Origin of the sequence: Catalinimonas locisalis (genome assembly GCF_038039535.1) — a bacterium.
In the GTDB taxonomy this organism is placed as follows: domain Bacteria; phylum Bacteroidota; class Bacteroidia; order Cytophagales; family Cyclobacteriaceae; genus Catalinimonas.
In genome coordinates this window covers 115,344-173,014 of record NZ_JBBPHP010000009.1, presented here as the reverse complement: position 1 = coordinate 173,014, position 57,671 = coordinate 115,344, and the positions used below count along the sequence as shown (strand labels likewise).

Sequence of the window (57,671 nt, the reverse complement as noted above, 5' to 3'; positions counted from 1 at the left end):
CTCGTACTTACTGTTTATCAATAATGCTTGGTCCAGATGATATTCTGCCTGCCGAAAATCGTCTGAATTTTGCTGCGTGCCTCCACGATTGATATAAGCTTCGGCAGCCATTGTATGGGCCTCAACATCATTGGGCTTAAGGGCGCAAGCCGCTTCCAATTCTTCTACCGCATCCTGCCAGTTAGCATGTACGATATGATTTTTCCCTCTCTGCTTTTGGTTTTCAGCTCGTTTTTGAGCCTCCTGCCACTCCGCTTCGCTAAGCCCGGAGTCCAGTGCGATCTGTTTGAGTTCCTCATCCGAATAAAGCGTTTCCTGTCTGGAATATTGCAACTCAGTCAGTTTTTTCATGTAACGATCAAGCGCATCATCTGAAGAACTCATATTCGCTGGGTTTTTATGCTAAAATAAGAGTTTTGCTGAGAATGTTAGTATATGGTGTTATAGTTCTTAGTGTTATGGTTGGTTTGTAGCTTTATTCAAATATTCTTAAGTATTAAAAGGTTTTTTCTACTGTAAAGAACACTATTGTATAATAAATGTATCTTCCATAACACCATAACACCATAACACCATAACACCATAACACCATAACACCATAACACCACGAACATTAACACTCTAAATACAAAAAAGGTGAAGCACTAAACCTCACCTCTCATCCATGTAAAATGTTAATAAAATATTATTTTCGGTAATCCAAAGGGGGCTCGCGGTCTCCGATCAGGGCTTCGTACTGAAAACCTTCTCCTCTTCTTTGCGCAAATTCCTGCTGCGCTTCATCTATCACATTAGGTTTCTGGAAAAGCTCTATGCCGGTAAGCGCCATTGTCTTGGCAGCTACCATCATCCCTTTGATGCCAATGCTGGTGCCTCCCGCGGCTACTGCCTGCCAGGAGTGAGCCGAAGTACCGGGTACCCAGGTTGCTGTCCCCAGTCCAACCGTTGGCACGGCCCAGCTTACATCCCCTACATCGGAGGAGGCTTTGCCTTCCCTCATCTGTCGGGGCTGAATCTCTTGGGCAATACTGAGGTCTACTGCATTTTTGCCAAATGTTTCAGATATCTTCTCAGCGAAGGTTTTTTCTTCCGCATCATATTCCACGCCTCCTACAAATTGTAAATTCTCATACATGACTTCCGAAAGCGTTTCATTGGGGAGGATATTGTATACTCCGCCTACCACTTCTACTTCTACGCGGGTATCTGTACCTTGCGCAGCACCTTCGGCCGCATTGACCAGACGGTTCCACATATCCTTTACCTCTGCCACATCTTTGTGACGTACATAATAATATACCTCGGCAAAATTAGGCACCACATTTGGCGCATCACCTCCTTTGGTGATGACGTAATGAATACGGGAGCTTTCTTCAGTATGCTCTCGCATCATATTGACCATATAGTTCATGGCTTCTACACCATCTAACGCGGAGCGACCTCTTTCGGGAGCAAAAGCAGCGTGAGAAGCTTCTCCGTAAAAGCGAAACTTACCGGATTTGTTGGCTAGGGTAGTGCCGGGGCTGGCATCATTGGCGCTGGAAGGATGCCACTGCAGTACCACATCCACATCGTCAAACAGACCGGCGCGTACCATGTAGACTTTGCCTGATCCCCCTTCTTCGGCAGGGGTACCGAAGAATTTTACCGTGCCTGACTTCCTGTTGGATGCCAGCCACTCTTTCATAGCGATGGCTGAGGCAGCGGAGGCTACCCCAAAAAGGTGATGACCGCAGGCATGTCCGGCGGCACCTTCCACCAGTATTTCCCGTTCAGGAACTGCGGCCTGGGAAAGCCCCGGCAGGGCATCATATTCTCCCAGGATTCCGATGACCGGCTCACCGCTGCCGTAGCTGGCTACAAAAGCGGTAGGAATATCCGCTACACCACTTTCAATTATAAAGCCTGCCTTCTTAAGCTCATCCTGTAGCGCCTGTGCGCTTTTATTCTCCTGATAGCCCAGTTCGGCATAGTTCCAGATGTCCAGCGCTAGCTCACGGTAAGTATCTTGATGTTCTTCCAGGAAGGCGACTGTTTTCTTTTTGTATGACTGTGCCTGCGTTACAATAGGTAATAATATGAGCAGGCAGAATAATGTTGTGTAGTATAATTTGTTTGGCATCATAAATTTTTAGGCGCAATTTATAAAATCATGCCTAATATGCCCGCAGTGGTGAAGAAGTTTCCTGCTCAATTTTTGACTTTGGGTTTCTTACCAGTTTGGAATAGATATTTAGCATCGCGCGGGGAGAAAACCCCAGGCGATACATATTGAATACCACAAAATTGGCGAAGTTCACCCTTAAGTAGCTGTTCTCACGGTATTTGCGATCAGAAATTTGTACGCGCTTGCGCATATTCCTGAATAAAGCCTTTTTTCTGGCTCGTCTTATCAGTTCAAAGTCTTCCATAATCACATACTCCTCCCGGTAGCCACCTAATTCATCAAATAAATCTTTGTAGATGAATAGCGTCTGGTCTCCGCCATGCATAGCCTCCCCATCAAATCGGGTGAAGTAGGCATTGATTTTTAAAAATGGATTTTTAGAGAGAAAACGAGAGCGGTAGCCGCCCAGCAGATAACCGTCTGCCAGCGCAGTCTGTATATCTGCGATATAAGAAGGCGGTGGCGTGGTATCGGCATGTACAAAATACAGCACATCGCCAGAAGCTTTGGCAGCAGCATAGTTCATCTGCGTAGCTCTGCCCCGACGTGGAGAAAGAATAGTAGTAGCCCCCGCCTCTTTTGCGGCACTCAGCGTGTTATCCCTGCTGTGCCCATCGCTTACTATAATCTCTTCCAGCTTGTTCCCCGCATGTTGAGACAGGTAGCGGACAAGCCTGCCAATGTTGGCTTCTTCATTGAATGTTGGTATGATGACACTAATCTGCATTTGTGGTTTGTTTTATAGCTTCACGAACGCCAATTGCGTTATATAAAAAATGAAATCAATCCGTAAGACAATTAAGTTACGTACTACATATGAACGCTGGATTTCCTAAGGATCAATTATTTGTGAAAAATATGCTTACTACATTCATCATATGCACAGCACTGTTTCTGAATTGTTCTCCAGGAGATACAAACAAGAATAATGCTGCAAATGCAAATTCAGTACAAAAAGTACATGCTACTGACTATCTGCAACTCTCTCAACAGCTGGTACAAAGAGCAAAAGACAAGCAGGATGCCTCCCAAATCATAGAGCAGCTTGCCAATGCACCTGTGCAGGCGCTGGAAGACGCACTGGATACTGATGCCGCCAAAAAAGCTTTCTTTATCAATGTCTACAATGGTTTTGTGCAGCATATCCTGATGGAAAATCCTGAAAAATTTGAGGATAGGGATAAGTTTTTTACCAGCGAGCAGATTACCATCGCCGGAGAATCACTTAGCCTGGATGATATTGAGCACGGCATCATTCGCGGCTCTAAGGTAAAGTGGTCGTTGGGGCTGATACAGGACCCTTTTGCCGATGACTTTGAGAAAACTTTTCGGGTGAGCGAGACCGATCCCCGTATTCATTTTGCGCTCAACTGTGGGGCTAAAAGCTGTCCCTATATCGCTATTTATGATGCTGACCAATTGGATCAACAACTGGATATCATTTCACAGCAGTTTCTGGACCGCACTACTGATTATAAGCCGGAGGAAGAAAAAGTATACGTAACTTCGCTGATCAGCTGGTTCCGGGGTGACTTTGACGGACTGGATGGGGCTAAAGATATGCTGCGCCGCTACGGTATTATCCCCGAAGATGCCGATGCCGATATAGAATTTAAAGATTATGATTGGACGCTGGACCTGGGCAACTATACGGAATTAGAAGTCAATCAAAGCAAAACTACTTCTTCAGAGGGGGAGGAGTAGTATTATGGTGCTATAGTGTTATGGTGTTATGGTGTTATGGTTCGTTTAGAAGTTCGCAAAATATGCATAGGCAACGAATACGAATGTTGAAATGTATATTTGCATAATAGTTTTATTTAAGAGTTTGGCTTAGCACTATTGTTGATGAAATGCAAACCCTCTTTTTAAGTAGAAGTTGCTATAATAGCTTCACCCCTTGACGACCCTAAAACTATAACACAATAACACCAAGAACTATAACACCCTCTACAATCTGTAATAATTAAGACGGCACTACTATGCCCAGGGCTTCCATTTGCTGGGGAGAATCACTGAGGGCTACCTTAGCCACTTTATAAAATTGACGCATCCACAGCTCCATCTTTTCCATTTGCTGCTGCTTTTGCTGGGTCAGATCCTGCGCCCGGGCTTTGGCGAGTGCCTGGGTGGCCAGCAACTGCATCACCTGCTGTACCATCTGCTTTGTCTGTGTCAGCTCTTCCAGCGGCACATTGTATTTATCCATCATGGCGGCGGGTACAAGCTCATAAAAGCGTTCCGCATCGGCCAGCCAGTCAGCAGTAGCTTTTCTGCGTTTGCCACAGATGTTCAGATGATCATGGTAGTCAGCTTCCCTCTTGTATGCCAGTTTGGCAGTATCCTGATGTATGCGGAAGATGGCCAGCAAGGTATTCCTGGCCTGTTTGAGTTGGGCGGTAGCCAGGCGCGACTGTCCCATAGCCTCATAATGCATCTGCCTGAGGACTTTGAGCTGCAACAGACTGTTCAGCGCTTCCTTTAGCTTTTTTTCATTATAGCTGAACTTGCCGAGTAGGCTCAGCATTTCCGCATCGCTCAGCACATTCTGCAAAGCGATATAAGTCTGTTGAATGAATAAGTTTTGTTTAATCATCTCACTTCTAAGTTTTTAAGTGAGATTGCCTGGACAAATATTTTGCTGAATTTGCCGAAATAATGAGCAGAATCAGGCACGATCTGTATGAGGTAAGAGAAAGGGAGTTTGAAAATACATTTGGACATGAAATGCCAGGGGATTCCTCTCAATGTGCTGAAAAATAGGGTTTTATAGCTGCTTTGGTACTTTTGTCTGACTGAAAACAGGTGTGAAGAGAAGTAAGAAAAATGACAGCGGAAAACGAATCCATGTGCTCCGTGCGTCGGAGGTTTTGCCGGAGGGCGGGACAGGCTGCTTCACGCTTCGGAAAGTTTGCCGGAACACTAATCCAATGGCTCAGCCCTTCGGAAAAAATCCCGAAGCCCAAATCCATGCGCTCCGCCTCTCGGAAAAATTACCGGAGCACAAATCCATGTACTCAGTCCTTCGGAAGTTTTACCGGAAGGCGGAGAAAGTTGTTTTATGTAAAACCTAAGCAAAGTTTCATAAAAGACTGTATTTTGGGAGGGGTATAAGGAATAAAGGAGATAAATTAGCTTTATCAGGTTGTTGAGCTTAACTAAAAGAAATGGCAAGAATTTACAGCTATGAATTAATCTTTAAGACACTTCATGTAAATAGTCTTCTTCATGATTTTAAAAAATTATTGACTAGCAAGTCTTCTTCAAAATTAACCTTGAATAAAAGGTGGAACCCAGAAGGATACTACAAAATCAATGGTAAAAAGATCCAGATAGGGATTAAAGGTGTTCGTGAACAAATTGATGATGAGAACTCTTACCGTTTTTCATTTGCATTCCCTAAAAATCCTTCTTTCAGTATAACTGCCGAAGAACTAGGTTTTAATAAAGAGGAGGGTATTGGCTGCATATGGACAGAATTAATAGTAGGAGAGAGGTGGGGAATATTAGAACTAATTTCGGCAACAAGCTCAATTAGTGCTCTGTTAAAAAATGAAATTCTACAACAGGAAATTGTAAATAGTTTTAAGGGCACATGCGAAGCAATCATTTTTCATATGGATTCTGAAAGCCTAATTCTTTATCCATTTTCTGTATCATTAAAATATGATATGCATAAAATGACGACTTCCCAAGTTGATGCAGATTTATACTTGGACGACCTTTTAAAAAGATCGGGAATTTAGAAATTGAAAAATTATTTTCTTAAGTGTTTACTACATTGATGATTCGTCCATTATCTTCAACGTCCTTTATGGAATTAAAACTTGGAGCAACAGAGTATATGATCCAATATGTTATGAATCCATTTCTAAATAAGGTGGGTGAAAAAATTAATAGAGAATTAACCATTATTTACCAACCTTAAAGAGTGCGGTAAACTCTGAATTCGCGGTATCATTTTGAGTATTTATGGGATAGAGTATAAGATGCCCCACCGGGGTGGCCTAACGGCATGACAAGCTCCTATACTTTAAATTCTTGCATTCAAAGTTCTTAGTATTGATTACCTTAATGAATGCTGTTTGTCATCCAGTAGCAACGCGGAGGGATCTTTACCATCCTGTAGTCAGATGATTCACGTACAAATGTTGATCTTTAAGTTTGTAGGAAGATTCTGTTGGTGCAGTCACTTCTTAATATCCTTAGGGATAATGGTTAAGATGCCTAACGGCATGACAGGGGCGTAAGCTTTCAGCTTCGTCCTCACAGTTCTTTGTAATATGAACCTTCATATCCGCGAACTGTCATCTCGCAACGCAGTGGAGAGATCTTTACCGCCCTGAAGATAGCTGATTAATATACGGACGCTAACTTTTACGATTGCTGTTAACTCACAACACCACTTTGATCTTTTATGGGATGATGGTAAAGATGCCCCGCCAGGGTGGCCTAACGGCATGGTAGGGGCGTAAGCTTTCAGTTAAGTTTTCCAAGTTCTTTGTAATAATAACCTTCATATCCGTGAACTGTCATCCCGGAGCTTGCGGAGGGATCTTTACCGTCTTGAAGTCAGATGATTCACATACAAATGTTGATCTTTAAGTTTGTAGGAAAATTCTGTTGGTGCAGTCACTTCTTAATATCCTTTGGGATAATGGTTAAGATGCCTGACGGCATGACAAGCTCCAAAGCCTTACAGTTTCTTTTACCATTTATTAATAATTGCCGCTTAAGTCAGCTAATCCTCCCAAAACTATAACACCATAACACCACCCAGAACCATAACACCATCACTCCTGAGGAGGAGTAGAAATCATGATGTGGGCGCGGTGGGTGCCGGGGTCCATGATCCAGGGGCCGCCGGGTACCACAGGGCTTTCCGGCAAGCCGGTAGATTCGGCGGTGGCAAAAGGAATGTAGACTACATAACGATAATTGGCATTTTCTACTGTTCCACTTTCCGCATTGTATTGTCCATTCTGTCCGGAAAGCACATGCAGGGTAGTCGGAGCTTCGGGCATTGCCAGTTCACCGGATTTAGCCTCTTCTTCTCGTATGTCAAAAATTTCCTGGGGAGATTTGCCTTCCGCTTTCAGTTGGCGCCCTCTTGCCATAAAAGGCTCCAGGTCTTTATGGTAGCAGGCGGCACTAAATCCTGGGGCGCTGGGATCATCGCCCAGGCAAACCATATTGTTGCTACCTTCTCTCAGCGTCACGATCTTACCTTCCGCATCAAAACCCAGTACGGTGGCCTCTGCCCGTTTGTCTTCGGGAGCAGCCATAACAGCAGCCTGTATCTGTGCATCTTTGTTGGGAATATCCTGAGCATTGGAAGCACAGGAAAGGGCGGTAAGTCCAAGTATTAAAGCGGATAGTAGGGATAGTCGCATTGTGTAGTCGTTTAGGCGCTTAATTTTTTTTCTAATTTAACAATTGCTAAAGACATCGCTAACGATTCTTCCGGCTTTTTATTGAGGCTAGGGTTTGCTGACTTAGCCATAAGCTTTTATATTCACTAAAAAACCAAAATGCAACAACCAAACCTTAAACGTATTACGGGAATACTCTCATTACTTTTCTTAACACACCTACTCCTTGCGCAGCCTGCGCCTGGGCTTAAAGTTTCTGACAACGGACGCTACCTTATGTATGAGGATGGTACGCCATTCTTTTATCTGGGAGATACCGCCTGGGAACTGTTTCACCGCCTGGACAGGGAAGAAGCTGATCAGTACCTGGAGAACCGGTCGGAAAAAGGCTTTACGGTGATTCAGGCCGTGGTGCTGGCGCAGATTGGCGGTCTGAATGTACCTAATGCTTATGGTGCCACGCCTCTGGAAGATAATGATCCTGCCCAGCCCAATGAGGCTTATTTTGAGCATGTGGATTATATCGTAGACAAAGCCGCTGCGCTGGATATGTTTATCGGTATGCTGCCCTCCTGGGGAGACAAGTGGAAGGCGGATGCCTCTGATGAGTCTGGTATTTTTACCGTAGAGAATGCCCGTAGCTACGGAGCCTATCTGGGAGAACGCTATCAGGACAAGCCCATCATCTGGATACTGGGCGGCGACCAGAATATCATTACCGAAGAAGACAGAGATATCATTGAAGCCATGGCGCAGGGACTGAGAGAAGGTGATGGTGGCACGCATCTCATTACCTATCATCCCCGCGGACCGGGCCTGTCCTCCGACTTCTTTCATGAAGCGGAATGGCTGGACTTTAATATGTTTCAGTCTTCCCACGGGGCACGTGATCATGATAATGGGTTATTCGCTGTCCATGATTATCAGTTAAAGCCTGTCAAACCGACACTGGATGGTGAGCCGCGCTATGAGAACATACTGGTAGGCTTTTACAATCAGAAAGACCCTAAGAACCTTCGCTTTGACGATTATGATGCACGTCAGGCTGCTTATTTTTCACTGCTGGAAGGAGCCTGCGGGCATACCTACGGACACAACAGTATCTGGCAGATGTGGGAGCCGGGGCGTGATCCCGCCATCGGTGCCAACGTACCCTGGTACGATGCCATTGACCATGCGGGCAGCTTCCAGATGAAGCATGTACGTAATCTGTTTGAGTCGCGCCCTTTTACCCTGCTGGTACCGGATACTGCGCTCGTACTGGACGGACCGGAGCGGGGCGGAGAAAAGATCAAGGCCATGATTGCCAGTGATGCTTCTTTCGCGCTGGTATATTCTCCAAGGGGAGCGCCTTTTACGGTAGATCTTTCTCAGATTGATTCCCATGCGGTCACTGCTTCATGGTACGATCCCCGCTATGGCATTACCGATTTTCTGCACACCAGCGATAATACCGGTATGCAGACCTTCACACCGCCCAGCTCGGGACGGGGGCAGGACTGGATACTGATACTGGATGATGCCAACAAAAATTATCCGATGCCGGGTCAGGAAGGAGAATAAAGTAAAGCTTCGGTTTAGTGCTAAATATTAAATCTCTTCCGAAAGCTTGTGAAGAAAAAAGCTTTGGCGAAATAAGTAACACGATTTACAACAACCTATCATCAACTATATGCAACGCAGCTTAATATTCTTATGGATTGCCCTCAGTTTCTATGCCTGTCAGGAGCCCCAGCCTCCCAATATTCTCTGGATCAGTGCCGAAGACATCAGCCCTGCCTGGGGATGTTATGGCGACGACTATGCGACTACGCCCAATATTGACCAACTGGCGGAAGGAGGGTATGTCTTCCAAAAAGCTTTTTCCAATGCACCCATCTGCGCCCCGGCAAGGTCTACGCTGATCACCGGCATGTACGCTACCTCGCTGGGCACGCAGCATCTGCGATCAGATATACCCGTACCGGAAAACCTGCGCACATTGCCCGAACTCATGAAGGATGTCGGCTATTTTACGACCAACAATGCCAAGACCGACTATAATTTTAGTGCCGAAGGACGCTGGGATGAGAATGGGGGAGAAGCGCACTGGCGAAATCGTCAGGAAGGGCAGCCCTTCTTCAGTGTATTTAATTTTGGCATCACCCACGAAGGGCACGCCAATAGCGACAGGCCGGAAGATACGGAGTCTTTGGAGCAAAAGCATGATCCTGAGCGGGCACAGATTCCTCCTTACTATCCCAAAACCGATGAGTTCAAAAGCATATGGGCGCATCAGTACGACCTGATTACGGTTTTTGACCAGGAAGTGGGTAAGCTGGTGCAGCAGCTCAAGGAAGATGGGGAATATGAGAATACCATCATTTTTATTTTTGGTGATCATGGTTTTGGGTTGCCCCGCTACAAACGCTGGCTGTATAACTCCGGTTTACAGGTACCCTTTGTGCTGCATGTGCCGGAGCAGTATAAAGAACTGGTTTCTAACCTTACGGCACAGGATGTTGAGCAGATGGTGAACTTTGTGGATTTTGCGCCTACTGTGCTTTCTCTGGCGGGTGCCGAAGTGCCGCAGATGATGGAGGGGGAAAACTTTCTGGGAGAAGAGGTTCAGCCCAAAGCATACAGCTACGGTTACCGTGACCGGGCAGACGACTGCTATGATGTAGCCCGCTCGGTCTACGATGGACGATATATTTATATTCGTCACTTTATGCCGCATAAGCCCTACATACAGAATGCAGTCATCTTTAACCGGGGCAAGCGAGGTTACGAAGAACTGTTCAGGGTAAAAGCAGATGGAGAACTTCCCCCCGAAGCCCAGGACATGTTTATGCCCAAGGCGGTTGAAGAACTGTATGACCTGCAGAATGATCCTTATGAACTGCATAACCTGATTGGGGAAGAAGGGCAGCGGGCCCGGGCACAGGAGATGCAGCAAAACCTCTACGACTGGATGGTGCGCCATCATGATACCGGTTTGCTCAACGAAGGAGAAATGATGCTGCGCGCTCAGGAAGAGGGGAGAAGTGTCTACGAGATGGCCCGTGACAGCAGCAGCTTTGCCACCGCTGGTATACTGCAGGCTGCTGATCTGGTAGGTAAAGTGGGAGATCCGAGGGAACTGATGCCTTACCTGGAATCCGAAGACAGTGGAGTGCGTTACTGGGCGCTGGTGGCTCTGGATGCTTATGAGGGGGATATCGCTTCTCAGTACAATGTGTTGAGTAGATTATCACAGGATGAATCACCCAGTGTAGCCATACTGGCTTCAGAGATTCTGATCAAAGAGATAGAAGATGAAGGAGCTTATCAGGAACTATCCCGTATGTTGCAACATGAGAACGAGCCGGTAGTATTGCAGGCAGCCATTAGTGTGCGGAACCTGGGGGAAAAGGCTCAGCCTCTGATAGATACCATTCAGGAGCAGGTGATGCCTCAATATTCGGGGGATATATGGGGAAGGTATAAAAGCTGGTCTTATCCAATGTTTATCGGCATGGCACTTGACCAGACGATGGAGAATTGCGGTCTGGTAGTGAGTATTAATAACTGATGTGTTGCAAAGCAGAAAGGAGAAATTATTTGGGATTAGGGAGGAGTATTTCTCCCTCATGAGTGAGCTTTTCCAGTTGATGAATTTTGCTCCAGCATCCACTGATCTGTACCGATGATTTCTTTTCCTTCAGTTGCAAAGCGCCTCTCCCCAAAAGGAAATCCCAGAGGAAGAAACGGGAACGCAGGTACACTCTTTTAGGTAGCTCACGGACGATACTGTAGCCCTGCTGCTGAAACGACTGTAGCAGGCGCTGCCTGATAACTTCCGGTTCAGCCAGATGGGTAAGGTAGAGGTGTGCTTTGCGGGATGTATGGGTGATGATCAGGCTGAAGATGAGCGGAATGAGCATAAGATTGAGCCAGCGCAGAAAAGGAAGGTTCTGCCAGTTGCTTTCATCAAGCCAGATAGATGGTGCGATGGCTACTGCAAAATAAAGTAGAAAGAGGATGAAGTATACTCCTAGCGCTTTTCTGAGAGAATGCGGCTCTTTTTTTACTTTGATCTGCATGGGCTATGCTTTATTTTACTGCTATATGGGAGCAGCAATTACTTAACGAAGCATTATGCATTAGATGTATGTAGTATAGTATCTTATCTTGTGAGAGAAGCAAAATGTGACGTTTATTACCGTCAATAAAATAGTCACTAAGTCTAAGATAAATATATTTTTCTGGAAAAATATCATCTAATGGCTGCAAATATACTTTTACTCGTATTTTAGCTAGTAGCATACATACGGATTTTTATTCTGGAAACTTAAACTTTTTACTCATGCAATCATCAGCTACACCATCCTCATTACCCTCCTTGCCTCTGGCAGCCTGGGAAGACAGTAAAATGACGCTGCATCTGATTTTACAAATCATTGGAAAAGTTAAGCTCCAACTCATGCCGCGAAAGAATCACTGGTGGTATATTACTGAGCATGTCAGTGCCAAGGGGTTCAGCACCCGCAGCATACCTTTTGAGCAGGAGGTATTTGAGGTCAATCTTAATATCAAAGACAGTCGTGTGGAAATCATCAGTAGCTGGGCGGATGATGTACAGATACCGCTGAAAGATGGCATGACAATAGGCGAGTTTTACCAGTTGTTCTGTATGCATTTGCAGGAGATAGGGGTTGAAGTAGATATCATTCCCCGACCATTTGACCTACCCATAAAGGAAAGCTTTGATAAGATAAAGCAGTACCACCATTGGGATATAGATTATATCAGGCGGTTTTGGAAGATCATGCTGTGGGTAGACGGAGTCTTCAAAGAATTTAGCGGACGGTATTATGGTAAGAGCTGTCCGGTACATATCTACTGGCACCATATGGACCTGACCGTTACGCGTTTTTCAGGAAAAAAAGCTCCCGCTATGGATGCTGAGGCATCTGTGGTAGAAAAAGATGCCTATTCACATGAAGTGATCAGCTTTGGCTTCTGGGCAGGCGATGAGAATACTCCGGCACCGGCTTTTTATTCTTATACATATCCTTCTCCCGAAGGTCTGGATCGGGAAAAGCTTCGCCCATCTACAGCCCAATGGATAGACGCCAATGGTTCACCTATGGCGCTGCTGATGTATGATGATATTCGTGAGCTGGAGGACCCCAAAGCTGCCTTACTCAGCTTTCTGGAAAGTGCCTATCAGGCAGGAGCCAAACGTGCCCATTGGGATGTAGAAGAATTGTCTGTTCCTCAACTGGATCAGATGTAGGAACCTCCTGTGACTCGTCTCATGCCCATAGAAGCTTCCTAAGAAATGCATTTATGGGCTTAGCATTTCCCAAAAACTACTTATTGATGCTCAAAGCTTACCTATAGCATAGCAGTACCCGGATGGGTGCAAATTGTAATTTAGCAAGAAAGTGCCTCTCGCCTAGCTCCATGCTGTGTCCAGCTCTTCTCCATGACAGCTCCATGCTGCGGCTATGCGTGGGATTTTGTACTATTTGGAGTTATCGTAGCTGATGCATCTTACATGAAAGCAAACCTGAATAAAGGTTGTCCATTCAACAAATGTATATTTCCTTGCCAACAACCAGTAGAAGAGGGAGAGGGTTTCAACCGATGATAAAAAAGGCTTTCAGGTTATTCGTCACATTTTTAGCATCCTTCATCACATTTTATTGAAAGTATTATGGGTGGGCCCTATGATTGTAAAAAGCCTGTATGGATTTCAATAAGTTTGAACGTTGGTTAGCGATTGCAATCTATTCAATAGCATTGATTGGGATTACAGTTTACAGAGTAGGTTATATGAATCTACCAGATGAAAGTGAGGGAGGAAGCACTTACGCTCAGCCCATTTTAGCGCTCTTATCTCAGTATTTTATTAGTACTATGGTGTTTTTGTCTTATGCACTTTCCAATATATGGCTACTAGGCTATTGGGATAAAGCAAAAGATATCAGCAGAACTTTCCTGCGAGCCCTTTACGGGTATCTGATTATTCTGGTCTTGTCTTTGGGGACTACTGTTGTGATGATGTGGGAGGAAAGTAATCACATTACCTGGTGGTTTCAGTTTGTTCATCAATTGAACCAAGCACACCTAAACGATATTTTTTCTGTATCTATTGATGCTTCCACTCGTTTTTATTTGCCTTTTGTTGGATACGCCATTGTAAAGACACTCATTCATACGCTGGTTGATAAGTATTTTTCAATTCGTAAACGAGAAATGCTTATGCTCAAAAACACATTGCTTCTGCTTAATTTGTGGGCATTTGCTTTGTACTTCTTCAATACTACGCTACTGGGCAATTCACTCATCAAAGGCATATGGGTATGTGTTATTCCAAGCTTAGTGATTCAGGGGGTTCTACTGCTATACTGGGTGTATAGAACCGATCACCGAAGACTACTTTTATCCCGCTATTTTACCGTAATCATTTCCACATCATTAATATGTGGCTTTGCTACATCAAGCTATCTGGGTTTTCAGCATGGGGAAATGATTCTGCCCATATTCTTTTTGTTTTTTATCGGTATCGTCATCATCACTCCCATATCCTATATGCTGTATCGTCAGAATAAAGAGAGCCTGGCTCAGCTCAATCTATTGCAAGGCTCACTCTCTCAATACCAGAGTAACTTAGTACAATTACAGCATCAGGTCAATCCGCATTTCCTGTTCAATGCTCTGAATACATTATATGGCATTGCATTGGTAGAAGATGCTCCCCAAACTGCTGATGGCATACAGAAGCTGGGAGATATGATGCGGTATCTATTGAGGGAAAATACCACAGAAAAGATTACTCTTGAAAAGGAAATAGCCTACATAAGGCACTTTGTAGCCTTACAGCAACTTCGTTTGGCTTCCAATTCTGATATTCAAATGCTAACTTCCTATCCCGATGAAGATCAGATACATGATATTAGAGTAGCGCCTATGCTTATGATCCCTTTTGTAGAAAATGCCTTTAAGCATGGAATAAGCTTACAGCGCAAATCCTGGATAAATCTTTCTATACAGGGTGATGCTCAGCGAGTGAAGCTGGATATTCATAACAGCATTCATGACAAACTGGCTTCAGATCCTGAGCGTGATAATCACGGCATAGGGCTGGACAATGTGAAACAGCGGCTGGAGCTTCTCTACCCTAAAAAGCATGAGCTTTCCATACACCAGACTACGTCAGAATTTTTTGTGCATCTATCAGTTTATCTTCATTAAGCTCAATACAATTATCTTTTTACATGTAAAAGCAATTTAAAATATGATCAAAGCCATTGCCATAGATGATGAGCCGGTTGCGCTGCAAATCATTGAAAAATTTGCTCAAAAAGTACCTTTTTTAGAACTGAAAGCAAGCTTTCTTAACGCATTGGAAGCGGTAGAATATTTAAATCAACAGCCTCATGATTTGCTTTTTCTGGATATTAAGATGCCTGATATTACAGGAATGGAATTTTTGGCGTCCCTATCATCACCTCCCAGTGTTATCTTTACTACAGCATATTCTGAATTTGCAGTGCAGAGTTACGAGCTGGAAGCGATAGATTATCTGCTCAAGCCCTTCTCTTTTTCACGTTTTTTAAAGGCCTGCAACAGGGCTTTGCCTATCATAGAAAGGCATGCGAAGAATAGTGATTCTATCTTGTTAAAAACCGGATATGAAAAAGTCAGGGTACAAGTGGAGGAAATTCTGTTTGTAGAAAGCTGTGGAAACTACGTGCAGTTTGTGCTCAAGGATCAGAAGGTGATGACGAGAATGCCTATGCTGGAAGTTGAAAAAATACTGCCTAAAGTCCAGTTTCCGAGAGTACACAAATCTTACATCGTAGCAATAGACAAAGTAAGCAGAATCCAAAGACATCAGCTATGCCTTGATGATGAAGTAGTTCCGATCGGAAAGAACTATGCAAAGAATTTACCTGATCAATAAAGCTTCAGGTTTAATAAATGATTATTCAAATGACTTTTTTCTGTTTAAAGGACTCCTTTGAACTTAAAGTAAACCATAGTGACCATGAGTATAAGTCCGTCCAGGATCTGATCTAATAGGGAGGTGGTGGTTACAAAGTCAAATACAAAGACTAGAAACACGATGAGCATGAATAGATTAATCTCATCTCTGATTATGTTTTTGATAGATTGCATAACAAAACAGCTTTAATATAATACGTGGGAGTAATATTTTCAGCTGACAAATGTAAATTCAGGAATCAAAAATAAAAGTTGTACCTCTTACAATTTCTTACATATTCCGCACCAATTAGAATTAAGAACATTGAAAATCAAGAACTTATTGTATTCCAGATTTATTTTCGTTCAATCGGTTGTGTAAGAATAGCTACTACCGTCTGAATACCTTCTTCAAAATTACCTAGCCTCAGATTCTCATTTGGGCTGTGCTGATTATTGTCTGAGTTAACCGTAGGTACAGTTACGGCGGGTACCCCCAAAGTAATCACAAAGGGAGAAATAGGAATTGAACCTCCTGAAGTACGTATGCGGATAGGCGTTTTACCAAAAGCTCTTTCCAGAGCGGCAGTTAGCCAGTTTCCAGTGGGCGAGTCAATCTCTGTGCGAAAAGCTCCGTAAGAAAACTCATGCTCCATATTGATCAGTTTGTCGTACTCCTGTCTCTCATTTTCGGTAGGCTCGCCTTCCACAAAATGATAACCCTGCGCACTAATATGATCTCTCAACAAATTCAGCAGATAGTCCGGATCAGATTCTTTGACCAGACGCATGTCAATTTCAGCAATGGCGAAGTCAGGCACGATGGTGCGCACTTCTTCTTCTACCCAGCCGGATTGCATGCCTCTGATATTGAGCGAAGGATATTGACGAGCAGCCTGTAAAAAACCGGCTACGCTGTCCTGACCGGCAATGCCAATCATCTTTTTGATAGCAGCTTCATCGTCCGGTACGTTTTTGAGCAGCGCAATGGTTTCTTCGTCCAGCGTTATGCCTTTATAGTAGCCGGGAATGGTTACCCTGCCGTATTCATCCTTCATAGAAGCCAGCAACTGGGCCATGCGCAAGGCAGGATTAGGTGCATAATTACCGTAGTGCCCGCTGTGCTGCGGATTTTTAGGACCAAATATCTTGAGTGTGACCGTCTGTATTCCTCTTGCTCCGAAAGTCAGGGTAGGCTTATTGGAAGGATGACGCGGACCGTCCAGGATGATCATGTGATCAGCTTCCAACTCTTCAGCGTAGGTTGTGACAGCACCGGGCAGATGGGGCGAACCCAGTTCTTCTTCAAAATCCATGATGACTTTGAGGTTGAAAGCAGGCCGTACATTTTGCTCAGCCAGGATGTCCATCGCCTTCAGGAACATGAGCACCGGACCTTTGGCGTCGGAGGCCGAGCGGGCAAAAACTCTCCAGTCAGGATTGTAATCATTATTTAAATTATCCCAGTTTAGCGTTTCCCAGGAACCAGAAGCATTCGCTTCTTTGAGAACAGGATCGTAAGGGCTCTCCTGAAACCAGCGTGTAGAATCCACCGGCTGGCCATCTATCTGCAAATAAACCAGTACGGTAGGTAGTTCCTGCATGATAAATTGTGTAGCGAGCAGCAGGGGTGGCCCATCAGTTTCCAGGATTTGTGTCTGAAAATCACGTTTGCCAAAAGCCTGATCACACCAGTCCACATTGGCCTGCACATGCTTGGGGTAGCTGGCATTATTGGGTATGGAGAGAATTTCTTTTAGTTCGGCAATTCCTGCTTTCAGGTGTTGACGGCTAAGCTCCTGAATCCGATTTTGCTTAAGTTTCTGTGCACTGGTTTCAAAAGCAGTTAGAAAGAGTAATAGCAGAAGTCCTATTAGGGTATAGTAGTGTTTCATATTGGTCAGTAGTGTAAGATGAATACAAAAGAGTAAATTCCAACCAAAGGGTGAATATAGGAGTCTATGAGAAAAAGGAGATACTTATGAAAAGGTTTTTTATACTTATAGTGCTCACTATTATTGGATTTTCATGTGAAGAGGATTTGAAAGCTAATCGTGATGTAGCAAAAATTAAGATGATGAAGGCCGAAACCCAATGTGCAAATCCCTGGGAAAGAGTTCAGCATGAAAATGAATACAAAGACAATATTAAGGCGTACTTATCTAGCCAAGGGTTAAACATACTTCAGTTGGAAGTAAAAAATGAGTTAGCTGCCGAAGCAAATTTATGTATGGCGTGTACCTGCTGGAGTGGCAATAATATTTACATTAATATTTTACCAGCGCAGAAAGATAAAGCTGAAGCGTTAGGATTTAAGGAAGTGGAAAATTAATTCCAATTTTCTTCCTAAAAGTAAACATCAATATTTTTTAAAGAAAAATCAAAGCGCCCTTTATAAACAGTGGCTATTTCACCATTTTGATCACATTCCAGCCCAAAAGTTCCTGCTAGGATGATGCTGGGAGCATTGTCCTGATCTCCAGCAATATGCTCTGCTTTTCTGAAAAACATTTGTCCTCTATTGCAGTAAGTTTGTGCAGTGCTATCGTTAAAAAAAGGGTTTAGATCACCTATGCCTGCCAGCACATTGGCGCTATCAACGATAAATAAACTGTCTTTCAATTGTAGTAAATCCCAAAAATCCTCTATAGTCTGGTTTTTAAACACAAACTTTAGATCTACCGATTTGCCTTTGTTAAGTCCTTCCTGTAATCTGCCATAAAAAATAAGAACCAAACTATCTGCATTGGGAAATGAAGAGATTTGTAATGGGAAATCACACCCTGCAAGAAATCCGCAATCGTATTCTGTTTTCCAGCTTTCACCATTGATAATAGCGCCCGCTACCTGATTACCATCTTCGGTATATTTAGGAATGCGTAGCTCTACCGGATCGGGTATATACACTTCACCGCAGCCACTGAGCAGTAGCAGTATAGACAATAGGCAAGTATGTTTCATTTCTGATAGCTGAATTTGAATAGTCTGAACATTGCTGCGGCTTCTACGGTAAGATGATTTAATCCTTTGACTTTGCCTGTAGGATTTCCGAAATTATCAAATGACTCGTAGCGCAGCTGAGGGAATATACTGCTGGCAATCCGGAGGTCAGCACTAAACTTTGACTTTCGGAAAAACTGTATTCCGGCAACCCAGCCCAAATCGCCCTCACGATAAGTATCCTTGAGGTGGATTTTCTCAGTAGCGGTGACTAGATTGGTACGCATAAGTGCCCCTACTTCCAGTCCTGCATAAGGTGCCAGCTCAGGCGTAAGCTCATAGGCTGCCAAAAGGGTATGGTAGAGGTAATGAAAATCCAGCTGAAAATTATAGGTAGCGCCCCCATCACTGATCTGCGTCTGATAGCCTTTTTCAGCGTAGCGGATTTCATATTGTAGTAAGAAAGGCGACCAGTCAGGGGGATCAATACTGATACTAAACCCCAGTGAATAATGCCATTTTGGCGTGTGATTTTCTACAAAGTGTGCATTATAGATATCAGTGTACATGAGCCCGGCCCGAAGATGTTGGGCATTGAGGGAGAGAGGCATCAAAAAGCCGATCAGTAGCAGTAACCTCATGTAGTAAGTTTATATTATTACTAAAGCTATTAAGAAAAAAGCATTTAAAAATGAGAATTGCATAAATTATTTAAGGGGAAGTACTCTGTTCAAATGGGTCAGGCATCAAGCCCCTGATCTGGCAAATAAACTGAAAAATATTCTTTGCTATGTAATTTATGTATGAGAAGGGTTCTGAATACTTTTCAGAACCCTGTGATGTAATATATTCTGAGACGAATTATTCAAAATCTGATAGATTTCGGAAGAAACTGTTTTTTTTCATCAGCTTCTATCCTAAATAAGTTGACTATTAATCGTCATCGTCGTCATCGTCGTCATCGTCGTCATCGTCGTCATCGTCGTCATCGTCGTCATCGTCGTCATCGTCATCATCGTCATCTCTGTATACTGCGATTACTTCACCAGTGTAGGCGTGCACAAATACTTCGGTATCGTCTCTGTCTTCAAACTCAATTTCATACACCCATACCTGATTATCGTTGAGTTCTAATTCCCACTCATCTACCTCTCCGGATACAGACTGACGAGCTGAGCTAATTGCCTGTGACAAAGTGATAAAATCACCTCCCGGCTCAATTTCATAATCAATATCATCATCATCCCCACTGATTTTTATTACTTCTTCCAGGTCTTTGGAAATATAAAAATCTACTTCAGCACCAGAGGGCATTTCCAGTTCTACTTCCCACACGGGAATACCTCTTTCGGTATCGCTTTCTATTTCATCAATATAGGTGGCATCAGGAAAAATCTCATCAATTTTTGCCCGGATACTGGCTTTTACATCTTCCTCCAGGAAGCGGGCATTGTTACTTTGGGGATTAAAAATATATTCATACGGTGTGCTCAGATCCATGATAGTACTCAGGCTGAGGTTACCGTATACCGGCCGTTCAGCAACTGGGCTAATGTTATCATTATTATCATCTGAGCATGATGCAAGGATCAGCAGGCCTAACATACAGGGTAAAAATAATAGCTTTTTGATATCCATGTGTCTTTACTTTTTGGTTTAGATATATTTCTTAAAAATCACCTACAGCACGGGATATCCAGAGAAAGGGTTGCCTGCAAAAGAAAAAAATCAGTTTATTTTTTGTGTGCCCTGCTGAAAATAGCTTCCTGGTTCAACTGTTCATTGAGTTGATGAATAGTATGATCCATTCGTTTCAGACAGTTTTCCAGCAAGGCTAAGTATTTTAAATATTCAAGCAAATCCGGTTTTTCCTGTATCAGTTTCAAAAGACCAATCGCTGAAGATAAAGGGCCTCTCAAGTCATGGGAGAGGAATTGATTGATCAGCATGACTCCTTCTTTGGAAAACATATCACGCGTACCGATCGGACATTGGGGCATCGTACAGGGAATAGGCGTGCAGTATTGACTAAGTTGTGGGTAAATTTCTTTTTTCACAGCTTGTATTTGGATAAGGGTAAGAAGATATAGAAGATACTCAAACTCTATTAGGAAAATATTATTGATTTAGTCGTCATCGTCATCATTGTCATCGTTGTCATCGCTATCATCATCTCCATCGTCGTTATCGTCGTCGTCATCATCATTGTCATCGCTATCATCATCTTCATCGTCGTTATCATCGTCATCTCTATCGTCATCGTCATCGTTTTTGGGGAGAGCACTATAGTTGGTACTATTGGCTGAGAATGATTTTGAACTACTGCTGATTTCAACGATGAGGTTTAAGTCTGTATCGCTCTGGAAAAGCATGACCCAGGTGTCATCCAACAAGCTGTATGGCTCGTCCAAAGCCTGCATACGAATGATTAGCCGTTCGTTATCGGCTACTGCCCACTGTCCTTCTTGCTGAGAGGCATCGCTGTTAATTAGCTGTAAAGAAAAATCATCAGAAAATACCATGAACTGACCTTCTAACGCCTCACCACCGCTAAAATTGTCGATAATCCAGGGTGAAGCGGTGAGCAATTGAATGTCAATAGGTTCTCCTTTTCTTTTTTCTTCTTCACCAATGTCTTCACAACTGATCAGGTAAAGCGAAGAGAATAAAATCAGATACGGAATAATCTTAGGCATCTTTAGGATATTTACGAATTCGTTCCCCATACGCAGTTTCCTTTCAGTCGGTTGCCTGCCTCTTCAATATAAGGTAAAAAAAAACTTTTGATGGAGGCAACGGTTTTTAAAACTTCACCGTAACGGGAAAAAACCACGCTAAAACTAACCTTATGCCTGAAGTGCAGGAGGATCGTCGTTTGTTATCACTCATCAATAAGTGTAAAAAGAACGACAGGAAAGCTCAGAAAATCTTGTACAAGCATTTTTTCCCTTATGCTATGAGCATCTCTTTGCGCTATTCTCAGTATGAAGCTGAGGCAGAAGAAATTCTGAATGACGCTTTTCTAAAAGTATTTACCCGCCTGGATCAGTACAATATAAAGCAATCGTTTAAAGGCTGGCTGCGGCGCATTGTAATTAATACTGCTATTGATTTGTATCGCAAAGAATTAAGGCATTATCACCATATGGATGTGATAGAGTTGGAAGAAGAACAGATGCAGGAAAACGTCATTGATCAACTTTCTGCTCAGGAAATTCAAGCCATGATCAGTGAGCTGCCTCCTGCCTACCGTCTGGTTTTTAATCTGTACGCAGTAGAAGGGTATAACCATCAGGAGATTGCCAGCATGCTGGATATCAGTGAGGGTACGTCAAAGTCAAATTTGTTCAAGGCCAGGGCAAAATTGCAAAAGAAAATGCAACGTATAGATCAAAGTCACTATGGAAGAAAGGGAATTTGATAAAAAAATTAAGGAAAAGGTGCAGGGGCATCAGCCTCCTTTTAGCGAAAGCACCTGGAGCCGTTTGGAGCAGCGTCTGGATGCGGTCACACCAGTGCCAGTGCCCTGGTATGTGAAGTGGGGAGGCTGGTTATTTGGCAGTGCTATGCTGCTGTTAACTTTGGTCAATCTGGGTATATTCTGGCAAACCAGGCAGGAGAAAGTTTCCATAGCACAGATGTTACAACAGGAGGAAACGTCTTCCACCCCTTTATATCTATATGATACTGTTTACATACGGGATACTGTCCGTGAATCCATACTTGATACTGTATATATTGTGGAAGATGCTGGTGGAACAGGAATAAGCAAAAGCCCCACAGTAAGTTATTTGAGAGGTTTGGGCAGTGGTATTGCTGGGATAAATGACAGGGACAAAGGACAAATTTCTTCACCGCTACAAGCCCGGTATACAAATAAATTTTACAATCCTTCAGCTATTAGCAACTTGCAGGGATACTCACCTGGTTTAGACACATCACCCTGGGCATTTCGGCCCATGGTGGGAGTAGGGCAGCAGTCAAATGCATCACAGCCACAGCAAGCTTTGGATTTTCTGGCTTCTACTTTTTCTGATATGCATGATTCACTTTCGCTACTTCAGCGAGAAGTGAGAGGAGGCTATACTTATACGATGTATGATGAACTGGAAGAACGTCAGGCTGCCCAGCAGGAAAATCCCTTACAGTTTAGGCTAGGCATAGCCGCTGGTTTTGCTATACCTGACCCGGATATTGGAAGACGTTTTCTGACTCCGAGCCAGGATTTTAGCATTGAGCTGTTTAGGAAAAAAAGAGATAATACACGCCTGATGACCGGCCTAACACATTACCGCCTGAGCTATCTGCTCGAAGGCGTAAGGCAGCAGGAGCGTTACACTCAGGAAGAATTGGCCCGTTATCCGGGGATTTCTGAAATGGAAAATTTACCCAATACCATCAATGTTGAGAATCAACTGATACATATCCCTTTACAACTGCGCCAGTATTTTCCGCTAAACTATGACTGGAGATTGATGGCAGGACTGGGTGCCAGTCTGGATATATTGCTGCGTCAGGAATTCAGGTATCAGTTTGTAGACATATCCGGTGGAGAAGTATTAGAATATGAGCAAATCAACCGTTTTGAAGATGCACGCACATACTTTGGTTCTTTAAAGGGAACACTGGGACTTGAATACTCTTTTGCTAAAAAATGGAGTGGACAAACCTCCATTAACTACCGCTATGGTATGAGCCCGATTGGAATAGAACAAAGGTCTATGGATGTACTGCATTTTAACCTTGGTCTATGGTGGAAGGTTAGGTGATACTTTCAATCTGCTGCTCGTTTGAAATGAAATACTGTGCAATAAGTTCAGCGTAGTATAACAGGATAAATCATATGCTTTTGATAATTGTAAAATTGGTTGCCTATGCTTGGCTTAAATTTTCTTATTACTGTGTTAGGGCTGGTATATCTGCTTGCTGGCGCTTTGATGACAATTTCTCAAATTGTGTCTGGAGAAGAGAATTTACCCAGAAAATCCCTGCTATCTAAATTTACTTCTCTCAGTTGCTGGAGTAACGACTGGTTCATCTTATCACTCACTTGTACTATGCTGGGAGCAATGATGGTAATTTTTGGTTATATAGTTTAAAGCTCATGAACACAGTCATTCCAACAGAAATACGGTTTACCTCCTTGCTGACAATATCACGGAAGCGGGATACTGAATGTAATCTACCTGATGCCTGATCTTCAGATTTTTGTCAAAATATAGCCAGATGGTAAAGCCTCCGGTCCACTCCTGCTTTTCGCCATGCCAGTAGAAGGGGTTAAAATGACCTCGTGCTACCACCAGACTGTCCTGGGTTACGATATCCTGCACCTCCAGGTGCTTCTGTGCCGGACTTATCTTCTGAAAATTTGAGTCAGGCCAGTTATAAAATTCCTCAAAAGCATCTATTCCCCGGGTACGTGTTTTCAGAGCTGCATCCGTAAAAGTAACTTTGGGATGATAGAAGGATAGAAATTTATTCCAGTCTTCTCGCTGCTGATAGGTGGCAAAATAGTCAATGGCGCGGCTTCTTACCTGCTGTTCAAACTGCTCTTCTTCGCTAGGTCCACAGGCCAGCAGAAAGATACATAACAGGATAAAGAATTGGTTGATTTGCTTCATGTGTATTCTGAGCTTACAGTTCTGTCAACAATACTAAGGTGTCAGCACGTTCATGCTTACTCAAATAAATAAAGCATAAGGCTTGCCAAACTTACCGATGTAGCTACTTAGGTTCAAATCAAGCTCTTAAAATGTCTTTTACTATGTACTTTTTAATGAATTCATGCTACGCCAGCAAGCTTTCCAACTCTCGGCAGGGAAAATGTTTCTGATATTAAACTTAAAGATGTGTAATTACTATCCTCATATTATAGTTTGTATGTATAGGTATGTCCAGAGGGGGCTTCTATCGCTGTGGCTTTCTCTTTTGTTTTTTTCCTGCCAGCAGGACCTGCAAGAAGAAGACCTTCAAGTGCTAATAAGCGGTACATGGTATATGGAGAATGAAGTGGAAGTTTCACCTCCGGTGATTTTCAGAAATGAAACCACTTATCTTCAGGATGGTACTTTTAGCAGGGTAGGTAAAGTTCTGGATGCTTCCCGAAATGTACTGGGATATGTATCTTATCATGAAGGCTCATACCGTATAGATGCCGATACCCTTATTACTTTTGATACCGATTATTACAGAATGGGTAATGAAAGCTCATACCTGGAACTGGACGAGCTACAGTTTGAAAATAGAGTTGAGATTGAAAGTAAGTCGCGCGTCTCTTTCAGTCAGAATTATACACTTTTAAAATTGAGGGTTATTTGCCTATCCCCATATTACCATTCCTCGCTTTGTATAGACCAAATCACCATGAAGAGGGCAAGGTGAAATCAATGTGTACTAAGTCTTAGCCGATGGGTCAACACAGGCTAAGGCTTAGGAACAGTATTTCTTAGGTTTCCAAATAACCGGCAATCGGTTTTAGAAACATCTTCATTTCTTTAATGTACTCCACAGTGGCACTCAGGCCTCATAAACGAACGTGTTTCCATGTGGAAGTCAAACTGCTGGTTGTATTTGTTTTGTTCCCAGTAAAACTTGCTGCGAGCCTGATCATAAAGGCCAGTCTCGTTCATGGTCTTGGCATCATACAGGCGGCCGTTGACCATGGTATGGCTTACCTGCTCGGTATGGCGGATATCGTCCAGCGGATTGGCCTCCAGCACTACCAGATCGGCCAGCTTTCCTTCTTCCAACGAACCGATATGCTTGTCCATGCCCAGGTAATAGGCGCCATTCATGGTAGCTGCTCGTAGTGCTTCCATTTCGGTCATGCCTCCCTGCTCCAGCATCCAGAGTTCCCAGTGCGCACCCAGTCCCTGCAACTGTCCGTGCGCACCCAGATTAACTTTTACCCCCTGGTCAGTCAGTGCCTTGCAGCTTTCCGCTGTCAGGATGTGACCGTTCTTATATTCTTCTTCCGGGGCCATCGTCCTGTGGCGGGAGCGTGCATCTATCATTCCCCGGGGCGTGAAAGTCAGCAGATGCTCTTTTTCCCACACATTGGAATGCTGATAAAAATAATACTCCCCGTTAAGGCCGCCATAATTAACGATGAGGGTAGGGGTATAGGTAGTCTTACTGGCTGCCCAAAGCTGGATGACATCATCATAGACCGGTGCTACCGGAATGTTGTGTTCAATGCTGGAATGGCCGTCCAGGATCATACTCATATTGTGGAAGAAAAAGGAGCCCCCTTCAGGTACTACCAGTATCTCTTCCTCACGCGCGGCCTGTATAATCTGCTGCCGCTGCTCACGACGAGGCTGGTTGTAGCTTTTAACAGAATATGCTCCGAAAGCCTTGGTACGGCGAATGGCGGAGCGGGCATCTTCCAGATTGTTAACCTTGGCCTTAAAATCACCTTCCGCTCCATAAAGTACTGTGCCGGTAGAAAAAACCCTGGGCCCTACCATATTCCCTGCCTTGACCAACTCCGAATAAGCAAACACCATCTCCGTATTGGCCGAAGGGTCATGCATGGTAGTGACGCCATAGGCGAGGTTGGCATAGTAAGGCCAGTGCTTTTGGGGAGTAATGCCATCCCTGAAATGCTGAGCATGGGCATGTACATCTATGATACCGGGCATGATGGTTTTGCCACTGACATCTACCACTTCTGCCGAGGCCGGAATCTCTACCTCATCGGCTGAGCCTATGGCCTGTATGCGGTTATCCTCAATGAGAATTGTGCCGTTTTCAATGACCTCATCTCCCTTCATGGTGATGATGCGGGCACCCTGGAGTGCCAACAGACCTTCCGGCTTGTCAAAGTCAACCTGCAGACCCACTTTGAGGCCGGTAGTATCCATGGGAGAAAGTTCCTGGGGAGCACCTTCCAGAAAGGCGAAGCTATTGCTCAGCTCAGTGGTAAAATATTCTTCACCCAGGGTCCAGTGGAGCTTTTCACTGTCGGCTGACCAGTGCAGATTGATACCGGCATCACGGGCTACCTGTACCAGCGGGACCGCTTTTGTATTGGCACTTAGTTCCAGATCTTTGCCTGCCTGAGGAAAAGCCGCGATGTATACTTTAAATAGTTCGGTGAAGGCAATCCACTTGCCGTCGGGACTGGGGATGAACTGAGTGGCGTACCTGGAGGAGAAATGTGTTTTCTCGTCTTCTCCATTCAGGTTAACACTTTTGAACTTCTTGCCCGAGCCATCAGGATTGAAATAGCCCGCCTGATAGTAGATGCGCTGTCCATCGGCGCTGAACATAGGCTCCTCACCTTCATCGGTGATTTTCCTGGCTTCTCCGCCCTCTGTGGAAATGAGGTACAGGCCGGGCTCTTTGTCAAAATTATAGCCCTGATCGCTGTTGCCCGACTCTTTGCGGAAAACAATGCTTTTGCCATCGGGAGAGAAAGCAGGGGTACGGAAGCTACCCTTTATGCTGGTGAGTTTCACCGGACTAGCCCTTCTCTCATTAAGGCTTAGCTTATTTACTGCCCCATAGGTCTCATCATTCCAGCTCGTATACACAAGCGTATTACCATCGGGTGATATGGTCGGCTCAAATTCATAGTCTTCTCCATCAGTAAGTCTCACGGGCTTTCCATTGGGTAATGCCTTCTTCCAGAGATACCCCAGAGCATTAAAATATAAAGTCTTCTCATCAGGAGAGGTGATGGCATGGCGGATCACTTTGGCGTTAAACTGCTCCGGGGCAGGATCATGTTCAAAGTGCAAAGCCTCTACAATCTGATGGGTGGCAGTAGCGTTGAAGGGAATTTCAGTAGCGTTGGCCTCTGCTACATTTACTTTCCAGAGTTTGCCTTCTCCCCAGATCACAATCTCCTCATCACCGGGCATCCAGTCAAAGCCGGGATAAGTGCCAAAGATCGCCCAGGCTTCCTGCTGGTCTTTGCTGAGGCCATCATATACTGGCCACTCTTCACCGCTTTCCAGATCGTGGATGAAAAGGATAGTTTGGGTTCGGATACGGCGGACAAAGGCCAGTTTCTTGCCATCATTAGAGATTTGTGGACGTGAGGCTCCACCCGGCCCTCCGGTTACGGTTTCCGTTTCTCCACTCTCCCGATCATAGCGCCTGATCACATAAATCTGGCTGTTAGGGTCTTTGTTGTACTGAAAGTAGCCACCGGGGTACATATCTTCGCTGTAATATACATAGCGTCCGTCAGGCGAAACACTGGGTTCGTTAACATCCTGCTGGTCGTTCTTGCGCTCGGTCAGTTGAATCCCACTGCCTCCGCTGATGTGATACATCCACATCTCACCGGCACCCAGTGAGCGGGTAGAGGTAAAATGCTTGCGGGCAACAATGTACTGCCCATTGGGCGTCCAGGCGGGGTTGTTGAGCAAACGAAAGTCTTCCCGGGTTACCTGTTGTGCGTTGCTGCCATCGGTATGCATCAGCCAGATGTTATCGCCACCTCCGGCATCGCTGGTAAAGGCGATTTGTGTACCATCGGGACTGAAACGGGGCTGACTTTCGTAGGCATGCCCTTCGCGAATTAAGCTGGCTTCTCCCCCGGCTATGGGCAGGGTATAGATATCGCCCAGCAGATCAAAGGTGATGGTCTGCCCGTCAGGACTCACATCCAGGTTCATCCAGGTGCCTTCGTCGGTGGTGATGCTGACTTCTTTAAAGTCACCGTGTGGCGTATTGACCTCCCATTGGTTAGTATCTTCTTTGTCCTGTGCCATTGCCAGAAAAGGCAAACAGCAGCATAAGATAAGAAAGGAATAGGTATGCAGTAGCTTCATGTTTTTTTAGATTTTTAACCGCCAAACCTACGGATTATTGTCATTTGGGGCAAAAGCAATATAGCGATTGCACAAAGAAAGCCTGAGCAACTATTCTTTCATTTGCTCCTGTAGGAATAAGAACAGCATGCTCATGGCTTCGTCTTTACTTTTGTTGGCGACCAGATCAGTATGCTAAGGTAATTTCACCCCTTTGTCCCCTGTTCCACAGCGGCGGCCCACGGGGTACAGGAAGGATTTTACCTACAGGTTTGTTTTTTCCAATCCTTAACCTCTTCTAATACAGCCAAGCGTTCTAAAGTTTACTTAGCCTTAATAATGTAATTTGCAAGGGGTAGAAAGAGGATCGCTACAACTTTAACTCCTTTATCCATTGGGCTTCCGCTAGCATTTATCAGCACCATTATTTCTAAAGTGTAAGAGGTTAAAGATTAAGTTATCTGATAAAGAATTTAATGAAAGAAGATTACTGAACCTTACATTAGTGATTCGCTTAAACCTCAGTCCTCCTGACTTAAGTTTTTAATCACGGTCTTTTAAAAAATGGATGGGCACAGCTTTACAAACCCATGGGCAAGCGAGGATCAACGGATGGGCATCGGATGAAGAACGGATGCCCATCGGATTGAAGTTTTATGCTGAGAAAAAGAGTATGCTTTCAGAAGATCAGTGCATAAAAAAAGCCCCGTATTCCGGAGCTTTTGCCCATCATGGTGATGGTTTGCTGCTTTATTCTTTGCCAGCCTTCATGACACTGCTGCTTCTCTTGCGAAAGATAGTCAGAAGTAGGTAGAGTATTTTGATCTCCAGCATCAAAAGCCTACATCTAACGGAAAGGCAGAAAATCGCCTGCTTCATTCCATTCAGCTACTTTCTGCATGCCTACTCCTCCTTCTCCTGAAAGTCACTGTCATTTACCCAGCCGTGATCTACATCTTCACCTTCAAGGTAGCGAGAGTAGAAGTCACGATTTGCTTCGTTGGCATATACATAGTCGTCAAATACATGACCGTTGCCCATCATACGGGGGTCGCCCTGGGCAAGGAGTTCGGCCAGCATCTGGGTTTTCAATTCTTCCAGCATGGGTGCATATTCGGGGTTCAGCGCCAGGTTATTCACACAGTCAGGATCTTCGTCAATACGGTAAAGCTCTTCGGGAGGACGTTTGCCAAAATTCATTTCCCAGAATATTCGCTGCTCTTCCTCATAGCGCATGTTGAGGATTTGGGTCTTGGTAGGGCTTCCATCGGTATTCAGGTAACCGGTTTCAGGATTACCGGCCGGCCAACGGTCAGGCTCAAAGTTCTGCACATACAGTAAGTCTTCTTTGATAATTCCCCGTATAGGATAGCCCTGATCATTGGGGCGGCCTACATCATGTCTTTCTTTGCCAATGAGCACGTGATCGCGTGCAGGGTTAATGCGTCCGCCACTTTCTGCCTGGAAAATATCGCTCAATGACTTGCCCTGCATCACCTGCATATTGCTTTCTTGAGGTGAGATTTGTGCTGCTTCCATGAAGGTAGGGGCGAAGTCTATAAAGCTTACAAAATCATCAATACTACGTCCTGAGTTTTTGATACCCGCCGGCCACATAATCGCCAGAGGAAGGTGGTTAGACATTTCATAAGCCTGTCCTTTTACCCGAGGGAAAGGCATACCATTATCGGACGTGACCACCACGATGGTATTTTCCAGTTCTCCCCGCTCTTCCAGCATATCCAGCATCCTCATCAGGTGCTGATCAAAATATTCAAGCTCAAAGGCATAATCCAGCATGTCGGTGCGCACGGAATCCGAATCAGGCCAGAATTCAGGCACTTCATCAATCTGGCTGATTTCTTTACCACCTTTGGAGATGCCAGCTTTGTACTCATAAGCCCGATGAGGCTCAATAGCACCGTACCAGAAGCAGAAAGGTAGTGAATCAGGACGTGCTTCCAGGAATGACTCAAAATTTTTGGCGTAGTCGTTATTGCTGATAAACTCTGCCGGAGGCGTAGCTTTATGCTCGTTGAAGGCTGGTCCGGTGAGCTCTCTCCTTTTACCATTTCGTTCACCCGGGTTTCCCGGAGACCATCCTTTGGCTGTATGTCCGGTGAAGTATCCATGTTGAAGCAGGCTTTCCATAAAAGTGGTAAACTTAGATGGAAAATAAGGTACATGATTGGCTGCTTCTTCCAACTGCCAGGAGTTGCGTCCGGTAAGTATACATGAACGGGAAGGTGAGCATTTGGCGTTAGGTGTATAAGCATTATTAAAAAGCAGGCCATTGTTCGCTACCCGGTCAAAAGCCGGGGTACTTACCCAACTGGTGCCATAGGCTCCCATATGCGGAAATGAAGCATCGTCGGCAATAGCAAAAAGAATATTGGGTCTTAAGTCTTGGGTTTCCTGCTCCTGAGGCTGGCAAGAGTAAAAAGTAAGCAGAGAAAGAAAAAAAAAGATATTTCTCATCTTAGAGTTTCTGATTAGGTTCATAAATCTGAATATATAAAAATAGATGAAATAAAATGAAGCTCAGCTTAAGGTCTTTCTGATTTTGATCCACTAATCTGCTCAAATTTTTCTAGTATTGTGAAAATTTGTAAGACAAGACAAAAAAATAAGTATGAAAGACTTTGTCATTGACGCAACTATTATTTTGTAATACTGATTGATTTATGCCAATGAGTATAATTACTAACCATCTATGAATACATTGTATTTTTATAAATACCAGGGCACCGGCAATGACTTTGTGATGATAGATAATCGGGAAGGGAAATTCCCTCAGCAGGACGAGAAGCTGATACAGAGGCTTTGTCATCGCAAATTTGGTGTAGGAGCTGATGGGCTGATCCTTTTACAGGATCATGAGCAGTATGATTTTGAAATGATCTACTACAACGCGGACGCTACCACCAGCATGTGCGGGAATGGCAGCCGTTGTGCGGTTCATCTGGCACATTATCTGGGGATGATCGGAAAGCATTCGCAGTTTTATGCTGAGGATGGTATGCACGAAGCCCGTATTGAAGGCGAGCAGATTCACATCCGTATGGTGGATGTAGTAGGTATAGAAGAGATATTAGAGGGCTACTTTATGAACACTGGTACCCGACATTATGTCAGACTTGTAGAAGATCTGGCAGATTTTGACGTTATAGGAGTAGGTAAAAAAATTCGTTATCATGAATCATTTGCGCCTCAGGGTACCAACGCCAGCTTTGTGGAGATGAAAAACGGTGAGGTCCATATGAGAATATATGAAAAAGGTGTTGAGAATGAAACTTTGTCCTCAGGAACAGGCGTAACCGCAGTTGCGCTTACTATGGCTAAGGTTCAGGGGCTTGAAAGTCCTGTAAATGTTAATACTCAGGGAGGACTACTTCAGGTATCTTTCCGCAAAATGAAAGACGATTTTTATACAGATGTACACATGATAGGACCCGCTGTCATGGTTTTTGAGGGCACTGTTTTTGTGTAATATGGTTTTTTTACATATTAGTGCTTTTGTACATGCTACTCAAACGATCAGCTATTGTGTACATACATTATTTTCAGGAATTCAATAGAGATATAAATATTCAATCAATATGCTAAATAAATTATTGGCAAAACTATTCGGCAGTAAATCAGACAAAGACATTAAAGAGGTCATGCCGATGGTTGAGGAGATCAAAGCCGAATATGATAAGCTGCAAAGCATAAGTGATGACGAACTGAGGGGCAAAACTTTTGAAGTAAAAGCAGTGATAGATGGTGAACTGGAAAGTATTGATCAGCAGCTAAAAGAACTTCATGATAGTGTTGAGCAAAACCCCAAGATGGACATCAACGAAAAAGAGAGAGTTTTTGCACAGATTGATAAGTTAGAAGAAGATCGGAATACAGTGCTGGAAGAAGTACTCCTCAAAGTCCTTCCTAAGGCATTTGCGATCATGCGAGAAACAGCCCGCCGTTTCAAGGAAAATGGAAAGATGGAGGTATCAGCTACGCTTTTTGATAAGCAGATGGCTGCCAAACATGAGCACATAAGCATAGAAGGTGAAAAGTCAGTCTGGAGCAATGAATGGCTGGCCGCCGGACAGAAAATTAAATGGGATATGCTGCATTATGACGTGCAGCTCATAGGAGGTATCGTTTTACACCAGGGTAAGATTGCTGAGATGGCTACTGGTGAAGGTAAAACGTTGGTGGCTACCTTGCCAGCCTTTCTGAATGCCCTTGCCAAGCGTGGCGTCCATGTGATTACGGTCAACGATTATCTGGCCAAAAGAGATGCTGAGTGGATGGCTCCCCTCTTCCAGTTTCATCAGATGACTGTGGATTGTATTGACAAATATCAACCCAACTCTGATGCGCGTCGTGATGCTTATGCCGCAGACATCACTTATGGTACAAACAACGAATTTGGTTTTGATTACCTTCGCGATAATATGGCCCGTGATATGGGTGATTTGGTACAGCGTAAGCATCATTTTGCAATGGTGGATGAGGTTGACTCCGTACTGGTAGATGAAGCCCGTACGCCATTGATCATCTCAGGACCCGTACCCAAAGGTGATGAGCATGAATTTTATGAGTTGAAGCCTCGCATTTCCCGCCTTTATGAAGCACAGAAAAAGTTAGTAAATGAATTGCTTCAGGATGCTAAAAAGAAAATTAAGGAAGGCAATACCCAGGAAGGCGGACTTTCACTTTTTCGTGCGCATCGCGGTCTGCCCAAGTATAAGCCTTTGATTCGTTTCCTCAGCGAAACAGGTAACAAGCAGATCATGCAAAAGACGGAGAATTTTTATCTGCAGGATAACTCTCGTAACATGCCTGAGGCTGATGCTCCACTCTACTTTACCATTGAAGAAAAGAACAACAATATTGACCTGACCGAAAAAGGGATTGACCTGATTACGCAGACGGGTGAAGATCCACAGTTTTTTATCATGCCGGATATTGGTACTGCCATCGCTGATTTGGAGAAAGATGAAGAAATGAGTGATGAGGATAAGGTCCAGAAGAAAGATGAGCTGATCAAAGACTATGCGGTCAAGTCGCAGCGTATCCACACTGTCAATCAATTGTTAAAGGCTTATGCACTTTTTGAGATTGACCAGGAATACATTATTGCTGATGGTAAAATTAAGATTGTAGATGAGCAGACCGGTCGTGTGATGGAAGGGCGCCGTTATTCGGATGGATTGCACCAGGCTATTGAGGCTAAAGAAAACGTAAAAGTAGAAGAAGCCACCCAGACCTATGCCACCATTACATTGCAGAACTACTTCCGCATGTACCACAAACTGGCCGGTATGACAGGTACGGCAGAGACAGAAGCCGGAGAGTTTTGGGAAATCTATAAACTGGATGTAGTAGTAATCCCTACCAATCGTCCAATTGTACGGGATGACCGTCAGGACCTGGTTTTCAAAACTATGCGGGAGAAGTTTAATGCGGTAGTGGAGGAAATCAATGAACTTACTGAAAAAGGACGACCGGTACTGGTAGGTACCACCTCAGTGGAAATTTCAGAGATTTTGAGCCGCATGCTCAAGATGAGAAATGTGAAACATAATGTGCTGAATGCTAAGCAACACCAGCGTGAGGCTGAAATTGTAGCCGAAGCAGGGCAATCCGGAACGGTGACCATTGCTACCAACATGGCAGGTCGTGGTACGGATATTAAGCTTTCGCCAGAATCAAAACAAGCAGGTGGTTTGGCTATTATTGGTACTGAGCGCCATGAATCTCGTCGTGTAGACCGTCAGCTTAGAGGTCGTTCCGGACGTCAGGGTGACCCGGGTTCATCACAGTTTTTTGTGTCTCTGGAAGACAATCTGATGCGTCTTTTCGGTTCAGATCGTATTGCCAAACTGATGGACCGCATGGGGCTGGAAGAAGGAGAAGTGATTCAGCATTCTATGGTAACCAGTTCTATAGAAAGAGCGCAGAAGAAAGTAGAGGAAAACAACTTTGCCATTCGTAAGCGCTTGCTGGAATATGACAACGTCATGAACCAGCAGCGTGAGGTAATCTATGAGCGTCGTAAAAACGCGCTACAGGGAGAAAGGCTTTCCATGGATATCATGACCATGCTGTACGATACCTGCGAAGATATCGTTCTGGGAACCAAAGGAGTAAGTAATTATGAGAGCTTTAAGCTGACGGTATTGGGTACACTGGCTATTGATTACCCTATAGAACAAGCTGAATTTGATCAGATTTCTGAAAATAAACTGACAGAAAATCTGTACCAATATGCTTATGAGCAATATGGTAAAAAGAACGAACACGTTGCTCAGAAGTCACTGCCGGTACTTAAAAATATCAAAGAGACCCGTGGTGCTACCGTAGAGAATATTCTGGTGCCGTTTACCAATGGCAAGATGCAGCTAGGGGTATCTGCTAATCTTCAGAAAGTCATTGATACTGAAGGTGAAGCTATGATACAGGCGATGGAAAAAGCCATCACGCTGGCGATTATTGACCAGAACTGGAAAGAACACCTTCGTGAGATGGATGACCTGAAGCAATCCGTTCAGAATGCGGTATACGAGCAGAAAGATCCGCTTCTCATTTATAAGTTTGAATCTTTTGAACTGTTTAAGCGGTTTATCGCCAAAGTCAATGAAGAAACCGTTTCCTTTTTGATGAAAGCTGATATCCCCGTACAAAGTTCTGACCAGGTCAGAGAAGCTCGCTCAATACGACAGCGGGAAAAACTGAAGGAAACCAAAGAAGAGGTCAATTCATCACTTGACAGAAGTAGTGCAGCCAACGCAGCAGCAGCTCAGAGAAACCGCCCGCCTGTTGAACCTGTACAGCCTGCTAAAACTGCAAAAGTAGCGGGTAGGAACGACAGGGTCAACGTTCAGTATAGTGATGGAAGTATCAAGAAAAATGTTAAGTTTAAAACTGTAGAAGATGATCTCAAAAATAATCGTTGTGTAATCGTGGATGATTAACATCAAAAAACTACCTAATCTTAGTATAGGTTTGCTCCTGCTCTTTTGCCTGGGTTGTACCTATGTACAACAGGCAGAGCAGTCAGTAACTGAAATTAACATTCAGGGAGAGCCTGGCAATTTTCATGGTTTTCGCATGTACGCTTTTGAGTTTCAGGGGCGACAAAGCAGAATTGTAGTGCCAAAGCGACCTGCGAAGGATAACCCCTGGATATGGCGCGCCCGCTTTTTTGGTCATCGGCCAGAAGTGGATATGGAGCTTTTGTCAAGAGGGTTTTATGTAGCTTACATTGATGTGTCTGGCTTGTATGGCAGCCCGCAGGCGGTAGAAATTTGGAATAACTTTTACAAATACGTTACACAGGAATATGACTTTTCCTCTAAAGTTGTACTGGAAGGTATGAGTAGAGGAGGTTTAATTGTATTCAACTGGGCCGCTGAAAACACTGACAAAGTTTCCTGCATTTATGCTGATGCTCCGGTTTGCGATATCAAAAGCTGGCCGGGAGGTAAAATGAGCGGCCGTGGCAGTGAAGAGGATTGGAAACAGTGCCTTGAGGCATATGGCTTGAGTGAAGAAGAGGCACTTAACTTTCAGCACAATCCTATAGATCATATTGAGCCCATTGTTGAAGCGGATATTCCACTATTTATGGTTTCGGGCAATCAGGATAAGGTCGTACCGTACGAAGAAAACGGTGCCCTGATTGTAAAAGCATATGAAGAAGGTAAAGGGAAGGTAAAGGTAGTAATGAAAGATGGAGTTGGACATGTGCACGGATTGGATGATGCCCGCCCTATCGTTAATTTTATTCTGAAACATCACCGTTAAACTTGCAGCTTGCCTATTTTTGCCTAATCTTTGATGGGTTTATCTAAAAAAACAGTAAACGATTAATGGCAAAAAAATCTACCCAATATCTTATACTGACAATCGTCATCGTTGCAGTTTTTATCATTGTATTATTGCTGCTTAAAAACCAGCAAAATCAATCTGGCTCAGCAGAAACTCAGCTTCCAAAAAGAGAACAAAACAACCAAAACCAACCTCCACTCTCAGGAACGTCCAAAACACTGGATTATCTGCCGAATTCTGATAACCAACAAATCATCCGCCATCAGTATTTTACGCTTTCCTATGTGGAGAAACATGAACAGGCGGAATGGGTGGCATATGAACTTACCGGAATAGAAGTAGAAGGGATAGAAGAACGGACTGATGATTTTCGGGAAGATCCTATGGTTTCTACAGGCTCTGCTAGTTTAGAAGATTATTATCGTTCAGGATACGACAGAGGGCATTTGGCTCCAGCAGGGGACATGAAGTTTTCAGAAGAAGCCATGAGCGAAAGCTTCTACATGTCCAATATGAGTCCTCAGGAACCAGAATTTAACCGTGGTATCTGGCGAATTCTGGAAGAACAGGTACGTGACTGGGCATTAGAAAATGGTAAGCTATATGTGGTGACGGGTCCGGTTTTTAACCAAAGGTCCAGAAGGATAGGAGAGAACAGAGTGAGCATCCCTAAAGCTTATTACAAAGTGCTCTTAGACTATACAGAGCCGGAAATCAAGGCCATAGGTTTTTTGCTGCCCAATGAAGGTTCTGAAAAAGATATTTATTCCTTTGCAGTTCCTATTGACAGTATAGAAAAGGTAACTAACATTGATTTCTTTCCTGCCTTGCCCGATCAGGAAGAAGTGCTCTTGGAGAGCGATGTGAATGTGTCTGAATGGATAGCCGACTAGTCACAGTGGTTCGTGTTTTAGCCGTATTCAGTAGTATTTTTCTGGCAGTATTCGCTTATGCGCTCCTTCCCACTCGCCGCTTAGCTCAAAAAGTATTAGCCGAACGATTGGTAGTGTATAAAAGCAAACGACAGCTTCAACTTTGGTCAAATGGGAAGCTGATCAAAACTTATAAAATAGCACTGGGCAGACAGCCGGTAGGAGCGAAAAGAAGGGAAGGAGATATGCGAACCCCGGAAGGCACTTACTATATTTATGATAAAAATCCACAAAGCGTTTTTTATCTCAATTTAGGAATTTCGTATCCCAATGCCGAAGATCAGACTTTTGCGGTAGCAGGTGGTTTTGCTCATGGTAGTGCGATCAAAATTCACGGACTTAGAAATGGAAATGGCTGGAGAGGTCGTTTTCACCGTCATCGTGACTGGACAGCTGGCTGTATAGCGGTTACTAATGCTGAGATGGATGAACTCTATCGTACTGTGCCTCTCAATACATCAATTGAAATCTATCCTTAAAATAATTTGTCTTACTGTTCATCGGAATAGACCAAACTTCCTTCCTTTTTCATCCTTTTGATTAATGACTTTTGGGATTGATACCAAATGGGATTGAGGTCAAAACCCGCTTGTTTTAAAGCACGGGCAGTCCACACATTAGAATTTTTGGGAAAATAATAAGACTTATCGCCCAGAAAAAAGTGACTGTTTCGGTACAACCCTTCTTTGAGAGGAATAAACTTGGCAGAATCACTTAGTTGAAATTCTGTCCGCAGAAACTCACAGAGAGAGGAGTAATCTGCCTGAGAAATTTGCAGCGACACTGTTTCATTAGCATAATACTGTAAATTAGAGAGCTGACGCAAACCAAGTACCTGAAGCGCACTCTTTGTAGGCCAGAGTATCGCTTTTGCGCCATACCAGAGACTGAAACCAGGATTTTGATAAAAATCTTTATCTCCCCAGCCAATTTGAATATGCTCATATTCACTGAAATCATGCTTTTCTGGCCACAAGGAGTCAGCGATGCAAGAAGATGGAATTACCAATCCACTATGCCAGCCCTGACTAACTACATAAATTTGCTGGCTTACATCTTTTTTCGCATCCTTACTCACATTTTTGTTGCTACTGCAACTAAAACAGGTCAGAACAATACTTGTAAAAAAAGTAAAATGAAATTGAACAGGCTTTAGCACTTCAAAAAATTTGGTTTACAGCCTATAAACAATAGATGAAGCAGGATTGATCAGATAAATTCACGGTAACTTAAGCCAGCTTAGTTATTCACTTTACTATTCCAGTAAATTTTAAGATTCTTGGTGCTTCTACCCGCAGCGATAATATCCAGATCACCGTCATCATCTAAGTCTGCCACTTTCAGGTCTTCGCAAGCCATTCCGTTATCATCTATAAAGTAATGCATCCATGATTCACCACTATTATCCATTGGAACAAAGATTTTGATACCCACTTTGCCCTTCTTATTGGGTTCACGCCAGCCCACGATAATCTGGTCTCTACCCATCCCCAACACATCAGCGGCTGCAAGAGCGTGTCCCTGCTGTAGATCATCATACAAAACGGTTTTATCCATATAATTTTCTCCGCTGTATAACATCAGGTTCGTGCCATGCATAGGTTCTATCGTAGTGATGAAAGAAAGCTCGTTTAGTTTGCCCGTACTGATTTCTCCAGCAGCATGGTCTAGTTCAGGCATTTCATGAATCTGCCATTCGTTGCCTATGTATCCATATTTTTTCACACCTTCTTTTCCTGCTACCATGAAAGAAGCTGCATTAGGATTCTGATCATCTACAATGAAATTATGCGTCAAATGCATACTACTGTCTACCGTGGCTACTGCCCATTCGGAGTTCGGATCACTGGGAACATCATAAGTCATTACTTTTACGCCAGCACCTTTTCCTCCTTTGTTTCCCCGGCCATGCAGAGGGAGTACAACGAGCTTGTAATCATTCTCACCAGTACGAATCCAGCGCATACGGTGAACTGTAGGTTCATGATGTAGCTGTACCGGAGTCCATTTGTTTTCAGGATTTTCTGGTCTTATCAAGTAATGCACAGAGCCGGAAGCTTCGGTATCACTAGTTTCACCGGGATTCCATTGAGCTCCAACCGCTACTTCTACCTTGCCATCCTGATTAATGTCACGTACTGCCAGGCAAACATTATCCCTTTCGGTAAGCTCATCTACCATGACAAAACGCTTCCAGTCACCATTTCTGTACCATACAAACTGCTCTTTATCGGCCAGTATGATGTCTAAAGTGCCATCACCATCTACATCTCCTATCTCCAATCCGTAACCAATATCAATTTCATCTATGGTTTCTTCCACGAAAGGTGAAGAAAGTACTTGTGCGAAAACTGACGAAAATGAAAAAAATAGTAGCAAAAAAATAGGTGGGATTGCGTTGAGGATATTCATAATAGAAGATTTATATAATTATTGCATGAACAAAGGTAAGGATAAAGTCTAGCATTAGCCGATTTCTCATTGAATATTTCATCTCTTGCAAATGTAGGCTTCAGCATATATACGACTCAATCAGCAGTATATTCTGCAACTTTCAGGATTAGCTAACCTTTTCTTGACTGCTTTAGCGCCATGTGTTAATATTATTCTGATAATTAATAGTATTAATTGTTTAACCATAAAGTAATAAGGATGAAAAATTCTACTAATTTCATGAACGATGCTTTTGACCAGGAATACAACGAGTTTGATCAGGATTTTGAGACCGGCTTTGATGATTTCCTGCTTGAGCAGTTAGAAGAAGTTGATGCTGAAGGTCTGGACTTTTCTGATCTGGATGACTTAGAAGACGATGATGATAATTTTGACGGTGTCTTCTGAGTAACAAGACGGTTTTTTGGCACAGGCCGGTAGTAGAGGATAATTATTCCTGGTGCTACCGGCTTTTTTGTGTCTTCTTATCAGCAAATTAACAGCTATTTATTATCTTAATGGCTTAAGACAATTCCTAAAATTAAACTACTTAATCTTATGCAACTTTATCAAGCTGATAATGATAAAGGCCAAATTTTTGAATATTTGCTATGGCCGCTCATGTGTGCTATGGTATTAATGACGGCTTGTGGTGGTTCTGGTGGAGAGACAGAGCAGATTGCTTATGATTCATTGAGCGAAGAACAAAAACGGGATGCCAAATATGCTCTGGCTGGCTTAGATGTGGCAGATGACTTACAGGCTACCCTCTTTGCCTCTGAACCTATGATGGTAAATCCTACCAATATGGACATTGACGCTCAGGGCAGAGTGTGGGTTTGTGAGGGTTATAATTATCGCCCCCGCCTCAACCCTAACAATCCTACTAAAAAGGAAGGTGACCGTATCCTGATTTTAGAAGATACGGATGGTGATGGAAAAGCTGATAATAGCAAAGTGTTCTATCAGGGTAATGATATCAATGCTGCGCTGGGTATCTGGGTAATGGGCAACAAAGCTATCGTCTCCTGCAGTCCTAATGTTTTCCTTTTTACCGATACCGATGGCGATGACAAAGCCGACAAAAAAGAAGTCTTATTTAGCGGATTGCAGGGTGAGCAGCATGACCACGCTATCCATGCTTTCGTCTTTGGACCAGATGGCAAATTGTATTTCAACTTTGGTAATGCAGGTGAACAAGTGCTTGACAAAGACGGAAATCCGGTAACGGAGCAGAGTGGTATTGAAGTCAGTGCCAAAGGTCAGCCGTATCGCCAGGGAATGGTGTTCCGCTGCGATCCTGATGGAAGTAATTTTGAAGTGCTCGGCCATAATTTCCGTAATAATTACGAAGTGGCAGTAGACTCTTACGGCACCCTCTGGCAGTCTGACAATGATGATGATGGTAACAAAGGTGTACGCATTAACTATGTGATGGAATACGGCAACTATGGCTATACCGATGAGATGACTGGTGAAAACTGGCGTTCCTACCGTACGGGTATGGAAGAAGAAATTCCCAAACGTCACTGGCACCTCAATGACCCGGGTGTAGTGCCCAACCTTTTGCAAACCGGCGCTGGTTCCCCAACAGGAATTTTAGTGTATGAAGGTATTTTATTGCCGGAGCGTTTCCGTAACCAGATGATCCATTCCGATGCCGGGCCTAATGTAGTAAGGGCTTATCCGGTAGAGAAAAACGGTGCAGGCTACTCAGCCAGTATTGATGATATTGTAAAAGGTAAAGACCAGTGGTTCCGTCCTTCCGATGTGTGTATCGCGCCTGACGGTTCCCTATTCATTGCCGACTGGTATGATCCTGGAGTAGGTGGCCACCAAATGGGTGATCAGCAGAGAGGGAGAGTTTACAGAATCACACCTAAAGCTGAGGAAGAAGGTTTTTTTCAAGGTCTGTTTGGAAGCAAAGCAAAAGCTTATGATGTAGGTAAACCTGATCTATCAACTCCTGAAAAAGCAGTTGAGGCACTGAAAAATCCCAATCTTTCACGTCGCTATCTAGCCTGGACCAAACTTCATGAATGGGGTACAGAAGCAGAGAGCGCATTGCAGGAAATGGCTTCTTCAGAAAATGACCGCTATCGTGCCCGTGCCCTGTGGCTGTTATCCAAAATTGAAAGTAAAGGTGAGCAGTATGTACAGGAGGCTTTACAGGATGAAAATCCTGACATCCGTATTGCGGGTCTCCGCATGGCGCGTCAGCTGGATATGGACATAATGCCTATCCTCAAGCAGATGGCCACTGACGATACCCCCGAAGTAAGGAGAGAAGTTGCCATTGCCCTACGTTATATGGAAGGAACTGAAGCGGATAATCTCTGGGCAGACTTAGCAATGAAACATGATGGTAAAGACCGCTGGTATCTGGAGGCCCTCGGCATTGGCGCAGACCTGCAAGCCGATCAGCGTTTTCAGGCCTGGATGAATAAAGTAGGAGAGGACTGGAATGATGCCGCCGGGCAGGACATCATCTGGAGAGTACGTTCTAGCGAAGCTATCCCATTGCTGGCAGAATTGATCAATAGTTCTGAGGCCAATACCTATACTGACCGTCTGCGCTACTTCCGGGCTTTTGACTTCCAGACTGATCCTAAGAAGGAGGAAGTACTGGCAAATTTGGCGGTACAGCAACATCCTAATCAGGAAGCTATCACCATGCTGGCGCTGAATCATATCTCTACCGATAAAGTACAGCGCTCTCCCCGCCTGAAGAGCGCACTGAAGCAGTCGCTTACCAGTATAGAAGGCACTCAGGAATATATAGAATTGATTAAGCGCTATGATCTGAAAGAGTACAACGAAAATCTTCTTGCTCTGGCTTTAAATAAGCCGGAAGAAAATATTGGAGCTGAATCTGCGAAGTTACTGTTGAACATGGGTGGTCAAAATGCAATGGAAGGTGTACTGCGAAAAGGTACTGAAGAAGAAAAGGACGCGATGATTGCGGTACTGCGCAGGGTAGATAACCGCCAGTCTCACGATATGTTGCTGGATATCATCAGAAGCCGTCAGCAGCCTTTAGAAGTACGTGAAGAGGCCATTATGGCTTTTGCTGGAAGCTGGGGTGGAGAGAACAGACTTTTAGATGCAGTCAAAAACGGAGACATTCACTCTGAACTTGATTCGGTTACGGCGCTGGTACTTTCCCGTGCCTCACGCAATTCTATATACGAAGAAGCCGCTGCCCTGATGGATTTGCCGGGATCTTCTTCCGAAGGTGATTTGCCTCCAATCAAAGAGTTAGTAGCTCTTAGTGGTAATGCTGAAACGGGTGCCACTGTATTTGCGCGTTCCTGTCAGAACTGTCATGTGGTGGATGGAAAAGGGGTAGACTATGGTCCCGGACTTTCAGAAATTGGTAATAAACTCACTAAAGACGCATTGTATAAATCCATACTCAATCCTAGTGAGGGTATCAGCTTTGGTTATGAAGGCTATACGGTGAAGTTGAACGATGGCAGTACAGTAACCGGATATATTCTAAGCAGAAATGAAGATGAGCTTCAATTGCGAGCCTACGGTGGTCTGACTAATACTTATACCATGGATCAGGTAGCATCAGTAGAAGAAATGGAACAATCACTGATGTTTGATAACCTGGAGCGCTCCATGACACAGCAGGAATTAGTAGATCTGGTAGAATATCTGACTACTCTTAAAGGAGAGGCTGCTGTAAGCATGAAATAAAGTATGAATTAAATTGTAGTGTTTCAAATCCTCCATCCGGCTATGCTGGGGGAGGATTTTGGTTTTGATCAGTTTCAACCAATAGCTTAGAATTTGAATATCTTTATTTTTTTAATATGCAATAGTACTCTTCTTGACTTTATAATAGAGCCATAGAAATCCTGACCATGAAAATAAGTTTCTTAAGTTTTTTCTCATTGTACTTGCTGCTCCTGGCTTGCTCGTCACCTGAACAGGAATCCTCTGCCAAACCTGATTCAAAGCTTCCCAGCCAGCGTTATCAGTATGTGGATGTGATTGTTGCAGCAATGCCATACCAGGAAAAGATTTATGTACCGATTTATTCTGAAATCTACCATAGCAGTGGTGATCGCCGCTTCCTGCTTACCGCTACGCTCAGCATCCGAAACATCAGTATGTCAGATTCAATATATGTAAGCACTGTGGATTATTATGATTCAGAAGGGGTAAAGAACCGTACTTATCTTGAGCGTCCGATTCGCTTGGGGCCACTGGCTTCGGTGGAATTCGTCATTGAAGATGATGAAGATAAAGGGGGAGCTGGTGCTAACTTTATCGTAGATTGGGGGGCAAGTGAAAATTTACGTCCCGTAATTCAGGCAGTGATGATCGGTACATCTTCCCAACAAGGAATTTCCTTTACTACAGATGGAGTGCTCATGGAAAAGAAAGAGCAAAGTCCTCAATTATGAGCCTGAATTTTTATTAGTTCCGGATTGTGTAAGTTGGGCAATAGGCTTCACTGTAGTCCCTTGTAATAGGATGGATGTGATAACCACGATAAAAGAAATATTAAATATCTCCTGTGCGACCTCAATCTGCTCTACTAAAGGTACCAGTGCAAAAACAATAGGCGTAGCTCCTCTCAAACCTACCCAGGAGACGAAACTCTTCTGCTTCCAGTGCATATCTCTGAAAAAGCTGAGCGAGAGAAATACGCCTACTGGTCTGGCTACAAGAATAAGGACTATGGAAAGTAAAAGACCTTCCCAGAATACATCCATGATCTCAAAGATATATACCTGCAAGCCCAGAATCAGAAAAAGGGTAGTTTCCATAAGCCAGGAAAAGCCTTCAAAAAAGAAAATACTGATAGGCTTATTGGTCCAGTGCGCCTGACTAAAGAGAAGTCCTGCAATGTATACTGCCAGAAATGGACTGCCCCCCAGCAATGAGTTTACCGCATATAGCAGTAATACCAGGGAAAGTAGTACTACTGGGGTTTGCCCTTTTTTAAGCTTGCTGTGCCTTATGAGATAGTTGCCTAACCTTCCACCTAAAACACCGGTCAGCAGTCCAATTGACATAGACATAAGAAAATTCAGGCTTAGTTGTATAAAGCCAGTATCTGGCTGGACAAGCAATAAAGAAAAACTAATGGTCAGGAAGTAGGCCATGGGATCGTTGGTTCCTGATTCCAGTTCCAGAATTTCAGCCAGATTATTTTTAAGCTTAAGCCCGGTGCTTTCCAGTATCGAAAACACCGCGGCAGCATCAGTTGACGAAACGATGGCCCCCAGCAGCAATGCTGCCAGAAAAGGCCAGTCAAAAATTAGGTATACAAACAGGCCAAGGATTAAGCTTGTAGATAATACTCCTATGGTAGCCAATGACAAACCTTTACCCAGAATTTGGCGAAGCCCTTTCCAGTTAGAATTTAACCCGCCTGTAAAGATGATGAAGCAAAGTGCTACCTCACTGAGATGAAGGGTTAGCTCAGGAAAATTATAGTTAAAATCGTACTTACCTCCGTTCCCCAGGACAATTCCAATTCCTAAAGTAGCTAACAATGAAGAAACGCCCAGTCGGGCAGCAAACCGACTGGCCAGAACACTCAAAAGAATCAGCAGGCTGGTTAGCAGCAATATATATCTATAGTCCAGAAACATAAGGCGGGAAAATTAGCCTTATTTCCGGGAAAAAACCTAAGACTGATGTGTTGAATTAATTCCAATTAAAGAAAAGCTACTAATAAAAACCTAAATTCAGGAAGCTTGATGAGAAAGATGTACTTGTTTCTGCTGCTCTGAATTTGTGAATAGTAAGTGGCTTGCGATGATAGTTAGACGCACAAAATTTAAGATCACCATCATAACGACCACATATTCGGTAGTAAGCACTTTATCTGAAGGTTGAGCAGCCCATAAGTTCAGCTTCAGCCAAGAAGGGGGCAAAAGAAATGTGAGTACGCCATAAATCAACAAAGCTATGGTCATTTGTAGCCATAATTCTTTGGTAGTGATTGCTAAAAATTTGTTTCTCATCTTCAATAATTTTAAAGATGAATTTACCTCCCATATATTATTTCAATATTAAACCCGGATTAAGAAATTGATATGTTTATCATGCTTTAGACTTTCAAGGTAGTAGACGAGCTTTTTGCTTTTTTGGTAGGGAATTAATGCTTAAAAGGCTACTTTTCTCAGCGCAAAGCATTACATAAAATTTTTGTCTCCATGGGAATGAAGCTTGAAAAAATTTCTCCGGAATTAGAAGCCTTTATACGAAAACAAAAAATTTTCTTCGTCTCCACTGCTATGGCAGAAGGACGTGTCAATCTGTCTCCCAAAGGTATGGATACCTTCAGGGTTTTAGGACCTAACAGAGTCATGTGGCTTAACCTTACCGGAAGTGGTAACGAAACAGCTACGCATCTGAGAAGCAGCAATCGCATTACTGTTATGTTTTGTGCGTTTGAAGGCAAGCCTCTGATTTTAAGATTGTATGGTACTGCTCAGGTTTATCACCCCAGAGATAAGGCTTGGGAGGAATACATTGGTCTCTTTCCCAAACTTGCAGGCAGCAGGCAATTGATTGATATTCAGGTTGAGCTGGTCCAATCTTCCTGTGGAATGGCGGTTCCCTTCATGGATTATCAGGGAGAAAGAGAATCTCTAAAGGCTTGGGCAGAAAAAAAAGGAGAGGAACGCCTTCATGATTACTGGCAGGAAAAAAACACTATAAGTCTGGATGGACACTCTAGCGGTATCCTGGAATAAATCGCCTGATTGTAGCTACGCATATGAACCTTAGTGTCAGTATTGCAGATGAACAACTTTTTGTAAAGTATAGCATCACTTTAGTATCACATTTTTGACCTCATCAGATACTGTGGTTTGCTAACCTAGCCTTAGGCTTTGCAATCAAAATATTTCTTCTGAATATGATGATGTATTAATGCTATGACTTGCTATATTTCCTGGCTTTTGTAGTACCAATATTCATTATTCACATCATCCTAACACCTTAATGAAAGGAATTTATGCTATTCTTCTCCTGGTTTTGTCAAATACATTCATGACAATAGCCTGGTATGGACATCTCAAGTTTAACGAGCTCAAGGGCTTTAGCAGATTAGGCCTGTTTTCCATCATATTGATCAGTTGGGGAATTGCTTTCTTTGAATATTGTTTTCAGGTGCCGGCTAATAGAATTGGCTATAAAAATCATGGTGGGCCATTTTCATTGGTAGAGTTGAAAGTGCTTCAGGAAGTAATCACGCTGGTCATTTTTACAATATTTACCCTGCTCGTTTTTAAAAATGAAACCTTTCGCTGGAATCATCTGATTGGCTTTGTCTTTTTGGTATTGGCTGTATTTTTTATTTTCAAAAAATAAGTTGACATCAAGAATGATCATCTGGATTTTTTTTGTTTAGCACAGTTAAATTGTGTTTTTTTATCCTTTATCAGTGTAGATACTCAATCATTTCAACACAATCGCTGACTTATATTATGCTTTCAAAAAAAGCCAAGTACGGAATCAATGCTCTCGTATACCTTGCTAAAAAGTATGAACAGGGCCCGCTGCTGATTGGAGATATTGCCAGGCACGAAAATATTCCCAAAAAATTTCTGGAAGCCATATTGCTGGACCTTAAAAATGCCGGAATTCTTGGCAGCAAGAAAGGTAGAGGAGGAGGATATTACCTTATCAAATCACCGGAAGATGTGAATATGGCTGAAGTGGTTCGCTTGTTTGATGGAGCCATCGCATTTCTGCCTTGTGTTACGCATCGCTATTACGAACGCTGTGATGAGTGCAAAAATGAAAGGATTTGTGGTATCAGAAGCTTGTTCAAGGAGGTACGCGATCAGACTGTCAATTTGCTGAAGAACAACACCTTATCAGATATCATTGCCAGAGAAGAGGCCATTATAGAACAGGAAGATGACTGATTAAATTTTTTTGCCTAATAACTCTACTAAAATTATAGACTTTGTATATATTTGTATTTCACTTACTGATATTTACAGTGACAAATTAATTGCATTTTTCCATACCTATCATGAGGAAGAATGAGAAGCGTGCATTCTGTTTTCCTCTCCATTTCTTGATTCTCCGATTCTCAAACATTTATCTATTCCTCAGATGACTGCTGATGCTATCATTGTGCTCATCGTCCTACTTACAGCTATCATATTATTTGTAACCGAACTTTTGTCGGTAGATCTGGTAGCCGTGCTTATACTGCTAACCTTGACTTTTACTGGGGTGATTACTGCCCAGGAAAGTGTAGAGGGTTTTAGCAACTCTGCTACTGTTACAGTAGCTGCCATGTTTATATTAAGCGCTGCCTTACTCAAAACAGGAGCATTGCAAATGGTAAGTATACATTTGGCTACTCTTTTTAAGAAGAGTTACTCATTAGGTTTGATCGTGATGATGCTGTGCATTGCTTTGATCTCAGCATTTATCAACAATACACCTGTGGTAGCGGTAATGATTCCCATTGCGATACAGGTAGCAAAAGCGGCCAATGTGCCTCCTTCCAAACTGCTTATGCCAGTTTCTTTCGCTTCCATTTTTGGGGGAACCTGTACTTTGCTGGGAACTTCCACCAATGTAGTTGTAAGTGGCGTGATGGAGCAAAGTGGACTAGGACCCATGGGTATGTTTCAGATGACTTCTATGGGACTTGTTTTCTTATTGGTGGGTATCTTGTTCATGATCAGTATAGGATATCGTATGCTGCCAAATCGTTATAGTCCAGAGAATCTAGGTGAAAAGTTTGGTATACAGGATTATGTGACGGAGATAGAGTTGCTGGATGGGGCGCCTTCAGTAGGCAAAAGGATTATGGATTCACCCCTCACCAAAGAACTAGGCATGGATGTGATTGAAGTGAACAGAGCAGGAAGCTCCTTTGCACTTCCTCAAGGCGACATGGTACTTCAATCACATGACCGATTGAAAGTACGCTGTGATGTAGAGAAAATTAAATCCCTCAAAGATAAAGAACAGTTTGCCAGTCGCCCTACCATGATGATTGGGGAAGATGGACTTACGCTTCGCGATATGTCGCTGGTGGAAATTGTGATTCCCAAAGGCTCTGACTTTGAAGGCAAAACACTGAAGCAGATGGACTTTCGCCGTTCATTCCGTGCTATTCCTTTAGCCATCAAACACCGGGAGGAAGTGATCCATGCTAACCTGTATCAGGTGCAGCTACAGGCAGGAGATGTACTGCTGGCGGAAGTGAAAAAGCACCATATCCCTAACCTTAAGAAACAGTTTGGAGGAACCAAAGCACCATTCATTTTACTTTCTGAAAACAGCCTTACTGACTTTGACAAACGAAAGTTTGCCCTTACTCTGCTTACCCTGCTTGCTGTGTTTACTATTGCCACACTAGATCTGCTTCCCATTATGACTTGTGCCATTGGAGGAGCTGTTGTACTGGTTATTACGGGTTGTATTCAGCTGGATGAAGTATATGAAGCCATTGAATGGAAGGTTATTTTTTTGCTAGCAGGTGCTTTGTCCTTAGGGGTGGCCATGGAAAAAAGCGGTCTTGCAAATGTCATTGCCAATTCGCTTGTAGGAAACCTGGGGCAGTGGGGGCCTGTGGCCATCGTGTCTGGTTTATATCTGTTTACTTCTTTGTTAACCGAAGTGATGTCAAATAATGCCACGGCAGCATTACTGGCTCCAATTGCCATCGTTACTGCTCAATCACTAGGCTTAAGCCCAACCCCCTTTTTGATGGCTATTACGTTTGCGGCTTCGGCGAGCTTTATGACACCGGTGGGTTATCAGACCAATACCATGATTTATGCGGCAGGGCAATATAAGTTTATGGACTTTATCAAAGTGGGTAGCTGGCTAAATATGATATTCTGGCTCCTGGCTACACTTTTGATTCCCTTGATATTCCCATTTGCTTAAAGGGAAGAATCCAAAAAGTATGATGCTGAGGTGAAATTTGTAGAATAAAACCTCATTTTGAGTATATATTCATTCATTGAAACACAACTACTATTTTTATCTCACGCTTATCAATTTAAACATAAATTACTGAATATAAGTGATTTGTGAGTGAATATTTTATTTGGCATACTTATTACTAGGATAGGAAGTGTAAATCAAATACATATTTTTTTAACATTAAATTTTTTAAATATGAAACGTAGAATCATCGCAGTAGCAGCACTAGCAACTTTTTCATTTGCAAGCATAGGAGCTAATGCACTTCCTGTAAAGGGAAATGATACTAAAATAGAGGTAGTGACAAAAGCAGAACGTAAGGAAATCAAATATGAAGATCTTCCTGAAGAAGTGAAAAAAGCTTTTGAAGAATCTCAATACAGTGAATGGGAAGTATCTAAAGTAGAAGAAGTGGAAGCAGAAACTGAAACACAATATGAACTGACCATTACGGATGGTTCTCAGTCAGGTATACTAGCCTTTGACGAGAATGGTGAAATGGTACAGGGTTAATCATACCATAAAATTTTTCATGTAGGTTTTCATGAGTCTATTGACTCAATGAGCAAAGCCTGCTCCTTTAAAGGAGCAGGTTTTTTTATCTTTACTGCTTATGAAAATCTATGCTATAGCAGGCTTGGGGGCTGACGAAAGGGTTTTCCAAAATATAAGTCTGGATTATCCTGTCCACATGATCAAGTGGATTGATCCCAAACCTAATGAGAATTTGGAAGAGTATGCTTATCGTATATCTATTCAAATTAACACGAAAGAAGACTTTGTATTGATAGGCGTTAGTTTTGGGGGAATGCTAGCCATTGCATCACAAAAATATCTACACCCTAAACTGACTATTCTGATTTCCTCTGCCCGTAATAAATATGATATACCCATATTGTTCAGATGGATAGGAAAGACAAAATTTTTAGAGTTAATTCCTCATTCCTGGATGAAACTCCCTAAAGGGCTTGCAATATGGCTGTTTGATGCTCGGCAAAAGGAATTGTTATTAAGCATAGTAGAGGATTCAGATTTGCATTTTCTAAAGTGGGCACTGATAGCTATATCACGTTGGAAGGAAGAGCAGATTTATGATGTCCTGAGCATTCATGGTACTAAAGATAAGCTTATTCCTTTTCCTAAAGGGGGGGGAGCAATTCTTATAAAGAATACAGGACATTTTATGATTGTGGACAATGCAGAAGCATTGAGCAAAATTTTAAATGAAAATATTAAAAATATCAAAAAAGAATAAGAGGCCTGTTTCAACGGTATGATAGATGAAATTAAGCCCCTCTTAACTTAAACAATATTATTGTAAAGCTTTGTTAATGGATTGCACACGATTCAGCCGCACATTCAGGCCCAGCCAAAGCAGATAGGACGCTAGAAAAATAACCAGCCCATACATGCTTGTGATGGAAGATACCTTCAAACCTGAATACAATAAGCCGGGAGAGATATCTCCGGCCGCCTCAATGGCTGAGAACATATCGTACAAACCTAAGGACTGGCTGAATATGCCGAATACCAATCCAAATAATCCCACCGACTTGATGTAAGTGATTTGACGACGCATCCGTAAGTAGTCTTTTACCTGATTTGAGAAAATCTGTATCGCTGAAACTGTTGCGATAGATAAGGCTACTAAGAATATGAGCGTCAGAATGCCCATAAAGATGGGGTCTCCGGTATAAAATAAATCAATCATTTTGAAATTGTTTTGTTGTACATCTTACCCTACAAAAGTAGGCCTTATGCACGGTTGCAGACAATGTCATATCCGGACGAAAAACAGTTATTCGTCGACTAACTTACCATTGAAAAATAAAAATGAGCATTTTGCTGCGCATATAGAATATGTATTGTTAAAATAAACAGAAAAAGACCAGTACATGCAATACCTGAGTTGGAATGTAGGCAAAGTCTATAGCAGCCTGATGAAGAGATTAAATCATATCGTATTCTGGGTACTCATTTTTATACTGTTAACATTTATCTTCGGCAGTTTGTACGGCAACTTTAGGGAAGCCTTCTACTTCGTGGCCATGCTGTTGCCGGTGGTCGTAGGTACTTCTTATTTTTTTAGCTATCATCTGGTGCCCCGATTTCTGCTGACCAAAAAAACTTTCAAATTCATCCTTTATTCCGTCTACATGTTGGTCATTTCTCTCTATCTGGAAATGGTCGTTATTACTTTATCCTTCATCTACATTGCCGATTTCCAGTACGAAAAGCTGCTACCCCTCGCTATCAATGTACCGGTCCTGGCGATTACCCTCTATTGTATTGTCTTTCTCTATAGTTTTATGCTTCTGGTCAAACGTGCTATGATGCATCAGAAAAAGATGCAGGTAATGACAGAAGAACAGAAGATGCAAAAAGAAGATTATCTTCTCGTTCGTGCCGACCGCAAGATTAATAAGATACTGAGGGAGGATATTGAATACCTGGAGAGCCTGGGCGATTATGTGAAAATCAATACTTCTACTGCTGCTCCCATCCTTACCAAAGAAAAAATCAGTAAACTCAGTGCCAGCCTGCCCGATACTTTTCTGCGCATACATCGTTCATATATCGTCAACATGCATAAGATTGATGCCTATACCAAAGAACAGGTGCAGATCAATTCAGTACAACTCCCCATCAGCCGCACCTATAAAAAAAACGTCTGGAATGCATTGAATGGCTAGTTTGGATAATCATGTAGTGCTTTAGATGTTCTCACCATCTCAGGTGATGCTATTACTTTTTCCCTGAATCTTGATTGCCTCTAAACAGCAATTATCCTAAATTTAACGACATTTCTCCAAAAGATGGTTTAACCTAAAACTACTACTGACTTGAGAAATATCGTGTACTATGTGGCTTCCTCTCTGGATGGCTATATCGCGGGAGCCAATGAAGATATCAGTACCTTCGTAGGAGAGGGTGCAGCCGTGGAGCAATACATGCAGGACCTACAAGCCTTTGATACGGTCATCATGGGAAAACGTACTTACGAATTCGGCTATAAGTTTGGCCTCAAGCCCGGACAAGCTGCCTATCCTCATATGGAGCATCATATCTTTTCTGATAGTCTGAGGCTGGAAAATGCTGATCCCAAAGTGCATGTGCACCCTCCCCGGCTGGAAATCATCAAAACACTAAAGCAGACTGAGGGTACGGACATATACCTTTGTGGCGGGGGCGTTTTCGCCGGATGGCTGTTGGAAAATGAAATGATAGATTTCCTCAAAATTAAGCTCAACCCCATTACGCTGGGAGAGGGCACTCCTCTTTTGGGAGGTGTGAAGAAGCAGACAAAGAATCAATTGACAGAAGTACAGGAGTTTGAGCACGGATTACTGATACTGACCTACAAAATTATGTATTAGTTGGACCTCCAACGCTTTCTCAAATTTTGCTTAGTATCCTTGAGCACATTTGCAGGATTTTCAATAATTTAAGGTCAGTGAAAACAACCTAATGCAAATACCATGAACCTGACCCAAAATCCGCAAATCATTGAAGTCGCTCCTTTTCAGATCATCGGTATCAGTCTCAGCACTACTAATGAAGGAGGCAAATCTTCCCAAGATATCGGTATGCTCTGGCAACGCTTCCATAGTGATAAACTTGCTGAAAAAATACCCTACAAAGATGATGATACAATTTATTCCCTCTATACCGACTATGTTTCAGACTATCAGGGAGAGTTTACCTCAATTATCGGATGCAAAGTAAGTGCCCTTGATAATATCCCTTCGGATATGATCGGTAGAAAATTTCATGGAGGGAAGTACCGTAAGTTCACGGCCAGCGGTAAACTACCTGAAGCCATTGCTACCGCATGGAGGAGCATCTGGGAGCAGGATAAAAGCCTCAACCGCGCTTATACTACTGACTTTGAAGTATATGATCAGCGCTCCGCCAATTTTGAACATGGAGAAGTGGATATTTTTATTGCTGTAGAATAGAGTTTTAAAGAATTAATAATGATGAAAAAATGACGCTCAAATCCTACAACAAGGAAACTGCATTTACCTTATCAAAAGGCTGCACTGTGAAACTAAGCCGAGTATATGCCTATTCCTCCCCTGTAATTCAGCCGTTTTAAAATCACTCAAGTTTGTCCTCATCCTTTGAGTTTTAAGGATTAATTTACAAATTGTCTTGTGCAATCGTTTGTATAATTACTAATATCATGAAAGACAACCGAAGAACCTTTATCAAAAAAGCCGCACTGGGGACTACCGGCCTCACCCTAGCCAGTACACCCTTCGCCTTCAGTGCTAAAAGCTACAATTCAATTATGGGAGCCAACGATCGTGTCAATATGTGCGTGATCGGAACAAGAGGACAGGGTTTTGGCCACCTCAGAAGATGGGCCGGAATGGCTGAATCAGAAAACGTACATGTCAAAACCATCTGCGATGTAGACGAAAACCTCTGGGCCGAAAGAGTACAGGCCGTAGAAGAAATTCAGGGCAAGAAGCCCGGAACTGAGGTAGATATGCGCAAAGTATTTGATGACAAAGATATAGACGCGGTTTCCATCGCTACTCCTAATCACTGGCACGCTCTGGCTACCATCTGGGCGGTGCAGGCAGGTAAAGATGTGTATGTAGAAAAACCCTGCTCACACAATGTTTTTGAAGGCAGAAAAATGATTGACGCTGCCAGAAAATACAATAGAATCGTGCAGGTAGGTTTTCAAAACCGCTCCATTAATAATGTACGCAAAGCCATGCAGTTTCTGCACAATGGCGGAATAGGTGAGGTGTATATGGCCAAAGGCTTATGCTACAAACCCCGTGACTCTTTCGGCATCGCCCCTAATAGTGAGCCGCCACAAGGATTCCATTACGATATGTGGCTCGGACCCGCAGCCATGCGTCCGTATAATGAGAAGAAAAGTCATTACAACTGGCACTGGCATTGGGATACCGGCAATGGCGATATTGGTAATCAGGGCCCTCACCAGTTTGATGTCGCCCGTTGGGGAATGAATAAGAATGAGCATCCCGTAAAAATAACCTCTTCCGGTGGTTATTATAAATACGGTCCCAAAGAATGCAGTCAGGAAACCGCCAATACACAGACTGCTGAGCTGCAATATGCCGATGGCAAGATCTTACAGTTTGAAGTGCGTGGCTTGTATACCGGAGGCGAAGCTGATATGGGCGTGAAGATTGGTAACCTCTTCTACGGTACTGAAGGCTGGATGGAAGTAGATGGTGGTACCTGGAAAACTTATTTGGGAAGAGACAATGAACCTGGTCCAAGCTCCGAGAGTGAGGAAGAGGGCACCGATAAGGTAGTGGATTACCTGGCGGCTCCGGGTAGTGGTGGACATTATGCCAACTTTATCTCCGCTATTCGTTCCGGTAACAAATCAGACCTGACCTGCGACATTGAAGAGGGCTATTATTCTACTGTACTTCCGTTGCTTTCCAATATCTCTTATCGTCTGGGCCGCAGCCTGGAGTTTGATGGCAAGAAAGAGAAGTTTGTCAAAGACACTGAAGCCGATAAGATGCTCAGCCGTGAGTACAGAAAGCCCTATGTGGTAGAAAATAATGTGTAAAAATAAGTAGGTGAAACTTTTCTCACAAGCGGATGGAGACCAAAAGGGTATTCATCCGCTTTTTTGATGTGGATAGATTAGCAGGATAGGTTTAAGTTTTTATTCCTTTACGAGAAAAACCAATCCATTCTGTCATTCAGAACGGGTAATGAACTAGCTTCATGAATAAAGAATATTCCGTACTCACTCCTCCATGTCATCCTGGAAGGAACTTTTAAATTTTGAAATGGAAAGTGGTTTTCTTATATACATATTATGTCATGGGGAGGATGTTTTTTTATAGAATAAGAAGGATAGAAGTTTGCGCAAAGTCTTCATAAAGCAAAAAGTACCCATAAAAATCTTACCTTTTCTAAAGCCGGTAAATCATCTCTATAGAAAGACCAAGTCAGGCTTCGGTCGTAGTTTTTGAAAAAGAGGGGGTACTTCCGAAGTACCCCTCCCCACTTCAAAACCTCAAGCTTGAAGTTCAGAACTTCAAATTTGCAGTTCCGAACTCCAAATTCCGAGTTCGGAAGTACCCCCCCCTACTTCAGAACTGCAAACTTGGAGTAAAAAGGTGCAAGCGCGGAGTTAAGAACTTCAACGCCGAACCTTTGAAGTACCCCCCTGGACTTCAAAACCTCAGGCGAGATGTTCAGAACACCAAAAGAATACTTCCGAACATCAAATCAATATTTCCAAAGTTCAAAACATGGGTTCGGAATATCTGAGTAGAAGCTAAGAACATATCAATAGAAGTAAAAAACCATAAAAAGGCAGTTTACAGGACTGGCTTCATTGCAGGCAGAAAACAGACAGAAGTCCGGTGATGCATTGTCAGACCCTTAAAAAATATCAGCGAAGTTATGATAAAAAATTTATCTTAGAGAGGAACAGCCCATTGATCAGCAAGCATTGGCTCAAACTAATTACACCTACAACCTCCTGAAAGATGAAGTCCCTATTAATTACCTTATTCAGCCTCCTCTTGATGAGTAACTGCACTAATGAAAATGAAACTGTACTAGAACACCAGGACATTGACACAAAATGGTGGAAGGAAGGCATTATCTACCAGATTTATCCCCGTAGTTTTAAAGATACCAATGGAGATGGTATTGGTGATTTAGCGGGAGTCATAGAAAAGCTGGATTATATAGAAAGCCTGGGCGTGAATATGGTCTGGCTCAATCCTATTTACAGTTCCCCCAATGCCGATAATGGCTACGACATCAGCGACTACCGCAGTATCATGGATGAGTTTGGGGATATGGAAGACTTCGATCGTATGCTAGCTGGTTTGCATGAAAGGGAGATTAAATTTGTGATGGATGTGGTGGTCAATCATAGCAGTGATCAGCATGAGTGGTTTCAGCAGTCGCGCAGTTCTCGTGATAATCCCTATCGCGATTACTACCATTGGTGGCCTGCCGAAAAGGGAGAGCCCAACTACCGCTATAGCCTCTTTGACCCTGAAGGTAATGCCTGGAAATACGATTCCCTTACCGATGCCTATTATCTGCACTATTTTTCGGCACAGCAACCCGACCTCAACTGGGAAAATCCTGAAGTAAGACAGGAGGTATATGACATCATGAAGTTCTGGGCGGAGAAAGGAGTGGATGGCTTCCGTCTGGATGCTTTTCAGTATGTTTCCAAAGACACCACCTTTCCCCCGCTGCCGGAAGGCTATGAAAAAGATGTGATCCAATACTATGGTATGGGACCCAATCTGCATGGCTACTTGAGAGAAATGTATGATGAAGTATTAAGTCAATACGATGTGTTTGCGGTTTCCGAAGGAGCCGGTAGCACATTTGAAGACGCGCATTCGCTGGTAGATGCAGATCGTAATGAATTGCAGATGGCTTATCATTTTGAGGGCATGGATGTCGGCCACAGCCTGGATGGATATAAGTTGTCCGAATTTAAGGAAGTATACACGCAGTGGGATAGTGCCTTTGCCCATGAAGGGTGGATTTCCATCTTCCTTGCCAATCATGATGTACCGCGTATGGTTTCCAAGTTTGGTAACGACAGTCCGGAGTTCAGGGCAGTTTCTTCCAAGATGCTCAACACCTTTATTCTAAGTATGCGAGGAACACCTTACTGCTATTATGGAGATGAATTGGGCATGACCAATATTAGCTTTGACAGTATAGAACAGTATCAGGATATCGCTGCGATTAATGGTTACCAGAAAGTATTGAATGAGGGTGGTGATATAGATGCTTATATGACAAATCTCAAATTTTTGTCAAGAGATAATGGAAGAACCCCCATGCAGTGGGATAGTACAGCGCATGCCGGTTTTACAGATGGCACGCCATGGCTGCCGGTCAATGAGAACTATACCGAAATCAATGTGGCTGACGAAAATGATGACCCCAATAGCTGCCTGAACTATTTCCGGGAGATGGTAAAGCTCAGAGAAAAACATCCTGTATTCGTATATGGTGATTATGAGGTTGTGCAGAAGGAGCATGAGCAGGTCTATGCTTATACCCGGACTTTAGGTGATGAGAAAATGCTGGTGCTGCTGAATTTTTCTCCTGAAGTCGCCGAGATCAGACTGCCGGAATACAATGAGTTGGAAGATGTATTGATTAATAATTACAACTCCCTCTTTGTGCAGGAAAATCTCGTCTCCCTCAGGCCCTATCAGGCAGTGATTTTTGCTTTGCAATGATTGCAGTTGCATGGGAAGGTTTACATTATCCTAAGTTTAAAGCGGTACAAGGAGTGGTAAATAACATGACGAATTTCCCGCTATGATAAGCACTTCAAGTCTGTCTATTGAAT

53 protein-coding genes (1 of these 53 only partly in view) are annotated in these 57,671 nt (G+C 43.3%); 32 read left to right on the top strand and 21 right to left on the bottom strand.

What is annotated here, in order from left to right; genetic code table 11:
• From WJR50_RS14195 to WJR50_RS14185, 3 genes are all read right to left on the bottom strand, one after another.
• Positions 1 to 384: the start of a LemA family protein gene (locus WJR50_RS14195; protein ID WP_341293956.1), read on the bottom strand. It extends 654 nt beyond the left edge of the window; 384 of the gene's 1,038 nt are visible here — the first part of the coding sequence; it begins with the start codon at positions 382 to 384; its stop codon lies off the left edge, out of view.
• Positions 385 to 685: 301 nt separating this feature from the next.
• Positions 686 to 2,125: an amidohydrolase gene (locus WJR50_RS14190; protein ID WP_341293955.1), complete on the bottom strand. Its 1,440-nt coding sequence runs from the start codon at positions 2,123 to 2,125 to the stop codon at positions 686 to 688.
• A gap of 31 nt (positions 2,126 to 2,156) precedes the next feature.
• A complete protein-coding gene (locus WJR50_RS14185; protein WP_341293954.1) occupies positions 2,157 to 2,894 on the bottom strand; it encodes a TIGR04283 family arsenosugar biosynthesis glycosyltransferase in 738 nt (245 codons plus the stop codon).
• Positions 2,895 to 3,025: 131 nt separating this feature from the next.
• On the opposite strand from WJR50_RS14185, the gene WJR50_RS14180 reads away from it, so the two are divergent.
• Entirely contained in the window at positions 3,026 to 3,871 is an 846-nt protein-coding gene (locus WJR50_RS14180; RefSeq protein ID WP_341293953.1) for a DUF547 domain-containing protein, read from the top strand.
• 262 nt (positions 3,872 to 4,133) lie between these two features.
• On the opposite strand, the gene WJR50_RS14175 is transcribed toward WJR50_RS14180, so the two are convergent.
• Positions 4,134 to 4,763, bottom strand: a complete 630-nt coding sequence (locus tag WJR50_RS14175; protein WP_341293952.1) for a PQLLE family protein — start codon at positions 4,761 to 4,763, stop codon at positions 4,134 to 4,136.
• A 230-nt stretch (positions 4,764 to 4,993) separates the two neighbouring features.
• Between WJR50_RS14175 and WJR50_RS14170 the strand changes: the two genes are divergently transcribed.
• Both WJR50_RS14170 and WJR50_RS14165 read left to right on the top strand, forming a co-directional pair.
• Entirely contained in the window at positions 4,994 to 5,281 is a 288-nt protein-coding gene (locus WJR50_RS14170) for a hypothetical protein (RefSeq protein WP_341293951.1), read from the top strand.
• A gap of 53 nt (positions 5,282 to 5,334) precedes the next feature.
• Positions 5,335 to 5,913: a hypothetical protein gene (locus WJR50_RS14165; RefSeq protein WP_341293950.1), complete on the top strand. Its 579-nt coding sequence runs from the start codon at positions 5,335 to 5,337 to the stop codon at positions 5,911 to 5,913.
• A 1,047-nt stretch (positions 5,914 to 6,960) separates the two neighbouring features.
• Here WJR50_RS14165 and WJR50_RS14160 read toward each other — a convergent pair.
• Entirely contained in the window at positions 6,961 to 7,560 is a 600-nt protein-coding gene (locus WJR50_RS14160) for a hypothetical protein (RefSeq protein ID WP_341293949.1), read from the bottom strand.
• A gap of 138 nt (positions 7,561 to 7,698) precedes the next feature.
• Between WJR50_RS14160 and WJR50_RS14155 the strand changes: the two genes are divergently transcribed.
• Both WJR50_RS14155 and WJR50_RS14150 read left to right on the top strand, forming a co-directional pair.
• Positions 7,699 to 9,102: a glycoside hydrolase family 140 protein gene (locus WJR50_RS14155; protein ID WP_341293948.1), complete on the top strand. Its 1,404-nt coding sequence runs from the start codon at positions 7,699 to 7,701 to the stop codon at positions 9,100 to 9,102.
• Between the two features lie 109 nt (positions 9,103 to 9,211).
• Complete coding sequence (locus WJR50_RS14150; protein ID WP_341293947.1) at positions 9,212 to 11,092, top strand: sulfatase-like hydrolase/transferase; 1,881 nt, start codon at positions 9,212 to 9,214, stop codon at positions 11,090 to 11,092.
• A gap of 25 nt (positions 11,093 to 11,117) precedes the next feature.
• On the opposite strand, the gene WJR50_RS14145 is transcribed toward WJR50_RS14150, so the two are convergent.
• Entirely contained in the window at positions 11,118 to 11,603 is a 486-nt protein-coding gene (locus WJR50_RS14145) for a hypothetical protein (RefSeq protein WP_341293946.1), read from the bottom strand.
• Between the two features lie 263 nt (positions 11,604 to 11,866).
• Between WJR50_RS14145 and WJR50_RS14140 the strand changes: the two genes are divergently transcribed.
• The 3 genes from WJR50_RS14140 to WJR50_RS14130 all read left to right on the top strand — a co-directional run bounded on the left by WJR50_RS14140 (position 11,867) and on the right by WJR50_RS14130 (position 15,475).
• Positions 11,867 to 12,799: a DUF5996 family protein gene (locus tag WJR50_RS14140; RefSeq protein ID WP_341293945.1), complete on the top strand. Its 933-nt coding sequence runs from the start codon at positions 11,867 to 11,869 to the stop codon at positions 12,797 to 12,799.
• A 455-nt stretch (positions 12,800 to 13,254) separates the two neighbouring features.
• On the top strand, positions 13,255 to 14,763 hold the full coding sequence (locus WJR50_RS14135; protein WP_341293944.1) for a sensor histidine kinase: 1,509 nt from the start codon (positions 13,255 to 13,257) through the stop codon (positions 14,761 to 14,763).
• Between the two features lie 43 nt (positions 14,764 to 14,806).
• On the top strand, positions 14,807 to 15,475 hold the full coding sequence (locus tag WJR50_RS14130; protein WP_341293943.1) for a LytR/AlgR family response regulator transcription factor: 669 nt from the start codon (positions 14,807 to 14,809) through the stop codon (positions 15,473 to 15,475).
• Positions 15,476 to 15,519: 44 nt separating this feature from the next.
• Here WJR50_RS14130 and WJR50_RS14125 read toward each other — a convergent pair whose 3' ends face one another.
• The gene (locus WJR50_RS14125; RefSeq protein ID WP_341293942.1) at positions 15,520 to 15,690 is read right to left on the bottom strand and encodes a hypothetical protein; all 171 of its coding nucleotides are present in this window, start codon (positions 15,688 to 15,690) and stop codon (positions 15,520 to 15,522) included.
• A 161-nt stretch (positions 15,691 to 15,851) separates the two neighbouring features.
• Positions 15,852 to 17,390, bottom strand: a complete 1,539-nt coding sequence (locus tag WJR50_RS14120; RefSeq protein WP_341293941.1) for a M20/M25/M40 family metallo-hydrolase — start codon at positions 17,388 to 17,390, stop codon at positions 15,852 to 15,854.
• 86 nt (positions 17,391 to 17,476) lie between these two features.
• Between WJR50_RS14120 and WJR50_RS14115 the strand changes: the two genes are divergently transcribed.
• Positions 17,477 to 17,827 carry a hypothetical protein gene (locus tag WJR50_RS14115; RefSeq protein WP_341293940.1) on the top strand — a complete coding sequence of 117 codons (351 nt, stop codon included), beginning with the start codon at positions 17,477 to 17,479 and terminating at the stop codon, positions 17,825 to 17,827.
• Between the two features lie 14 nt (positions 17,828 to 17,841).
• Here the strand turns inward: WJR50_RS14115 and WJR50_RS14110 are convergent, their stop codons facing one another.
• The 5 genes from WJR50_RS14110 to WJR50_RS14090 all read right to left on the bottom strand — a co-directional run bounded on the left by WJR50_RS14110 (position 17,842) and on the right by WJR50_RS14090 (position 21,131).
• Positions 17,842 to 18,456 (bottom strand): hypothetical protein, encoded by a 615-nt coding sequence (locus tag WJR50_RS14110; protein WP_341293939.1) that lies wholly within the window; start codon positions 18,454 to 18,456, stop codon positions 17,842 to 17,844.
• Positions 18,453 to 19,076 (bottom strand): hypothetical protein, encoded by a 624-nt coding sequence (locus WJR50_RS14105; RefSeq protein WP_341293938.1) that lies wholly within the window; start codon positions 19,074 to 19,076, stop codon positions 18,453 to 18,455. Before WJR50_RS14105 ends, WJR50_RS14110 begins: the two co-directional genes overlap by 4 nt.
• A gap of 292 nt (positions 19,077 to 19,368) precedes the next feature.
• Positions 19,369 to 20,073, bottom strand: coding sequence for a PepSY domain-containing protein (locus tag WJR50_RS14100; RefSeq protein WP_341293937.1), 705 nt, complete (start codon positions 20,071 to 20,073; stop codon positions 19,369 to 19,371).
• A gap of 95 nt (positions 20,074 to 20,168) precedes the next feature.
• Positions 20,169 to 20,492, bottom strand: coding sequence for a histidine kinase dimerization/phospho-acceptor domain-containing protein (locus tag WJR50_RS14095; RefSeq protein WP_341293936.1), 324 nt, complete (start codon positions 20,490 to 20,492; stop codon positions 20,169 to 20,171).
• Positions 20,493 to 20,561: 69 nt separating this feature from the next.
• Positions 20,562 to 21,131, bottom strand: a complete 570-nt coding sequence (locus WJR50_RS14090) for a hypothetical protein (RefSeq protein WP_341293935.1) — start codon at positions 21,129 to 21,131, stop codon at positions 20,562 to 20,564.
• Positions 21,132 to 21,283: 152 nt separating this feature from the next.
• Here WJR50_RS14090 and WJR50_RS14085 point away from each other — a divergent pair, with 152 nt between their 5' ends.
• Positions 21,284 to 21,856 (top strand): RNA polymerase sigma factor, encoded by a 573-nt coding sequence (locus WJR50_RS14085; protein WP_341293934.1) that lies wholly within the window; start codon positions 21,284 to 21,286, stop codon positions 21,854 to 21,856.
• Positions 21,837 to 23,204, top strand: a complete 1,368-nt coding sequence (locus WJR50_RS14080) for a hypothetical protein (RefSeq protein ID WP_341293933.1) — start codon at positions 21,837 to 21,839, stop codon at positions 23,202 to 23,204. Before WJR50_RS14085 ends, WJR50_RS14080 begins: the two co-directional genes overlap by 20 nt.
• Before the next feature lie 366 nt (positions 23,205 to 23,570).
• Here the strand turns inward: WJR50_RS14080 and WJR50_RS14075 are convergent, their stop codons facing one another.
• Complete coding sequence (locus WJR50_RS14075; protein WP_341293932.1) at positions 23,571 to 24,056, bottom strand: nuclear transport factor 2 family protein; 486 nt, start codon at positions 24,054 to 24,056, stop codon at positions 23,571 to 23,573.
• Positions 24,057 to 24,315: 259 nt separating this feature from the next.
• Between WJR50_RS14075 and WJR50_RS14070 the strand changes: the two genes are divergently transcribed.
• The gene (locus WJR50_RS14070) at positions 24,316 to 24,816 is read left to right on the top strand and encodes a hypothetical protein (RefSeq protein ID WP_341293931.1); all 501 of its coding nucleotides are present in this window, start codon (positions 24,316 to 24,318) and stop codon (positions 24,814 to 24,816) included.
• A gap of 113 nt (positions 24,817 to 24,929) precedes the next feature.
• On the opposite strand, the gene WJR50_RS14065 is transcribed toward WJR50_RS14070, so the two are convergent.
• The gene (locus tag WJR50_RS14065) at positions 24,930 to 28,220 is read right to left on the bottom strand and encodes an amidohydrolase family protein (RefSeq protein ID WP_341293930.1); all 3,291 of its coding nucleotides are present in this window, start codon (positions 28,218 to 28,220) and stop codon (positions 24,930 to 24,932) included.
• 547 nt (positions 28,221 to 28,767) lie between these two features.
• Here WJR50_RS14065 and WJR50_RS14060 point away from each other — a divergent pair.
• Positions 28,768 to 29,013, top strand: a complete 246-nt coding sequence (locus WJR50_RS14060) for a hypothetical protein (RefSeq protein ID WP_341293929.1) — start codon at positions 28,768 to 28,770, stop codon at positions 29,011 to 29,013.
• Between the two features lie 89 nt (positions 29,014 to 29,102).
• On the opposite strand, the gene WJR50_RS14055 is transcribed toward WJR50_RS14060, so the two are convergent.
• Positions 29,103 to 30,677, bottom strand: a complete 1,575-nt coding sequence (locus tag WJR50_RS14055) for a sulfatase family protein (protein ID WP_341293928.1) — start codon at positions 30,675 to 30,677, stop codon at positions 29,103 to 29,105.
• A gap of 235 nt (positions 30,678 to 30,912) precedes the next feature.
• Between WJR50_RS14055 and dapF the strand changes: the two genes are divergently transcribed.
• The 5 genes from dapF to WJR50_RS14030 all read left to right on the top strand — a co-directional run bounded on the left by dapF (position 30,913) and on the right by WJR50_RS14030 (position 37,431).
• The gene (gene dapF / locus WJR50_RS14050) at positions 30,913 to 31,689 is read left to right on the top strand and encodes a diaminopimelate epimerase (RefSeq protein ID WP_341293927.1); all 777 of its coding nucleotides are present in this window, start codon (positions 30,913 to 30,915) and stop codon (positions 31,687 to 31,689) included.
• Positions 31,690 to 31,798: 109 nt separating this feature from the next.
• The gene (gene secA / locus WJR50_RS14045; RefSeq protein ID WP_341293926.1) at positions 31,799 to 35,164 is read left to right on the top strand and encodes a preprotein translocase subunit SecA; all 3,366 of its coding nucleotides are present in this window, start codon (positions 31,799 to 31,801) and stop codon (positions 35,162 to 35,164) included.
• Positions 35,157 to 35,996 carry an alpha/beta hydrolase family protein gene (locus WJR50_RS14040; RefSeq protein ID WP_341293925.1) on the top strand — a complete coding sequence of 280 codons (840 nt, stop codon included), beginning with the start codon at positions 35,157 to 35,159 and terminating at the stop codon, positions 35,994 to 35,996. The genes secA and WJR50_RS14040 overlap by 8 nt, the downstream gene beginning before the upstream one ends.
• A 65-nt stretch (positions 35,997 to 36,061) precedes the next feature.
• Positions 36,062 to 36,913 carry a DNA/RNA non-specific endonuclease gene (locus tag WJR50_RS14035; protein ID WP_341293924.1) on the top strand — a complete coding sequence of 284 codons (852 nt, stop codon included), beginning with the start codon at positions 36,062 to 36,064 and terminating at the stop codon, positions 36,911 to 36,913.
• Positions 36,898 to 37,431, top strand: a complete 534-nt coding sequence (locus WJR50_RS14030; RefSeq protein WP_341293923.1) for a L,D-transpeptidase family protein — start codon at positions 36,898 to 36,900, stop codon at positions 37,429 to 37,431. The genes WJR50_RS14035 and WJR50_RS14030 overlap by 16 nt, the downstream gene beginning before the upstream one ends.
• A gap of 11 nt (positions 37,432 to 37,442) precedes the next feature.
• On the opposite strand, the gene WJR50_RS14025 is transcribed toward WJR50_RS14030, so the two are convergent.
• Together WJR50_RS14025 and WJR50_RS14020 are read right to left on the bottom strand one after the other, a co-directional pair.
• A complete protein-coding gene (locus tag WJR50_RS14025) occupies positions 37,443 to 38,030 on the bottom strand; it encodes a DUF2459 domain-containing protein (protein WP_341293922.1) in 588 nt (195 codons plus the stop codon).
• A gap of 161 nt (positions 38,031 to 38,191) precedes the next feature.
• Positions 38,192 to 39,364, bottom strand: coding sequence for an FG-GAP repeat domain-containing protein (locus tag WJR50_RS14020; RefSeq protein WP_341293921.1), 1,173 nt, complete (start codon positions 39,362 to 39,364; stop codon positions 38,192 to 38,194).
• A gap of 240 nt (positions 39,365 to 39,604) precedes the next feature.
• Here WJR50_RS14020 and WJR50_RS14015 point away from each other — a divergent pair, with 240 nt between their 5' ends.
• From WJR50_RS14015 to WJR50_RS14005, 3 genes are all read left to right on the top strand, one after another.
• Positions 39,605 to 39,793: a hypothetical protein gene (locus WJR50_RS14015; protein WP_341293920.1), complete on the top strand. Its 189-nt coding sequence runs from the start codon at positions 39,605 to 39,607 to the stop codon at positions 39,791 to 39,793.
• Between the two features lie 150 nt (positions 39,794 to 39,943).
• Positions 39,944 to 43,090, top strand: coding sequence for a PVC-type heme-binding CxxCH protein (locus WJR50_RS14010; RefSeq protein ID WP_341293919.1), 3,147 nt, complete (start codon positions 39,944 to 39,946; stop codon positions 43,088 to 43,090).
• A 167-nt stretch (positions 43,091 to 43,257) separates the two neighbouring features.
• Positions 43,258 to 43,803 carry a DUF3124 domain-containing protein gene (locus tag WJR50_RS14005; RefSeq protein ID WP_341293918.1) on the top strand — a complete coding sequence of 182 codons (546 nt, stop codon included), beginning with the start codon at positions 43,258 to 43,260 and terminating at the stop codon, positions 43,801 to 43,803.
• Here WJR50_RS14005 and WJR50_RS14000 read toward each other — a convergent pair.
• Together WJR50_RS14000 and WJR50_RS13995 are read right to left on the bottom strand one after the other, a co-directional pair.
• Positions 43,798 to 45,000, bottom strand: coding sequence for a potassium/proton antiporter (locus WJR50_RS14000; RefSeq protein WP_341293917.1), 1,203 nt, complete (start codon positions 44,998 to 45,000; stop codon positions 43,798 to 43,800). The two genes, WJR50_RS14005 and WJR50_RS14000, sit on opposite strands and share 6 nt — an antisense overlap.
• A 96-nt stretch (positions 45,001 to 45,096) precedes the next feature.
• Positions 45,097 to 45,375, bottom strand: coding sequence for a hypothetical protein (locus tag WJR50_RS13995; RefSeq protein ID WP_341293916.1), 279 nt, complete (start codon positions 45,373 to 45,375; stop codon positions 45,097 to 45,099).
• A 192-nt stretch (positions 45,376 to 45,567) separates the two neighbouring features.
• Here WJR50_RS13995 and WJR50_RS13990 point away from each other — a divergent pair, with 192 nt between their 5' ends.
• From WJR50_RS13990 to WJR50_RS13965, 6 genes are all read left to right on the top strand, one after another.
• Entirely contained in the window at positions 45,568 to 46,110 is a 543-nt protein-coding gene (locus WJR50_RS13990) for a pyridoxamine 5'-phosphate oxidase family protein (protein ID WP_341293915.1), read from the top strand.
• Positions 46,111 to 46,360: 250 nt separating this feature from the next.
• Positions 46,361 to 46,729, top strand: a complete 369-nt coding sequence (locus WJR50_RS13985; protein WP_341293914.1) for a DMT family protein — start codon at positions 46,361 to 46,363, stop codon at positions 46,727 to 46,729.
• A 116-nt stretch (positions 46,730 to 46,845) separates the two neighbouring features.
• Positions 46,846 to 47,289, top strand: coding sequence for an RrF2 family transcriptional regulator (locus WJR50_RS13980; protein ID WP_341293913.1), 444 nt, complete (start codon positions 46,846 to 46,848; stop codon positions 47,287 to 47,289).
• Positions 47,290 to 47,482: 193 nt separating this feature from the next.
• Positions 47,483 to 49,279 carry an SLC13 family permease gene (locus WJR50_RS13975; protein ID WP_341293912.1) on the top strand — a complete coding sequence of 599 codons (1,797 nt, stop codon included), beginning with the start codon at positions 47,483 to 47,485 and terminating at the stop codon, positions 49,277 to 49,279.
• Positions 49,280 to 49,513: 234 nt separating this feature from the next.
• Positions 49,514 to 49,831: a PepSY-like domain-containing protein gene (locus tag WJR50_RS13970; protein WP_341293911.1), complete on the top strand. Its 318-nt coding sequence runs from the start codon at positions 49,514 to 49,516 to the stop codon at positions 49,829 to 49,831.
• A 100-nt stretch (positions 49,832 to 49,931) separates the two neighbouring features.
• On the top strand, positions 49,932 to 50,573 hold the full coding sequence (locus WJR50_RS13965; RefSeq protein ID WP_341293910.1) for an alpha/beta hydrolase: 642 nt from the start codon (positions 49,932 to 49,934) through the stop codon (positions 50,571 to 50,573).
• A 57-nt stretch (positions 50,574 to 50,630) separates the two neighbouring features.
• Here WJR50_RS13965 and WJR50_RS13960 read toward each other — a convergent pair whose 3' ends face one another.
• On the bottom strand, positions 50,631 to 51,029 hold the full coding sequence (locus WJR50_RS13960) for a MotA/TolQ/ExbB proton channel family protein (RefSeq protein WP_341293909.1): 399 nt from the start codon (positions 51,027 to 51,029) through the stop codon (positions 50,631 to 50,633).
• 184 nt (positions 51,030 to 51,213) lie between these two features.
• On the opposite strand from WJR50_RS13960, the gene WJR50_RS13955 reads away from it, so the two are divergent.
• The 5 genes from WJR50_RS13955 (at position 51,214) to WJR50_RS13935 (ending at position 57,558) form a co-directional block, all read left to right on the top strand.
• Entirely contained in the window at positions 51,214 to 52,011 is a 798-nt protein-coding gene (locus WJR50_RS13955; RefSeq protein WP_341293908.1) for a LytR/AlgR family response regulator transcription factor, read from the top strand.
• A 150-nt stretch (positions 52,012 to 52,161) separates the two neighbouring features.
• Positions 52,162 to 52,695: a dihydrofolate reductase family protein gene (locus WJR50_RS13950; protein ID WP_341293907.1), complete on the top strand. Its 534-nt coding sequence runs from the start codon at positions 52,162 to 52,164 to the stop codon at positions 52,693 to 52,695.
• A gap of 102 nt (positions 52,696 to 52,797) precedes the next feature.
• The gene (locus WJR50_RS13945) at positions 52,798 to 53,277 is read left to right on the top strand and encodes a GyrI-like domain-containing protein (RefSeq protein WP_341293906.1); all 480 of its coding nucleotides are present in this window, start codon (positions 52,798 to 52,800) and stop codon (positions 53,275 to 53,277) included.
• 227 nt (positions 53,278 to 53,504) lie between these two features.
• Positions 53,505 to 54,887 carry a Gfo/Idh/MocA family protein gene (locus WJR50_RS13940; RefSeq protein WP_341293905.1) on the top strand — a complete coding sequence of 461 codons (1,383 nt, stop codon included), beginning with the start codon at positions 53,505 to 53,507 and terminating at the stop codon, positions 54,885 to 54,887.
• Between the two features lie 973 nt (positions 54,888 to 55,860).
• Positions 55,861 to 57,558 carry a glycoside hydrolase family 13 protein gene (locus WJR50_RS13935; RefSeq protein ID WP_341293904.1) on the top strand — a complete coding sequence of 566 codons (1,698 nt, stop codon included), beginning with the start codon at positions 55,861 to 55,863 and terminating at the stop codon, positions 57,556 to 57,558.
• Positions 57,559 to 57,671 lie beyond the last annotated feature (113 nt).

Bases quoted from the DNA above. Each gene is read 5' to 3' on its own strand.
- WJR50_RS14190 (WP_341293955.1), bottom strand. From the start codon at position 2,125: ATGATGCCAAACAAATTATACTACACAACATTATTCTGCCTGCTCATA.
- WJR50_RS14185 (WP_341293954.1), bottom strand. From the start codon at position 2,894: ATGCAGATTAGTGTCATCATACCAACATTCAATGAAGAAGCCAACATT.
- WJR50_RS14180 (WP_341293953.1), top strand. From the start codon at position 3,026: ATGCTTACTACATTCATCATATGCACAGCACTGTTTCTGAATTGTTCT.
- WJR50_RS14175 (WP_341293952.1), bottom strand. From the start codon at position 4,763: ATGATTAAACAAAACTTATTCATTCAACAGACTTATATCGCTTTGCAG.
- WJR50_RS14170 (WP_341293951.1), top strand. From the start codon at position 4,994: ATGACAGCGGAAAACGAATCCATGTGCTCCGTGCGTCGGAGGTTTTGC.
- WJR50_RS14165 (WP_341293950.1), top strand. From the start codon at position 5,335: ATGGCAAGAATTTACAGCTATGAATTAATCTTTAAGACACTTCATGTA.
- WJR50_RS14160 (WP_341293949.1), bottom strand. From the start codon at position 7,560: ATGCGACTATCCCTACTATCCGCTTTAATACTTGGACTTACCGCCCTT.
- WJR50_RS14155 (WP_341293948.1), top strand. From the start codon at position 7,699: ATGCAACAACCAAACCTTAAACGTATTACGGGAATACTCTCATTACTT.
- WJR50_RS14150 (WP_341293947.1), top strand. From the start codon at position 9,212: ATGCAACGCAGCTTAATATTCTTATGGATTGCCCTCAGTTTCTATGCC.
- WJR50_RS14145 (WP_341293946.1), bottom strand. From the start codon at position 11,603: ATGCAGATCAAAGTAAAAAAAGAGCCGCATTCTCTCAGAAAAGCGCTA.
- WJR50_RS14140 (WP_341293945.1), top strand. From the start codon at position 11,867: ATGCAATCATCAGCTACACCATCCTCATTACCCTCCTTGCCTCTGGCA.
- WJR50_RS14135 (WP_341293944.1), top strand. From the start codon at position 13,255: ATGGATTTCAATAAGTTTGAACGTTGGTTAGCGATTGCAATCTATTCA.
- WJR50_RS14130 (WP_341293943.1), top strand. From the start codon at position 14,807: ATGATCAAAGCCATTGCCATAGATGATGAGCCGGTTGCGCTGCAAATC.
- WJR50_RS14125 (WP_341293942.1), bottom strand. From the start codon at position 15,690: ATGCAATCTATCAAAAACATAATCAGAGATGAGATTAATCTATTCATG.
- WJR50_RS14120 (WP_341293941.1), bottom strand. From the start codon at position 17,390: ATGAAACACTACTATACCCTAATAGGACTTCTGCTATTACTCTTTCTA.
- WJR50_RS14115 (WP_341293940.1), top strand. From the start codon at position 17,477: ATGAAAAGGTTTTTTATACTTATAGTGCTCACTATTATTGGATTTTCA.
- WJR50_RS14110 (WP_341293939.1), bottom strand. From the start codon at position 18,456: ATGAAACATACTTGCCTATTGTCTATACTGCTACTGCTCAGTGGCTGC.
- WJR50_RS14105 (WP_341293938.1), bottom strand. From the start codon at position 19,076: ATGAGGTTACTGCTACTGATCGGCTTTTTGATGCCTCTCTCCCTCAAT.
- WJR50_RS14100 (WP_341293937.1), bottom strand. From the start codon at position 20,073: ATGGATATCAAAAAGCTATTATTTTTACCCTGTATGTTAGGCCTGCTG.
- WJR50_RS14090 (WP_341293935.1), bottom strand. From the start codon at position 21,131: ATGCCTAAGATTATTCCGTATCTGATTTTATTCTCTTCGCTTTACCTG.
- WJR50_RS14085 (WP_341293934.1), top strand. From the start codon at position 21,284: ATGCCTGAAGTGCAGGAGGATCGTCGTTTGTTATCACTCATCAATAAG.
- WJR50_RS14080 (WP_341293933.1), top strand. From the start codon at position 21,837: ATGGAAGAAAGGGAATTTGATAAAAAAATTAAGGAAAAGGTGCAGGGG.
- WJR50_RS14075 (WP_341293932.1), bottom strand. From the start codon at position 24,056: ATGAAGCAAATCAACCAATTCTTTATCCTGTTATGTATCTTTCTGCTG.
- WJR50_RS14070 (WP_341293931.1), top strand. From the start codon at position 24,316: ATGTATAGGTATGTCCAGAGGGGGCTTCTATCGCTGTGGCTTTCTCTT.
- WJR50_RS14065 (WP_341293930.1), bottom strand. From the start codon at position 28,220: ATGAAGCTACTGCATACCTATTCCTTTCTTATCTTATGCTGCTGTTTG.
- WJR50_RS14060 (WP_341293929.1), top strand. From the start codon at position 28,768: ATGGGCACAGCTTTACAAACCCATGGGCAAGCGAGGATCAACGGATGG.
- WJR50_RS14055 (WP_341293928.1), bottom strand. From the start codon at position 30,677: ATGAGAAATATCTTTTTTTTTCTTTCTCTGCTTACTTTTTACTCTTGC.
- dapF (WP_341293927.1), top strand. From the start codon at position 30,913: ATGAATACATTGTATTTTTATAAATACCAGGGCACCGGCAATGACTTT.
- secA (WP_341293926.1), top strand. From the start codon at position 31,799: ATGCTAAATAAATTATTGGCAAAACTATTCGGCAGTAAATCAGACAAA.
- WJR50_RS14040 (WP_341293925.1), top strand. From the start codon at position 35,157: ATGATTAACATCAAAAAACTACCTAATCTTAGTATAGGTTTGCTCCTG.
- WJR50_RS14035 (WP_341293924.1), top strand. From the start codon at position 36,062: ATGGCAAAAAAATCTACCCAATATCTTATACTGACAATCGTCATCGTT.
- WJR50_RS14030 (WP_341293923.1), top strand. From the start codon at position 36,898: ATGGATAGCCGACTAGTCACAGTGGTTCGTGTTTTAGCCGTATTCAGT.
- WJR50_RS14020 (WP_341293921.1), bottom strand. From the start codon at position 39,364: ATGAATATCCTCAACGCAATCCCACCTATTTTTTTGCTACTATTTTTT.
- WJR50_RS14015 (WP_341293920.1), top strand. From the start codon at position 39,605: ATGAAAAATTCTACTAATTTCATGAACGATGCTTTTGACCAGGAATAC.
- WJR50_RS14010 (WP_341293919.1), top strand. From the start codon at position 39,944: ATGCAACTTTATCAAGCTGATAATGATAAAGGCCAAATTTTTGAATAT.
- WJR50_RS14005 (WP_341293918.1), top strand. From the start codon at position 43,258: ATGAAAATAAGTTTCTTAAGTTTTTTCTCATTGTACTTGCTGCTCCTG.
- WJR50_RS14000 (WP_341293917.1), bottom strand. From the start codon at position 45,000: ATGTTTCTGGACTATAGATATATATTGCTGCTAACCAGCCTGCTGATT.
- WJR50_RS13995 (WP_341293916.1), bottom strand. From the start codon at position 45,375: ATGAGAAACAAATTTTTAGCAATCACTACCAAAGAATTATGGCTACAA.
- WJR50_RS13990 (WP_341293915.1), top strand. From the start codon at position 45,568: ATGGGAATGAAGCTTGAAAAAATTTCTCCGGAATTAGAAGCCTTTATA.
- WJR50_RS13985 (WP_341293914.1), top strand. From the start codon at position 46,361: ATGAAAGGAATTTATGCTATTCTTCTCCTGGTTTTGTCAAATACATTC.
- WJR50_RS13980 (WP_341293913.1), top strand. From the start codon at position 46,846: ATGCTTTCAAAAAAAGCCAAGTACGGAATCAATGCTCTCGTATACCTT.
- WJR50_RS13975 (WP_341293912.1), top strand. From the start codon at position 47,483: ATGACTGCTGATGCTATCATTGTGCTCATCGTCCTACTTACAGCTATC.
- WJR50_RS13970 (WP_341293911.1), top strand. From the start codon at position 49,514: ATGAAACGTAGAATCATCGCAGTAGCAGCACTAGCAACTTTTTCATTT.
- WJR50_RS13965 (WP_341293910.1), top strand. From the start codon at position 49,932: ATGAAAATCTATGCTATAGCAGGCTTGGGGGCTGACGAAAGGGTTTTC.
- WJR50_RS13960 (WP_341293909.1), bottom strand. From the start codon at position 51,029: ATGATTGATTTATTTTATACCGGAGACCCCATCTTTATGGGCATTCTG.
- WJR50_RS13955 (WP_341293908.1), top strand. From the start codon at position 51,214: ATGCAATACCTGAGTTGGAATGTAGGCAAAGTCTATAGCAGCCTGATG.
- WJR50_RS13945 (WP_341293906.1), top strand. From the start codon at position 52,798: ATGAACCTGACCCAAAATCCGCAAATCATTGAAGTCGCTCCTTTTCAG.
- WJR50_RS13940 (WP_341293905.1), top strand. From the start codon at position 53,505: ATGAAAGACAACCGAAGAACCTTTATCAAAAAAGCCGCACTGGGGACT.
- WJR50_RS13935 (WP_341293904.1), top strand. From the start codon at position 55,861: ATGAGTAACTGCACTAATGAAAATGAAACTGTACTAGAACACCAGGAC.